The 56,276-nt window shown below is 64.5% G+C and carries 54 protein-coding genes and 3 tRNA genes (2 of these 57 running past the window's edge); 25 read left to right on the forward strand and 32 right to left on the reverse strand.

The genetic code is table 11. The features are described from left to right. Positions 1-1,013: the final stretch of an efflux RND transporter permease subunit gene (locus BM190_RS18180; protein ID WP_092257356.1), read on the forward strand. Its footprint begins 2,206 nt before the window's first position; 1,013 of the gene's 3,219 nt are visible here — the last part of the coding sequence; its start codon lies off the left edge, out of view; it ends in the stop codon at positions 1,011-1,013. Positions 1,014-1,015: 2 nt separating this feature from the next. After that, positions 1,016-1,966 (forward strand): cation diffusion facilitator family transporter, encoded by a 951-nt coding sequence (locus BM190_RS18185; protein ID WP_092257359.1) that lies wholly within the window; start codon positions 1,016-1,018, stop codon positions 1,964-1,966. A 199-nt stretch (positions 1,967-2,165) separates the two neighbouring features. On the opposite strand, the gene BM190_RS18190 is transcribed toward BM190_RS18185, so the two are convergent. Next, positions 2,166-3,026, reverse strand: coding sequence for a class I SAM-dependent methyltransferase (locus tag BM190_RS18190; RefSeq protein WP_092257771.1), 861 nt, complete (start codon positions 3,024-3,026; stop codon positions 2,166-2,168). 371 nt (positions 3,027-3,397) lie between these two features. On the opposite strand from BM190_RS18190, the gene BM190_RS18195 reads away from it, so the two are divergent. Continuing rightward, positions 3,398-5,239 (forward strand): caspase family protein, encoded by a 1,842-nt coding sequence (locus BM190_RS18195; RefSeq protein WP_092257361.1) that lies wholly within the window; start codon positions 3,398-3,400, stop codon positions 5,237-5,239. Positions 5,240-5,603: 364 nt separating this feature from the next. On the opposite strand, the gene BM190_RS18200 is transcribed toward BM190_RS18195, so the two are convergent. Next, positions 5,604-5,683 (reverse strand) — tRNA-Val (locus BM190_RS18200). A 122-nt stretch (positions 5,684-5,805) separates the two neighbouring features. On the opposite strand from BM190_RS18200, the gene BM190_RS18205 reads away from it, so the two are divergent. Continuing rightward, complete coding sequence (locus BM190_RS18205; RefSeq protein ID WP_092257364.1) at positions 5,806-6,168, forward strand: hypothetical protein; 363 nt, start codon at positions 5,806-5,808, stop codon at positions 6,166-6,168. A 118-nt stretch (positions 6,169-6,286) separates the two neighbouring features. After that, positions 6,287-6,363: transfer RNA gene (locus BM190_RS18210), tRNA-Val, on the forward strand. 121 nt (positions 6,364-6,484) lie between these two features. Here BM190_RS18210 and BM190_RS18215 read toward each other — a convergent pair. From BM190_RS18215 to clpX, 3 genes are all read right to left on the reverse strand, one after another. Next, positions 6,485-6,889 carry a GFA family protein gene (locus BM190_RS18215; RefSeq protein ID WP_092257367.1) on the reverse strand — a complete coding sequence of 135 codons (405 nt, stop codon included), beginning with the start codon at positions 6,887-6,889 and terminating at the stop codon, positions 6,485-6,487. A gap of 72 nt (positions 6,890-6,961) precedes the next feature. Next, positions 6,962-9,385, reverse strand: a complete 2,424-nt coding sequence (gene lon, locus BM190_RS18220) for an endopeptidase La (RefSeq protein WP_018320119.1) — start codon at positions 9,383-9,385, stop codon at positions 6,962-6,964. Between the two features lie 326 nt (positions 9,386-9,711). Next, positions 9,712-10,983 carry an ATP-dependent Clp protease ATP-binding subunit ClpX gene (gene clpX / locus BM190_RS18225; RefSeq protein WP_018320118.1) on the reverse strand — a complete coding sequence of 424 codons (1,272 nt, stop codon included), beginning with the start codon at positions 10,981-10,983 and terminating at the stop codon, positions 9,712-9,714. 178 nt (positions 10,984-11,161) lie between these two features. On the opposite strand from clpX, the gene BM190_RS39620 reads away from it, so the two are divergent. Continuing rightward, on the forward strand, positions 11,162-11,383 hold the full coding sequence (locus BM190_RS39620; protein WP_143109056.1) for a hypothetical protein: 222 nt from the start codon (positions 11,162-11,164) through the stop codon (positions 11,381-11,383). 68 nt (positions 11,384-11,451) lie between these two features. Here the strand turns inward: BM190_RS39620 and BM190_RS18230 are convergent, their stop codons facing one another. From BM190_RS18230 to BM190_RS18240, 3 genes are all read right to left on the reverse strand, one after another. Next, the gene (locus BM190_RS18230) at positions 11,452-12,087 is read right to left on the reverse strand and encodes an ATP-dependent Clp protease proteolytic subunit (protein WP_018320117.1); all 636 of its coding nucleotides are present in this window, start codon (positions 12,085-12,087) and stop codon (positions 11,452-11,454) included. Between the two features lie 305 nt (positions 12,088-12,392). Beyond that, positions 12,393-13,754, reverse strand: a complete 1,362-nt coding sequence (gene tig / locus BM190_RS18235; protein ID WP_092257370.1) for a trigger factor — start codon at positions 13,752-13,754, stop codon at positions 12,393-12,395. 172 nt (positions 13,755-13,926) lie between these two features. Then, a tRNA-Leu gene (locus tag BM190_RS18240) sits at positions 13,927-14,011 on the reverse strand. Between the two features lie 154 nt (positions 14,012-14,165). Between BM190_RS18240 and BM190_RS18245 the strand changes: the two genes are divergently transcribed. Further along, positions 14,166-15,494, forward strand: coding sequence for a multicopper oxidase family protein (locus tag BM190_RS18245; protein WP_092257372.1), 1,329 nt, complete (start codon positions 14,166-14,168; stop codon positions 15,492-15,494). 195 nt (positions 15,495-15,689) lie between these two features. On the opposite strand, the gene BM190_RS18250 is transcribed toward BM190_RS18245, so the two are convergent. Next, positions 15,690-17,189, reverse strand: coding sequence for a bifunctional ADP-dependent NAD(P)H-hydrate dehydratase/NAD(P)H-hydrate epimerase (locus BM190_RS18250; protein WP_018320111.1), 1,500 nt, complete (start codon positions 17,187-17,189; stop codon positions 15,690-15,692). Positions 17,190-17,571: 382 nt separating this feature from the next. On the opposite strand from BM190_RS18250, the gene BM190_RS18255 reads away from it, so the two are divergent. Next, complete coding sequence (locus BM190_RS18255) at positions 17,572-17,910, forward strand: P-II family nitrogen regulator (protein WP_007603495.1); 339 nt, start codon at positions 17,572-17,574, stop codon at positions 17,908-17,910. Between the two features lie 151 nt (positions 17,911-18,061). After that, on the forward strand, positions 18,062-19,471 hold the full coding sequence (gene glnA / locus BM190_RS18260) for a type I glutamate--ammonia ligase (protein WP_018320110.1): 1,410 nt from the start codon (positions 18,062-18,064) through the stop codon (positions 19,469-19,471). 83 nt (positions 19,472-19,554) lie between these two features. Here the strand turns inward: glnA and BM190_RS18265 are convergent, their stop codons facing one another. The 4 genes from BM190_RS18265 to BM190_RS18280 form a co-directional block, all read right to left on the reverse strand. Then, the gene (locus BM190_RS18265; protein ID WP_092257375.1) at positions 19,555-20,673 is read right to left on the reverse strand and encodes a type II asparaginase; all 1,119 of its coding nucleotides are present in this window, start codon (positions 20,671-20,673) and stop codon (positions 19,555-19,557) included. An 81-nt stretch (positions 20,674-20,754) separates the two neighbouring features. Beyond that, positions 20,755-21,516 (reverse strand): slipin family protein, encoded by a 762-nt coding sequence (locus BM190_RS18270; protein WP_018320108.1) that lies wholly within the window; start codon positions 21,514-21,516, stop codon positions 20,755-20,757. Further along, positions 21,513-22,931, reverse strand: a complete 1,419-nt coding sequence (locus BM190_RS18275) for an NfeD family protein (protein WP_092257378.1) — start codon at positions 22,929-22,931, stop codon at positions 21,513-21,515. The genes BM190_RS18270 and BM190_RS18275 overlap by 4 nt, the downstream gene beginning before the upstream one ends. A gap of 182 nt (positions 22,932-23,113) precedes the next feature. Further along, on the reverse strand, positions 23,114-23,311 hold the full coding sequence (locus BM190_RS18280; RefSeq protein WP_244550669.1) for a tautomerase family protein: 198 nt from the start codon (positions 23,309-23,311) through the stop codon (positions 23,114-23,116). On the opposite strand from BM190_RS18280, the gene BM190_RS18285 reads away from it, so the two are divergent. Further along, entirely contained in the window at positions 23,244-23,429 is a 186-nt protein-coding gene (locus BM190_RS18285) for a helix-turn-helix domain-containing protein (protein ID WP_244550670.1), read from the forward strand. The two genes, BM190_RS18280 and BM190_RS18285, sit on opposite strands and share 68 nt — an antisense overlap. A 265-nt stretch (positions 23,430-23,694) precedes the next feature. Next, a complete protein-coding gene (locus tag BM190_RS40500; protein WP_177237145.1) occupies positions 23,695-24,081 on the forward strand; it encodes a hypothetical protein in 387 nt (128 codons plus the stop codon). A 151-nt stretch (positions 24,082-24,232) separates the two neighbouring features. On the opposite strand, the gene BM190_RS18290 is transcribed toward BM190_RS40500, so the two are convergent. The 5 genes from BM190_RS18290 to BM190_RS18315 form a co-directional block, all read right to left on the reverse strand. Further along, on the reverse strand, positions 24,233-25,837 hold the full coding sequence (locus tag BM190_RS18290) for a TRAP transporter large permease (protein ID WP_092257385.1): 1,605 nt from the start codon (positions 25,835-25,837) through the stop codon (positions 24,233-24,235). After that, positions 25,834-26,373, reverse strand: coding sequence for a TRAP transporter small permease subunit (locus tag BM190_RS18295; protein ID WP_092257388.1), 540 nt, complete (start codon positions 26,371-26,373; stop codon positions 25,834-25,836). The genes BM190_RS18290 and BM190_RS18295 overlap by 4 nt, the downstream gene beginning before the upstream one ends. 304 nt (positions 26,374-26,677) lie before the next feature. Next, the gene (locus BM190_RS18300) at positions 26,678-26,875 is read right to left on the reverse strand and encodes a hypothetical protein (RefSeq protein ID WP_092257774.1); all 198 of its coding nucleotides are present in this window, start codon (positions 26,873-26,875) and stop codon (positions 26,678-26,680) included. A 1,155-nt stretch (positions 26,876-28,030) separates the two neighbouring features. After that, on the reverse strand, positions 28,031-28,804 hold the full coding sequence (locus BM190_RS18310; protein WP_177237146.1) for a gamma-glutamyl-gamma-aminobutyrate hydrolase family protein: 774 nt from the start codon (positions 28,802-28,804) through the stop codon (positions 28,031-28,033). 91 nt (positions 28,805-28,895) lie between these two features. After that, positions 28,896-29,606, reverse strand: a complete 711-nt coding sequence (locus BM190_RS18315) for a hypothetical protein (protein WP_092257390.1) — start codon at positions 29,604-29,606, stop codon at positions 28,896-28,898. 135 nt (positions 29,607-29,741) lie between these two features. On the opposite strand from BM190_RS18315, the gene BM190_RS18320 reads away from it, so the two are divergent. Then, positions 29,742-30,881, forward strand: a complete 1,140-nt coding sequence (locus tag BM190_RS18320; RefSeq protein ID WP_177237147.1) for an AI-2E family transporter — start codon at positions 29,742-29,744, stop codon at positions 30,879-30,881. A 61-nt stretch (positions 30,882-30,942) separates the two neighbouring features. Here BM190_RS18320 and BM190_RS18325 read toward each other — a convergent pair whose 3' ends face one another. From BM190_RS18325 to BM190_RS18350, 6 genes are all read right to left on the reverse strand, one after another. Next, positions 30,943-31,239 carry an antibiotic biosynthesis monooxygenase family protein gene (locus BM190_RS18325; RefSeq protein ID WP_092257395.1) on the reverse strand — a complete coding sequence of 99 codons (297 nt, stop codon included), beginning with the start codon at positions 31,237-31,239 and terminating at the stop codon, positions 30,943-30,945. A 103-nt stretch (positions 31,240-31,342) separates the two neighbouring features. Further along, a complete protein-coding gene (locus BM190_RS18330; protein WP_092257398.1) occupies positions 31,343-31,582 on the reverse strand; it encodes a hypothetical protein in 240 nt (79 codons plus the stop codon). A 59-nt stretch (positions 31,583-31,641) separates the two neighbouring features. After that, on the reverse strand, positions 31,642-32,862 hold the full coding sequence (locus BM190_RS18335) for a GGDEF domain-containing protein (protein ID WP_018320096.1): 1,221 nt from the start codon (positions 32,860-32,862) through the stop codon (positions 31,642-31,644). A 229-nt stretch (positions 32,863-33,091) separates the two neighbouring features. After that, entirely contained in the window at positions 33,092-33,571 is a 480-nt protein-coding gene (gene rpsI, locus BM190_RS18340) for a 30S ribosomal protein S9 (RefSeq protein ID WP_018320095.1), read from the reverse strand. 1 nt (position 33,572) lies between these two features. Then, positions 33,573-34,037 (reverse strand): 50S ribosomal protein L13, encoded by a 465-nt coding sequence (rplM, locus tag BM190_RS18345; RefSeq protein ID WP_011087726.1) that lies wholly within the window; start codon positions 34,035-34,037, stop codon positions 33,573-33,575. A gap of 158 nt (positions 34,038-34,195) precedes the next feature. Further along, a complete protein-coding gene (locus tag BM190_RS18350; protein ID WP_018320094.1) occupies positions 34,196-34,624 on the reverse strand; it encodes a PaaI family thioesterase in 429 nt (142 codons plus the stop codon). Positions 34,625-34,709: 85 nt separating this feature from the next. On the opposite strand from BM190_RS18350, the gene BM190_RS18355 reads away from it, so the two are divergent. From BM190_RS18355 to BM190_RS18370, 4 genes are all read left to right on the forward strand, one after another. Next, entirely contained in the window at positions 34,710-35,534 is an 825-nt protein-coding gene (locus BM190_RS18355) for an enoyl-CoA hydratase (protein ID WP_092257401.1), read from the forward strand. A gap of 108 nt (positions 35,535-35,642) precedes the next feature. Then, a complete protein-coding gene (locus BM190_RS18360) occupies positions 35,643-36,227 on the forward strand; it encodes a CoA-binding protein (RefSeq protein WP_092257779.1) in 585 nt (194 codons plus the stop codon). 149 nt (positions 36,228-36,376) lie between these two features. Continuing rightward, entirely contained in the window at positions 36,377-37,657 is a 1,281-nt protein-coding gene (locus tag BM190_RS18365; RefSeq protein WP_092257404.1) for an O-acetylhomoserine aminocarboxypropyltransferase, read from the forward strand. 207 nt (positions 37,658-37,864) lie between these two features. Next, entirely contained in the window at positions 37,865-38,209 is a 345-nt protein-coding gene (locus BM190_RS18370; RefSeq protein WP_092257781.1) for a hypothetical protein, read from the forward strand. Here the strand turns inward: BM190_RS18370 and BM190_RS18375 are convergent, their stop codons facing one another. After that, a complete protein-coding gene (locus BM190_RS18375; RefSeq protein WP_092257407.1) occupies positions 38,210-39,292 on the reverse strand; it encodes a COX15/CtaA family protein in 1,083 nt (360 codons plus the stop codon). Positions 39,293-39,389: 97 nt separating this feature from the next. Here BM190_RS18375 and BM190_RS18380 point away from each other — a divergent pair, with 97 nt between their 5' ends. After that, the gene (locus BM190_RS18380) at positions 39,390-39,611 is read left to right on the forward strand and encodes a DUF2842 domain-containing protein (RefSeq protein WP_018320088.1); all 222 of its coding nucleotides are present in this window, start codon (positions 39,390-39,392) and stop codon (positions 39,609-39,611) included. On the opposite strand, the gene BM190_RS18385 is transcribed toward BM190_RS18380, so the two are convergent. After that, positions 39,595-40,638, reverse strand: coding sequence for a polysaccharide deacetylase family protein (locus BM190_RS18385; RefSeq protein ID WP_092257410.1), 1,044 nt, complete (start codon positions 40,636-40,638; stop codon positions 39,595-39,597). The two genes, BM190_RS18380 and BM190_RS18385, sit on opposite strands and share 17 nt — an antisense overlap. A gap of 127 nt (positions 40,639-40,765) precedes the next feature. Here BM190_RS18385 and BM190_RS18390 point away from each other — a divergent pair, with 127 nt between their 5' ends. After that, entirely contained in the window at positions 40,766-41,947 is a 1,182-nt protein-coding gene (locus BM190_RS18390; protein ID WP_092257412.1) for a GNAT family N-acetyltransferase, read from the forward strand. A 170-nt stretch (positions 41,948-42,117) separates the two neighbouring features. Here the strand turns inward: BM190_RS18390 and BM190_RS18395 are convergent, their stop codons facing one another. Next, positions 42,118-44,442, reverse strand: a complete 2,325-nt coding sequence (locus BM190_RS18395) for a GumC family protein (RefSeq protein WP_092257414.1) — start codon at positions 44,440-44,442, stop codon at positions 42,118-42,120. A 205-nt stretch (positions 44,443-44,647) separates the two neighbouring features. Between BM190_RS18395 and BM190_RS18400 the strand changes: the two genes are divergently transcribed. The 3 genes from BM190_RS18400 (at position 44,648) to BM190_RS18410 (ending at position 48,873) form a co-directional block, all read left to right on the forward strand. Next, entirely contained in the window at positions 44,648-45,781 is a 1,134-nt protein-coding gene (locus BM190_RS18400; protein ID WP_092257417.1) for a glycosyltransferase family 4 protein, read from the forward strand. Positions 45,782-45,901: 120 nt separating this feature from the next. Further along, positions 45,902-47,449 (forward strand): undecaprenyl-phosphate glucose phosphotransferase, encoded by a 1,548-nt coding sequence (locus BM190_RS18405; protein ID WP_177237148.1) that lies wholly within the window; start codon positions 45,902-45,904, stop codon positions 47,447-47,449. Positions 47,450-47,622: 173 nt separating this feature from the next. Further along, entirely contained in the window at positions 47,623-48,873 is a 1,251-nt protein-coding gene (locus tag BM190_RS18410) for an O-antigen ligase family protein (protein WP_177237149.1), read from the forward strand. Here the strand turns inward: BM190_RS18410 and BM190_RS18415 are convergent. After that, positions 48,848-49,318 carry a MarR family transcriptional regulator gene (locus tag BM190_RS18415; protein WP_177237160.1) on the reverse strand — a complete coding sequence of 157 codons (471 nt, stop codon included), beginning with the start codon at positions 49,316-49,318 and terminating at the stop codon, positions 48,848-48,850. The genes BM190_RS18410 and BM190_RS18415 overlap by 26 nt on opposite strands. Positions 49,319-49,465: 147 nt before the next feature. Between BM190_RS18415 and BM190_RS18420 the strand changes: the two genes are divergently transcribed. Then, complete coding sequence (locus BM190_RS18420) at positions 49,466-50,662, forward strand: FAD-dependent monooxygenase (RefSeq protein ID WP_092257430.1); 1,197 nt, start codon at positions 49,466-49,468, stop codon at positions 50,660-50,662. 113 nt (positions 50,663-50,775) lie between these two features. Here BM190_RS18420 and BM190_RS18425 read toward each other — a convergent pair whose 3' ends face one another. The 3 genes from BM190_RS18425 to BM190_RS18435 are packed head-to-tail and all read right to left on the reverse strand — an operon-like array spanning position 50,776 to position 53,552. Beyond that, a complete protein-coding gene (locus tag BM190_RS18425; protein WP_092257433.1) occupies positions 50,776-51,954 on the reverse strand; it encodes a saccharopine dehydrogenase family protein in 1,179 nt (392 codons plus the stop codon). Between the two features lie 9 nt (positions 51,955-51,963). After that, entirely contained in the window at positions 51,964-52,746 is a 783-nt protein-coding gene (locus tag BM190_RS18430) for a DUF169 domain-containing protein (RefSeq protein WP_092257436.1), read from the reverse strand. A gap of 56 nt (positions 52,747-52,802) precedes the next feature. Further along, a complete protein-coding gene (locus BM190_RS18435; protein ID WP_244550676.1) occupies positions 52,803-53,552 on the reverse strand; it encodes a YdcF family protein in 750 nt (249 codons plus the stop codon). A 183-nt stretch (positions 53,553-53,735) separates the two neighbouring features. Between BM190_RS18435 and BM190_RS18440 the strand changes: the two genes are divergently transcribed. The 3 genes from BM190_RS18440 to BM190_RS18450 all read left to right on the forward strand — a co-directional run bounded on the left by BM190_RS18440 (position 53,736) and on the right by BM190_RS18450 (position 55,618). Continuing rightward, the gene (locus tag BM190_RS18440; RefSeq protein ID WP_092257439.1) at positions 53,736-54,677 is read left to right on the forward strand and encodes an acetamidase/formamidase family protein; all 942 of its coding nucleotides are present in this window, start codon (positions 53,736-53,738) and stop codon (positions 54,675-54,677) included. A 200-nt stretch (positions 54,678-54,877) separates the two neighbouring features. Then, entirely contained in the window at positions 54,878-55,075 is a 198-nt protein-coding gene (locus BM190_RS18445; protein WP_007603456.1) for a hypothetical protein, read from the forward strand. Between the two features lie 72 nt (positions 55,076-55,147). After that, positions 55,148-55,618 (forward strand): GcrA family cell cycle regulator, encoded by a 471-nt coding sequence (locus BM190_RS18450; protein ID WP_092257442.1) that lies wholly within the window; start codon positions 55,148-55,150, stop codon positions 55,616-55,618. A gap of 318 nt (positions 55,619-55,936) precedes the next feature. Here the strand turns inward: BM190_RS18450 and BM190_RS18455 are convergent, their stop codons facing one another. Continuing rightward, positions 55,937-56,276 carry the final stretch of a porin gene (locus tag BM190_RS18455; RefSeq protein WP_092257785.1) on the reverse strand. The gene runs 1,217 nt beyond the window's last position, so the window shows 340 of its 1,557 coding nt (coding positions 1,218-1,557); its start codon lies beyond the right edge, outside the window; it ends in the stop codon at positions 55,937-55,939.

A 56,276-nucleotide genomic window follows, 5' to 3' on the forward strand; every position in this document is an offset into this window, starting at 1 on the left:
TCGCCCGCTACGGCCTCAGCGTCGGTGAGGTGCAGGGCATCGTCGAGATCGCGGTCGGCGGCAAATCGGCCGGCAAGCTGTTCGAGGGCGATCGCCGCTTCGACATCGTGGTTCGCCTGCCGGAGCATTTGCGTGGCAATCTCGAGGCGATCCGGGCGATCCCGATCCCGCTGCCGCCCGGCGAGGACGCAGCAACCGGCACGGCCGTTCGCACCGCGCTGTCCGCCTCCCCGCTCACCCAGATGCGCTATGTGCCGCTGTCGTCGGTCGCAACCGTCGATGCGACGCCCGGCCCGAACCAGATCAGCCGCGAGAACGGCAAGCGGCGCATCGTCGTCACCGCCAATGTCCGCGCGCGCGACCTCGGCTCCTTCGTCACCGAAGCCGAGACGGCCGTCGCCGAGAAGGTCAAGCTACCTCCGGGCTACTGGATCGGCTGGGGCGGCCAATTCGAGCAATTGGTCTCCGCGACAAAACGACTGATGATCGTGGTGCCGGTGGCGCTTCTGCTGGTGTTCCTGCTGCTGTTCATGGGCATGGGATCGGCGGCGGACGCGGCGCTGGTGTTTTCCGGCGTGCCGCTGGCGCTGACCGGCGGCGTCGCCGCGCTCTTGCTGCGCGGCATTCCCCTGTCCATCAGCGCCGGTGTCGGCTTCATCGCGCTGTCGGGCGTCGCCGTCCTCAACGGCCTCGTCATCATCGCCTTCATCGAGCGGCTGCGCAGCGAGGGGCGACCCCTCGTGGAGGCCGTGCGCGAAGGCGCGCTGACGCGGCTGCGCCCGGTGCTGATGACGGCGCTGGTCGCCTCGCTCGGCTTCGTGCCGATGGCGCTTGCGACCGGTGCCGGCGCCGAGGTGCAGCGGCCGCTGGCGACCGTGGTGATCGGCGGCATCATCTCCTCGACCGTGCTGACATTGCTGGTGCTGCCCGCGCTCTACGTGCTGTTCCGCCGTGACGCCGCAAACGAAACGCCTACAATGGCGCCTGATTTGGCGACGTCCGGGGAGCGCTAGAATTGGGCAGCCACGACCATCACGGTCATCACCACCATGATCATGGCGACCATGGTCATGGTCACGACCATGTCCATGCCCCCGCCAATTTCGGCAAGGCGTTCGCGCTCGGTATCACGCTTAACACCGCCCTGGTCGTGGCCGAGGCGGTCTACGGCTATCTCGGCAACTCCACCGCCCTGCTCGCGGACGCCGGCCATAATCTGTCCGACGTCCTCGGTCTGGTCGTGGCCTGGGGCGCCTCGATCGCGGCACGGCGCGCGCCGAGCGGCCGCTTCACCTACGGCTTTCGGGCCTCCACCATCCTGGCGGCGCTGGCCAACGCGGTGTTCCTGCTGGTCGCGAGCGGCGCAATCGGCTGGGAGGCGATCCTGCGCCTGCGCGAGCCGCAGCCGGTCGCGGGCGTGACCGTGATGGTGGTCGCCGGCATCGGCATCCTCATCAACGGTTTCACCGCCCTGCTGTTCGCAAGCGGACGCAAGGACGACATCAACATCGAAGGCGCCTATCTGCACATGGCCGCCGACGCTGCGGTCTCGCTCGGCGTCGTCGTCTCGGCCGCGCTGATCATCTGGACCGGCTGGCTCTGGCTCGACCCCGTCACCAGCCTCGTCATCTGCGCCACCATCCTGTGGAGCACGACCAGCCTCTTGCGCGGCTCCATCGACATGTCGATGGCGGCCGCGCCCAAAGGCACCGACCTCGCCGCGATCAGAGCCTTCCTGCTCGCGCGTCCCGGCGTGTCGGCGATCCATGATCTCCACGTCTGGCCGATCTCGACCACCGAGACGGCACTGACCTGCCACCTCGTCATGCCCACTGGCGCCGGCGATGCCTTCCTGATGGAGACGGCGCAGCTCCTGAAGGCGACCCATCGCATCGGCCACACCACGCTTCAGATCGAGACCCATCCGGACAATGGCTGCGCGCTGGCGTCGGATGATGTGGTGTGAGAGGGGTGCGTAGCCGCTCCAGTCTCCGCTGTCGTCCTGGACAAACGAAGCGCAATCCGGGATCCATAACCACAGTGCGTGGTTTGGCGAAGACTCGGAGTGACCAGCTTCGCGCCAAAGTTCTCCCTGTGGTTATGGGTCCCTGCGCGCGCGGGAACGACACGGAGTGTCGGCACACTACGTCGCGAGGCAGCGAATCCTACCCCGCCTTCGCGGTCACGATCCAGATCGCGCCCTGCAACGCGACGCTCTGCCCCTTCAGGAACGGCGCCAGCATCTCACGGATCGAGGCTTTTGCAGCCGCGTACGTCTCCGGCGGATGTCCCTGCAGTGCGCGGCTGGCGGGGCCGATCTGCAAGGCGCCATCAACCGCGGCATCGAGGCCGCCGCCGATCGCCACATCCATCGCCAGATTGCGCGGCTCCATCGCCATGTCGACGAAACCCGCTCCTTTCAGGATGCGCATCACGCGCTCTTCCGAGGCGAAAGCGAACGGGCCCGGCTCCTCCGGCCCGACCGGCGGCATCTTCGGCACGTGTTTGTAGACCGCCATCAGCGGCGCCATCATCCACGGATTTTCCTTCGGCTCGCGCCAGCATACGAAGGCGAGCCGCCCGGTCGGCTTCAGCGCGCGCCGCAGATTGGTGAAGGAGGCAATGGGATCGGCAAAGAACATCACGCCGAAGCGCGAGGCCAAGAGATCGAAGCTCGCCGGCTCGAACGGATGCACGGTGGCGTCGGCCAGCACGAAATCGAGCGGCAGGCCCTTTGGCGCAAACGCGCGCGCCTGTGACAGCATCGGCTCGGACACGTCGAGGCCGAGCGCGAACCCATCGGGCGCCACCGCCTTGGCGAACGCGAACGTCGTCGCGCCGGAGCCGCAGCCGACATCGAGAACGCGCTCACCGGGCCTTGGCTTGGCGCGGTCGATCAGCGCCTCGGCAATCGGTCCGAGCAGGCTCTCCTGGGCCGTGTGGCGATCGGCCCAGCGCTGGCCGCTCGGGCCGTTCCAATAGGCGATCTGGTCAGCGTTTTGCTCGTGTCCGCTTGGCTGCTGCATGGTGTTCCCGGTCATTCCCATTCGCGATGCCCACCCGTCGCGGTTTTGCAACCGCACAGGGGCGATACCACGTCGGGATGGCGGGCGCACCCTTCAAGGAGTTAAGGCTGGTCGCGCTCCGGGGCCCGGAACTACGAGATTACGCTGGTCGAACGGTCCTGGCTGATGCGTCGCGCTTGCCGCAGACAAGCCCGGCAGACATGTCGGTAGATGAGATCGAGCAGAGCACACATTGGCCAACCCTCCGTTGTGACTTGCGGGCGGACATTGGCCGATGCCGGAAGGGGCGCCTGTGATGTTCGTCACATTAGGCGCCTTTGCCTCCAGGGCACACTGCGACTACTCTGATCACATTGCGATTTGGGGCTGCAATGGGCGCGATTCGGATTTTTCTATTTTTTCTGACGATATTCTGCCTGGGCTGCGGATCAGCGCACGCTGAAAAGCGCGTCGCCTTGGTGATGGGCAATTCCGCCTACAAGAGCGCGCCTCGGCTGACCAACCCGGTGAACGACGCCTCGGCGGTCGGCGGCATGTTGAAGAAGGCCGGGTTCGACCTCGTCGACATCAAGCTCGATCTCAATGCCGCCGAGATGCGGCGGGCGCTGCGCGACTTCGGTGGCAAAGCGCGTGAGGCCGACGTCGCCGTCGTCTATTATGCCGGCCACGGCATCGAGCTTGACGGCACCAACTATCTGATCCCCACCGACGCAACGCTCGAGACCGACAGCGACGTCCTCGACGAGACGCTGCCGCTGGACCGCGCTTTGTTCGCGGTCGAGCCGGCCAAGCAGCTCCGCCTCGTCATCCTCGATGCCTGCCGCGACAATCCCTTTGCCAAGACCATGAAACGCACGATCGCCGCGCGCGCCATCGGCCGCGGTCTCGCTAAGGTCGAGCCGACCAGCCCGAACACCATGGTCGCCTTCGCGGCGAAGGCGGGCTCGACGGCCTCAGACGGCAACTCCAAAAACAGCCCGTTTGCCGCAGCGCTGGTCGAACGGCTGCCGACGCCGGGGCTCGACCTGCGCAAGGCCTTCGGTTTCGTTCGCGACGATGTCCTCAAGAACACCGGCTACAAGCAGGAGCCTTATGTCTATGGCTCGCTGGGCGGCGACGACGTGCCGCTGGTTGCGACGAAACCGGTCGTCGCCGGCCCCCAGGCCAACCCCGACAGTGAGATCCGGCGCGACTACGAACTGGCGCTTCAGCTTGGGACGCGCGACGGATGGACCGCCTTCCTCAACCGCTTTCCGAGCGGCTTCTATACCGATCTCGCCAAAGGCCAGTTGAACAAGATCGCCGCCGAGGAAACCCGCGCGACCACGGCGGACAAGGCCCGGCAGGCGGAAGAGGAGAAGGCCCGGCTCGCAGCCGAGCGCGCCACCAAGACCGAGCAGGAGAAGGCGGCGGCCGCGGCCAAGGCGGCCGAGGACAAGCGTCTCGCCGCCGAGAAGGCCAAGCAGGTCGAGGAAGCCAAGGCGGCCGCAGCCGAGCAACGCCGGAAAGAAGCCGAGGCGGCAGTCGCGAAGGCAATGGCCGAGAAGCAGGCTGCCGAGAAGGCGCTGGCCGAGAAACTCGCGAGCGACAAGGCCGCAGCTGAGCTCGCCGCCAAGCAGGCCGCCGAGAAACAGGCCTCCGCCAACACGGAGCAGAAAGTGGCAGCGGTTGCGCCCTCTTCGACTCTGCCGGCGATGTCGCCGCAGGAAACGACAAAGCTGGTGCAGTCGGAGCTCCGCCGTGTCGGCTGTCTGACAGCTTCCGCAGACGGCGATTGGAATGCCTCGTCACAACGTTCGCTGGCGCTGTTCAACAAATATGCCGGCACCAAATTCGATGCCAAGCTCGCGAGCTTCGATGCGCTGGACGCGATCAAGGCCAAGCCCGGCCGCGTCTGCCCGCTGATCTGCGATCGCGGCTTCAAGGCAGACGGCGACACATGCACCAAGATCGCCTGCCGCGCCGGCTACCGCGTCAATGACGACAATGAATGCGAGAAGGTGCAGGACAAGAAACCGGTTGCGACGCGCGAGGACGCCAAGAAGCGGGATACTGAGCGCAAGCAAACGGAAGCCAAACCATCCAAGCCTCAGGCAAGCGGGCAGCTTATATGCGGCAACGGAGGCTGTCGTCCGGTCAAATCGGGATGCCGGGTCGAGAGTGGGAGCTCGTCGGGTGCGGGATCGGTCGGATACAGGGAAGTGTGTCCCTAACTCTTCGGCAGCTTCAGGAGTTTAGCCGGGTCGAATTTTGGTGCCGGCCCGTCCGGCCCCAGAGTTGGCTGTTCTTCACTTTCCTGGTGCCAGCATTCCGCTCCCTCTCTAATCGTTGCCGATCTCGCTCAAGGCCGCCCCCCGCGTGCATTTCATTGGGCCACCGCCTGTTGCGGAGGTGGATATGCCTGCGGTGCACGTCGCTCCCGGTCGCATCGTGCCTGTCGAAGTGAACGCCGCGGGCGCAGCGCGGCGAAGGCGAGTCTTGCAAACTGGAACACCTGTCCTCGTCGAGTGGTTTGATTGCTGTTCGACCTTTTGGCGTCGACGTTGAAGTGTTGCCTCGCTTTCGAGCAAAGGCGGGTGGGCGGTCACGGATTCGAACCGCGGACCCTCTCGGTGTAAACGAGATGCTACCCCCTTGCCGTAGACATCACCGAAGCCTGCGCAGCCGGTCTCATCCGCGCGCATTACGGCCGCATTGGTTTCACCGAACGGCCACATCGGAATCAGATGCCAACCAGATTTCGTCGATAGCTTTCGCCGTTCCTCAAACTGGAAAAGGCATGCCCATGCGCAGATTCACCGCGTCCGTCATCGTTGCGGCTCTCTCCCTCGGAACACCGGCTCTCGTGCAGGCACAGGGCGCATCGTCGCAACCCGGCGCGGAACAGCCGTCCACTCAGTCCAGCACGGAGATCCGCAGCATCCAGGTTGTCGACGTCAAGGAATTGCAGCCGGCCGTCCGCGCGAAGGTCGATGAACTCGTGGCGCACACAAGCGACAAGGACATCCAGTCGCTCCGGCAGTCCATCGACGCCACACCACAGGCGGCCTCCGTGCTCAAGGCCAAGGGCTTGAGCTCGTCGCAAGTCGTCGCGATCAATATCGCCGACGGTGTCCTGACGATGTTCACCAAGACAGCCTGACAATCAGGCGGGGTTCCAGGCCGAGGCGTTGCGCAGCGGCGGCGAGCACGATCGCCGCCTCCTCGGGCGCGCTCGGCCCTTGCTCCGACACCCGCCGAGGCGCTAAAGAGGCGCCGTGGGGCGGTTAGCTCAGCTGGTTAGAGCATCTCGTTTACACCGAGAGGGTCCGCGGTTCGAATCCGTGACCGCCCACCAGCCTTCGCTCGCTTCGCGAGCTACGGCTCGGCAGGCCGGCATTCGTGCTCGTGGCGCGAAGCGAGCGAAGGCTGCCGCGCTGAAGCCCAACGGGCGAAGGCGGGCCTGTCGCAAGCCAACCTCAATCCTGCGGCCTCCCTGGCAGCAGCGGCACCGCGTCGATCCACACCGCCGCAGACTGGCACCAGATCTGCCGGACGGGGCGCAATTTGTCGCGCTGGCGGATAGAGCCCCAGCGGATGCCCCAATCATCAGCCTGGTCGCCCTCGCCGCTGGTGAACAGCGGGGAACCGCAATCGGCGCAGAAGTGCTGGAAGCGCATCCGGCCGTTGTCGCCGCGCTTGCCGTAGATCTTGGGTGTGCCGCCGGTCAGGCGGACATCAGCGCCGGCACAGACGGCGGTCACCCGGAACGGCGAGCCGGTCAGCGTCTGGCAATCGGTGCAGTGACAGACCGAGACGGCCTCCGGATCGACCTCGGCCTCGAAGGTGATCGTCCCGCAATGGCATTGCCCGTCGACCTGCATCGGCCTCCTCCCCCTGCCCCCAAAACAAAAACGGCGCCCGAAGGCGCCGTTCTATCATCTTTTCGCTGAGCCTCAGTGAGCGGTCAGGCCGCCGGCGGCTTCGTCGCCGTCCGGCTTCACCGTCACCTTGGTGTCCTCTTCCCAGACGATCGGCACCGGCTTCTTCACCAGCGCCTTGGCGACGACGTCGTCGAGGCGCGAGACCGGGATGATCTCCATGCCGCCCTTGATCGCATCGGAAATCTCCGTGAGATCCTTGGCGTTGTCCTCGGGGATCAGCACCGTCTTGATGCCGCCGCGGGCCGCAGCCAGCAGCTTCTCCTTGAGGCCGCCGATCGGCAGCACCCGGCCGCGCAGCGTGATCTCGCCGGTCATCGCGACATCGTGGCGGACCGGGATGCCGGTCATGACCGAGATGATCGCGGTGGCCATGGCGACGCCCGCGGACGGACCGTCCTTCGGCGTCGCGCCCTCCGGCACGTGCACGTGGATGTCGCGGCGATCGAACATCGGCGGCTCGATGCCGTAGTTGATCGCGCGCGAGCGGACGTAGGACGCCGCCGCCGAGATCGACTCCTTCATCACGTCACGCAGATTGCCCGTGACCGTCATCTTGCCCTTGCCGGGCATCATGACGCCTTCGATGGTCAGCAACTCGCCGCCGACATCGGTCCAGGCAAGGCCGGTGACGATGCCGACCTGCGGCTCGCTCTCGATCTCGCCGAAGCGGTACTTCGGCACGCCGAGCAACTCTTCCAGAGTCTTCTCGGTGACCTTGACCGACTTCTTCTTGGAGATCATCAGCTCCTTCACCGCCTTGCGGGCGAGTGTGGAGAGCTCACGCTCCAGGTTACGCACGCCCGCCTCGCGGGTGTAGCGGCGGATCAGAAGCAGCAGCGCGTCGTCGTCGATCGAGAACTCCTTGGAGTCCAGGCCGTGCTTGGACACGGCGTTCGGGATCAGATGCTTGCGCGCGATCTCGACCTTCTCGTTTTCGGTGTAGCCGGCGATCCGGATGATCTCCATGCGGTCCATCAGCGGGCCCGGAATATTGAGCGTATTCGCGGTCGTGATGAACATCACGTTGGACAGATCGTAGTCGACCTCGAGATAGTGGTCGTTGAAGGTCCCGTTCTGCTCGGGGTCGAGGACCTCGAGCAGAGCCGAGGACGGATCGCCGCGGAAATCGGCGCCCATCTTGTCGATCTCGTCCAGCAGGAACAGCGGATTGGACGACTTCGCCTTGCGCATCGACTGGATGATCTTGCCGGGCATCGAGCCGATATAGGTGCGGCGGTGACCGCGGATCTCGGCCTCGTCACGCACGCCGCCAAGCGAGACGCGCACGAACTCACGCCCCGTCGCCTTCGCGATCGACTTGCCGAGCGAGGTCTTGCCGACGCCGGGAGGACCGACGAGGCACAGGATCGGGCCCGTGAGCTTGTTGGCGCGCGACTGCACCGCCAGGTACTCGACGATACGTTCCTTGACCTTCTCCAGCCCGTAGTGATCGGAGTCCAGTATGGCTTGCGCCGCTTCCAGATCCTTCTTCACCTTGGACTTCTTGTTCCACGGGATCGACAGCAGCCAATCCAGATAGTTGCGCACGACGGTCGCTTCCGCGGACATCGGCGACATCTGGCGCAGCTTCTTCAATTCATGCTGCGCCTTCTCGCGCGCTTCCTTGGAGAGCTTGGTCTTGGCGATCTTCTCTTCGAGATCGGCGAGCTCGTCGCGACCGTCGTCGTCGCCGAGTTCCTTCTGGATCGCCTTCATCTGCTCGTTGAGATAATACTCGCGCTGGGTCTTCTCCATCTGGCGCTTGACGCGTGAGCGGATGCGCTTCTCGACCTGCAGCACCGAGATCTCGCTCTCCATCAGGCCCAGCACCTTCTCCAGGCGCGTGGTGACGGACAGAGTCTCCAGGATACCCTGGCGATCGGCGATCTTGACCGCGAGATGCGAGGCAACGGTGTCGGCGAGCTTGGCGAAATCGGTGATCGCCTGCACGACGCCGACGACCTCGGCCGAGATCTTCTTGTTGAGCTTCACATAGCTCTCGAAGTCGGACACGACCGAGCGCGCCAGCGCTTCCGCCTCGACCGACTTCGCATCGGTATCGGCCAGCGCAATGGCGGTCGCTTCGTAATAGTCGGCGCGATCGGTGTATTTCTGCACGCGCGCACGCTCGAGCCCTTCGACCAGCACCTTCACGGTGCCGTCGGGAAGCTTCAAGAGCTGCAGCACGCTGGCAAGCGTACCGGTCTCGTAAATGGCGTCGGGCGCCGGATCATCGTCGGACGCGTTCTTCTGCGTCGCGAGCATGATCAGCGCGTCGTTCTTCATCACCTCTTCGAGCGCGCGGATCGACTTCTCGCGACCGACGAAGAGCGGAACGATCATGTGCGGGAAGACGACGATGTCGCGCAGCGGCAGCACGGGATAGGCGTGCGTTTCGCCATGAACGATGGTTGGCCTGGGTTTTGGATTAGTCATGGCCTTTTCCTTTTGCTTTGCCCCCTTGCACGCAGCCCGCCATGCTCATGCGCAACCGCCACAAGGTGCCGAGGTGATCCGCAAAACCGATCGGTCCGTTTATCGCGTTGGACCGGCTCGCCGGATCGGAACTGAGGCGAATCTGGAAGAGAATTTTCGCTCGCCGCCGACATTAGGTGGCTATCGACCCGGGGGGTGTCAAGTCATTGAAAAACGCGCGCCATCAGGCGCTTACGCAACGCGGTAAGCGACGCAACACCGGCTGCGGAGATACATTTCCGCAGCCCAGTTTGAGGATACAATTGGAGCGTTCCAGCGCCGAAAGATCAGGCGCTGGCGTTCTCGACGGCGCGATCGGACCGATCGGCGTAGATGTAGAGCGGACGCGCCGTTCCTTCCACGACTTCGCGCGAAATCACGACCTCTTCCACACCTTCCAGGCCCGGCAGATCGAACATGGTCTCGAGCAGGATCGCCTCGAGGATCGAACGAAGGCCCCGCGCACCGGTCTTGCGCTCGATCGCCTTGCGGGCAACCGCGCCAAGCGCCTCGTCGGCGAAGGTCAGCTCGATGTTCTCCATCTCGAACAGCCGCTGGTACTGTTTCACCAGCGCGTTCTTCGGCTCGGTGAGGATCTTCTTCAGCGAGGTCTCATCGAGGTCCTCGAGCGTCGCCACGACCGGCAGACGCCCGACGAACTCGGGGATGAGGCCGTACTTCAGGAGATCCTCAGGCTCGACGTGGCGGAAGATCTCGCCAGTCCGGCGGTCTTCCGGCGCCATTACCTGGGCTGCGAAGCCGATCGAGGTCGACCGTCCGCGCGCCGAGATGATCTTCTCGAGGCCGGCGAAGGCACCGCCGCAGATGAACAGGATGTTGGTGGTATCCACCTGCAGGAATTCCTGCTGCGGATGCTTGCGGCCGCCCTGCGGCGGGACCGAAGCCACCGTACCTTCCATGATCTTGAGCAGCGCCTGCTGCACGCCCTCACCCGACACGTCGCGCGTGATCGAGGGGTTGTCGGACTTGCGGCTGATCTTGTCGATTTCGTCGATGTAGACGATGCCGCGCTGGGCGCGCTCGACGTTGTAGTCGGCGGCCTGGAGCAGCTTCAGGATGATGTTCTCGACGTCCTCGCCGACATAGCCGGCCTCGGTCAGCGTCGTCGCATCGGCCATGGTGAACGGCACGTCCAGGATGCGGGCGAGCGTCTGCGCGAGCAGCGTCTTGCCCGAGCCGGTCGGACCGATCAGCAGGATGTTCGACTTCGCGAGCTCGACGTCGTTGTGCTTGGTCTGGTGGTTGAGGCGCTTGTAGTGGTTGTGCACCGCGACCGACAGGACCTTCTTCGCATGGCTCTGGCCGATCACGTAGTCGTCCAGGACCTTGCAGATTTCCTTCGGCGTCGGAATGCCGTCGCGCGACTTGACCAGCGAGGATTTGTTTTCCTCGCGGATGATGTCCATGCAGAGCTCGACGCACTCGTCGCAGATGAAGACCGTGGGACCCGCGATCAGTTTGCGGACTTCGTGCTGGCTCTTGCCGCAGAACGAGCAATATAGCGTGTTCTTGGAGTCGCTCGTGCCGACCTTACTCATTCATGTCTCCGTCCGCGGTTCGATCCCGTTCCGCTCGATCGCTCCATTCCGACACGATGGTCGGCATGAAGCTTAAGTAGAGCAAATTCCGTACCAAAAAAGACCCTACGCGTTACATCCCGTGCGAATCACGGTCACTCGATTCTCCGCGATCATAGCCGATCAATCGTAGCCAACCATGCTGTCACCCGACTATCAAGAATTCGCTAATCGGGGGTCGCCGGCTACCCGTGACAATACCGTGATTTCCGGTCTTGGCACGGGCGAAGTGATCGAAATCACCCCGGCGTTGCTGGATTACCACGAAAAACAAGCACGAAAGCGGAACTTTCTGCTTGTCGCAGGGCGCAAATACCGTTTTGCGACGCGCGCACGCGTCCATAGCGTGAACGCCAACTGACGGTATGAGGCGATCCCAAGGAGTTGCCCAAGGGCCTGACAAGGGATCGCCGCAGAGCCCCAGTAGTGCTACGGGGTCTTCGCCGCCGCCGGTTCCTCGGCACGCTTGTCGATGACCTTGTCGACCAGGCCGAACTCCTTGGCGTCGTTCGCGGTCAGGAACTTGTCGCGTTCCAGCGCGTCCTCGATCGCCTTGTAGGTCTGGCCGGTGTGCTTCACGTAGATCTCGTTGAGCCGCTTCTTCAGGTTCAGGATTTCCTGCGCGTGCAGCATGATGTCGGTGGCCTGGCCCTGGAAGCCGCCGGAGGGTTGATGCACCATGATGCGCGCGTTCGGCAGGGAGAAGCGCATGTCCTTCTCGCCGGCGGCGAGCAGCAGCGAACCCATCGAGGCCGCCTGCCCCGTGCACAGCGTCGAGACCGGCGGGCGGATGAACTGCATGGTGTCGTAGATCGCAAGGCCCGACGTCACCACGCCGCCCGGCGAGTTGATGTACATCGAGATTTCCTTCTTCGGATTTTCCGCCTCGAGGAACAACAGCTGTGCGACGACCAGCGTCGACATGCCATCCTCGACCGGACCGGTCAGGAAGATGATGCGCTCCTTCAAGAGGCGCGAGAAGATGTCGTAGGCGCGCTCGCCACGGTTGGTCTGCTCGACCACCATGGGCACGAGGTTCATGTAGGTTTCAACCGGATCGCGCATGAGTCACCTAGGGTTTTTAAGAGGCGGACATCGCCAGGCTTGACTGCCAGTTTGAGCTGGATCTGCTGAAGGCCGATGGACGTCCCGTGATGCAGGAACTTGGTAGAGGTAGAAGGCGTACCGACAGATATAGCCCAATTCGCGCCTGACAAGTGCGGAGCGCATTAAGGCTTAATCCGTCGGGCAGTTGAAGCTGATTCGCACAAAGAGGCCCAGCCGGCCATCTGGCTAGCTGGGCCTCTTCGCTGATCATCCTTAATGGATGGCTGCCTCAGAGCCCCATTCCGATGGTATCGGAACGGGCCTCAGGCCGCGGTCTTTTCCGCTTCGTCGTCCTTGTAGAGGTCCTCGCGCGAGACCTTCTTCTCGGTCACGTTGGCGAGCTCGAGGATGAAGTCGACGACCTTGTCCTCATAGATCGGTGCACGGAGCTGGGCCAACGCCTGGGCGTTGCTGCGGTAATAGTCCCAGACCTCCTTCTCGCGGCCGGGCATCGAGCGGGCGCGCTCGATCACGGCGCGGCCGACCTCGTCGTCGGTCACGGTGATCTTGTTCTTCTCGCCGATCTCGGAGAGCACGAGACCGAGCCGCACGCGGCGGTCGGCGATCTTGCGGTACTCCTCCTTGGCCTTGTCTTCAGTGGTGTCCTCGTCGGCAAAGGTCTTGCCGGCGGAGTCCATCTCGGCCTTGACCGAGTTCCACATCAGATTGAACTCCTCGTCGACCAGCGAGGGCGGCGCCTCGAAGCGATGGGCTTCGTCGAGGCGGTCGAGCAGCGCGCGCTTGACGCGCTGGCGCGTCGCGCCGGCGAACTCGACGTTCAGACGCTCGCGCGCGGCTTCCTTGAGCTTGTCCAGCGATTCCAGGCCAAGCGTCTTGGCGAACTCGTCGTCGATCGCGATGTCCTGCGGCGCTTCGATCGAGGTCGCGGTGGTCTCGAACTCGGCCGGCTGGCCGGCGAGCTTGTCGTTCATGTAGTTCTTCGGGAACGACACCTTCAGCGTGCGGGTCTCGCCCGCGCCGATGCCGATCAGTTGCTCCTCGAAGCCGGGAATGAAGGTGTTGGAGCCGATCACGACCTGGATGCCTTCGCCGGTGCCGCCCTCGAAGACTTCGCCGTTGATGGAGCCCTTGAAGTTGATGGTGACGCGGTCGCCGGAGGCGGCCTTTTCGCCCTCGGCCTTCGCGGCATAGCCGCGGTTGGTGTCGGCGATGCGCTTGATCGCCTCGTCGACATCGGCGTCGGTGACATCAGCGACGGGCTTCTCGACCTGGAAGGACTTGAAGTCGGCGAGCGCGATTGCCGGCACCACCTCGATCGCAACCGTGTAGGTGAGATCGGTCTTGCCGCTCAGGAGCTCCTCGACCTCGGCCTGCTCGCTCGGCATGGTGATCTTGGGCTCGGTCGCAAGGCGGAAGCCGCGCTCGGAGAACAGCTGCGTGTTGGTGTCGCGGATGGTCTGGTCGATGGTCTCGGCCATCACCGAGCGGCCGTAGACCTTCTTCAGGTGAGCAACCGGCACCTTGCCGGGACGGAAGCCGTTGATGCGGACCTTGTCCTTGAGGTCAACGAGCTTGGCACCAGCCTTGGCGTCGAGATCAGACGCGGGAACGCTGATCTTGAACTCGTGCTTCAAACCTTCCGAGAGGGTCTCTGTGACCTGCATGGCGTCCAATCTTCTTCTCGTTCGGTCCCGGCGCGCATGCATCGGGACGCTGTCATCAATCGATCCGGCGCGAGGCAAACGCCTCAACGCCGGTGCTTCATCGAACCGGCTCCCGGCGGACAAACTCCGCGCGAAAGCAGGTCTCGTAATCCGTGCAAACGCGATAAGCGCTTGGTGCGGGCGGAGGGACTCGAACCCCCACAACTTTCGTCACTGGAACCTAAATCCAGCGCGTCTACCAGTTCCGCCACGCCCGCGTGAATTTGCATCCAAACCGGCCGCGATGCCGCGGGCGGCCGGGCTTATAACATGTGCCTGACTGTTCGCAGCAAAAAAATGGCCCGATGGAGGCAGGCTTTACGTAGGCACGATGGCTGGACTTATCCAGCGTGGCGTGGTCCGGATCGGCCCATGAAAACGCGGTTCTTTGACCCGACCCGACGTGAGCTTTTGGCCGGCCTTGCCGCCGGGCTTGGCACCGGGCTTGGCGCCTCGGCGGCCGGGTTGGTCGCCAGCAGTGCCGCGCCGGCCCTGACCGCCCAGCTTTCCCTTCAGGCAAGGCCGCAAACCCTGGCTCTCAGGCCGGGTCAGCCCGCTACACCAATCTGGGAGCTGGCCGCCGTAAGCCACCTCGGGAACGTCCGTCTCAAGCGCGGCGATCGCTGCGAGGTGGTGTTTCGCAACGACCTGCATGTCCCGCTTGCCCCAACCTGGTACGGCCTCAATGGCCCAGCCGCGGCCGACCCGCTGCGCGGGCGCGCGCCCGCCCCGCCGGGGACGACCGAAACTTCAATTATTTCAGTACTAAACGCGGGAACCCTGCTGGCAGACTTCCGCCTGTTCGAGGACGTCCTGGCGCGGCCAGCGCGCCCGCTTCCGGTCATCGCGCAGGAGGCAAACGCTAGCGCCGTCGATCGCGACGAGGTCCTGCTGATCGAGGAGTGGCGGCTGCGGCCGGACGGCACGGCACTCCCCCCGGGACGCGCTCCAAAGGACGCGACGCCGCTCTATACGCTTAACGGGCAGACTTCATTTGAACTCTCAGCTGCAGCTGGCGAGCGTTTGCGGCTGCGCTTTATCAACGGCTCCCAACGCACTGTTCTGGCGATCAGATTAGAAAACCACGACGTCCGGGTGATGGCCCTGGACGGACAACCAGCCGAACCGTTTCCGGCGCGCAATGGCGCTCTGGTCCTGGCCCCGGGCGGGCGTGCCGATGCCATCGTGGATGCGGCCAGCTCGGCCCCGATTCTGCTCCATGACGGCAAGGAGGCGCATCCGATCGGCTCGCTTGCCGTCTCCGGCAGGCTGGAGCGCCGCGCGCCGCTGTTGCCGCCGCAGCCGCTTCCTTCCAACGACCTGCCCGACAAGCTCGATCTCAGAGGCGCCCTGCGGTTCGATGTCGCGCTCGGCGCGGCCGATGCTGGGTGGGCACGGTGTGCCGACTTCTCCAGATCCTCCGCCCCGGCCTTCCGCGCTAAGCCCGGCCGCACCGTCGTGCTGGCCCTCAAGAACCCCGGCCCAATGTCGACCGTCTTCCATCTGCACGGCCACCACTTCCGCCTGCTCGACAAGCTCGACGACGGCTGGAAGCCCTACTGGCTCGACACGCTCGCGGTCGAGCCCGGCCAGACCCAGCGCATCGCCTTCGCGGCGACCGCATCCGGACAATGGCTGATCGAATCCGTCGTCACGGACTGGGCCGCGCCGCGGCTGGTGCGCTGGTATGGGGTGGAGTGAGCTAAGCGCGCTCAGCGCTCGGCTCCGGTAGGGTGGGCAAAGGCGCTCTTCGCGCCGTGCCCACCATTTTTAATTTTTCGGGAGGCACGTGGGCACGCTTCGCTTTGCCCACCCTACGGGACTGCTGCGGTGGTAAGTCTCTTGTAGGATCGGTCTCGCTGCGCTCTACCCATCCTACCCGCCGTAGCGAACAGCTTAGTACTCCACCCCCAGCGCATCATAAATCCGCCGGTGCACGGCCGGCAGCGTCTCGGTCAGGTCCTCTGCGATCAGGCCTGGCCCGGCTTCGCGTCCCGCCTCGCCATGCATCCAGACGCCGATGCTGGCGGCCTCGAACGCCGGCACGCCTTGCGCCAGCAGCCCTGCGATGATGCCGGCGAGCACGTCGCCGGCGCCCGCGGTGGCGAGCCAGGGCGGCGCGTTGGCGGCGATGGTCGCGCGGCCGTCGGGGGCGGCGATCGTGGTGTCGGGTCCCTTCAGGAGCACGACGGCGCCGGAGCGCTCGGCGGCATCTCGCACGCGCTCCAGCTTGGAGCGGCCCGGAAATTTGTTGCTGAGGTCGGAGAACAGGCGCGGAAATTCGCCCTCGTGCGGGGTCAGCACCACCGCAATGTCTTGCGAGGACTTGATCGATTCGAACAGGCGCTCGGGGGTTGCGGCAAAGCTCGTCAGGGCATCGGCATCGAGCACCAGACGACGCTGCGCACCGAGCGCGGTGTGAACGAGATCGCAGGTGCGCTCGCCGATGCCCGCGCCGGGGCCGATCATGCAGGTGTTGTAGCGCTTGTCGCCGAGCAGCTCGCCGAACTCGACGACGGTATCGACGGGGCGAACCATGACGGCCGTGAGCGCGGCCGCATTGATCGCGAGCGCATCGCGCGGGCTCGCCAGCGTTACCAGGCCCGCCCCTGCCCGCAGTGCACCGCGCGCGGCCAGCCGCGCAGCGCCGGTCGCCGCCGCATCGCCGGAGACCGCCAACACATGCCCCCGCGCGTATTTGTGGCCGTCGATACGCGGCACCGGAAAAGCGGCGCCCCAGACATCCGGATCGTCCTCGAACGTCTGCGGCGCGATCTCGTCGAGCACCTGCGCGTCGATGCCGATGTCGGCGACGCGCACGCGGCCGCAATGCATCCGGCCGGGGAGCAAGAGATGCGCCGGCTTCTTGCGGAAGAAGGTGACGGTCTCGGTGGCGTTCACCGCCGCGCCCATCACCGCCGCACTGGTGCCGTTGATGCCGCTCGGCAGGTCGACCGCGAGCACGGGGGCGCCGTTGGCGTTGATCGCCTCGATCATCGCGCGCGCCTCGCCATCGACGGGACGGCTGAGGCCCGCGCCGAACAGCGCATCGATGATCAGCGCCGGCCGTCCGATCGCCTGCGGATTGAACGGAAGTACCGGGTGCTTCCAGCCGCGCGCGGCGGAGGCCGCGTCGCCCTGGAGCTGGTCGCGCTCGCACATCAGGATGACTGAGACCTCCCGCCCCTGCGCGGCGAGCTCGGCGGCTGCGACAAAACCATCACCGCCATTGTTGCCGGGGCCGGCCACGATCAGGATCGGCCCCTCCTCCACCAGCGCCTGGGCGGCATCGGTGACGGCCTGGCCCGCGCTCAGCATCAACTTGAAACCGGGCGTGCCGGCCGCGATGGTGAGCTGGTCGGCGCGCTGCATTTCAGCGGTGGTCAGAACTTCCATGCCACTTCCCTGGTCCAAACGCCTTTTCAACAGGCACGTTCCGTGCCGCCCCACCCTCGGGAACATCGATCTGCACACATATTGAACCGTTTGCCTATTTCGTAGTCTTCGGTATTTTGTGCAGGTCGGCACCACTACTCAGAGATGCTCGTTAAAAGGCTGATAACGCTCCAATAATCAGGGCATTTGCAACTTGGCATAGACCCTGCTTTCGAGGAAGCCGCTTCGGTTCGTCGTGCTCACTGGCATTTATCAAAGTGTGGCCGGCCGTTGTTGCCGGATTGGTCAGGGATCCCGGCATAGCGAAGACAAGATCGTGCGTTAAGAAAAGCGCATCCTGACGAAGACGTTGCTATTTGATCGAAAGGCCGGGAGGCGCGCAGTGAAGAAAATCGAAGCCATCATCAAGCCATTCAAGCTCGACGAGGTGAAGGAAGCGCTTCAGGAAGTCGGCCTTCAGGGCATCACCGTCACCGAAGCCAAGGGCTTTGGCCGGCAGAAGGGGCACGCCGAGCTCTACCGCGGCGCAGAATACATCGTCGACTTCCTGCCCAAGGTGAAGATCGAGATCGTGATCGGCGACGATCTGGTCGAGCGCGCCATCGACGCCATCCGCCGCGCAGCGCAGACCGGTCGCATCGGCGATGGTAAGATCTTCGTCTCCAACATCGAAGAGGCGATCCGCATCCGAACCGGCGAATCCGGGCTGGACGCTATCTGAGACGGGTGCTATCCCGAATTTTGCGACACTCCGACTAGAAAGAAGGCTGCTTCGGCGGCCTGATTTCGTTTGTGCGGTCGCGCAAAACTCGCCCGAGCGAGAATAATTTTGCTCATCTGGAAACCGACCCGCAGAGCCAAAAGGGGTATGCATGAAGACCGCCAAAGACGTCCTGAAATCGATCAAGGACAACGACGTCAAGTACGTCGACCTGCGCTTCACCGATCCGCGCGGCAAGTGGCAGCATGTGACGTTCGACGTCAGCATGATCGACGATGACATCTTCGCCGAAGGAACGATGTTCGACGGCTCCTCGATCGCCGGCTGGAAGGCGATCAACGAGTCCGACATGTGCCTGATGCCCGATCCGGTCACCGCGACGATCGACCCGTTCTTCGCCGAGACCACCATGGTCATCACCTGCGACGTGCTCGAGCCGACCACCGGCGAGCCCTACAACCGCGACCCCCGCGGCATCGCCAAGAAGGCCGAGGCCATGGTGAAGTCGATGGGCGTGGGCGACAGCGTGTTCGTCGGACCCGAAGCCGAGTTCTTCGTGTTCGACGACGTGCGCTATTCGGCAGAGCCCTACAAGACCGGTTTCCGCCTCGACTCCTCGGAGCTGCCGACCAATTCCGACACCGAATATGAAGGCGGCAATCTCGGCCACCGCATCCGCACCAAGGGCGGCTACTTCCCCGTGCCGCCGCAGGACTCGGTGCAGGACATGCGGTCGGAAATGCTCGGCGCCATGGCCAAGATGGGCGTCAAGGTCGAGAAGCATCACCACGAGGTCGCTTCAGCCCAGCACGAGCTCGGCATGAAGTTCGACACGCTGACGCTGATGGCCGACCACATGCAGATCTACAAGTACTGCATCCACCAGGTCGCGCACATCTACGGCAAGACCGCCACCTTCATGCCGAAGCCGATCTTCGGCGACAACGGCTCGGGCATGCACGTGCACCAGTCGATCTGGAAGGACGGCAAGCCGGTGTTCGCCGGCAACAAATACGCCGACCTGTCGGAGACCTGCCTGCATTACATCGGCGGCATCATCAAGCACGCCAAGGCGATCAACGCCTTCACCAACCCGTCGACCAACTCCTACAAGCGTCTGGTCCCGGGCTATGAGGCCCCGGTGCTGCTCGCCTACTCCGCGCGCAACCGCTCGGCCTCCTGCCGCATCCCCTACACCGCTTCGCCGAAGGCCAAGCGCGTCGAGGTGCGCTTCCCCGATCCGATGGCCAACCCGTATCTCGGCTTCGCCGCGATGCTGATGGCCGGCCTCGACGGCATCAAGAACAAGATCGATCCGGGTCCGGCGATGGACAAGGACCTCTACGACCTGCCGAAGGAAGAGCTGAAGCAGATCCCGACCGTGTGCGGTAGCTTGCGCGAGGCGCTGGAAAACCTTGACAAGGACCGCGGCTTCCTCAAGGCCGGCGGCGTGTTCGACGACGACTTCATCGACGCCTATATCGAGCTGAAGATGACCGAAGTCGCCCGCTTCGAAATGACCCCGCATCCGGTCGAGTTCGAGATGTACTATTCGGGCTAAGCAGCCCGGACGTCTGCGACAAGCAAAAGGCGCTCCGCAAGGAGCGCCTTTTCGTTTGAATCGTAGCGTGTACGACCTGCCCGCTACCAGGTCGCCGTAAAAGCCTTCTGCAGCTCGGCCGGCGCCGTCACGCCGCCCGCGATCAGCAATTGCGTGAGCACGCGCGCCTTCTGCGGATTGAGGTCCTCGGACACGACGAAGCCGTTCTTGTCGTCGTCGACCTCGACGTTCCTCGTGACGAAACCCGAGCGAACCCGCGTCGAGCGAACCACGATGATGCCCTTCTTCGCCGCCGCTTCGAGCGCGTCGAGCGCCGGCTTCGAGGTGTTGCCGTCGCCGACGCCGGCCAGCACGATGCCCTTGGCGCCGTGCGAAATGGCATCCTCGATCGGAACGGCGTCCATGTTGGCGTGCGAGTAGACGATCGCGACGCGCGGCAATTGCTCGCCGGCCGGAAGCTGATAGGTCGCGCGCTTGAGACCTTGAGCCTGCGCCATGAAGCGAATGCCGCCGGCGGTGTCGACATAGCCGACCGGGCCGTCATTGGCGGAACTGAACGTCTCGATGCTGGTGGTGTTGGTCTTGGTGACCGAGCGCGCGCCCTGAATCTTGTCGTTCAGCACCGCCAGCACACCGCGGCCGCGCGAGCGCGGGTCGGCCGCCACCTGCACCGCCTCGTAGAGATTGCCGGGACCGTCGGCGCTCACCGCCGTCGCCGGCCGCATCGAGCCGACGATCACCACCGGCTTGTCGCCGCGCACCACGTTGTCGAGAAAGAACGCGGTCTCCTCCAGCGTGTCGGTGCCGTGGGTGATGACGATTGCATCGGCCTCGTTCTTGTCGAAGGCCTCCTGGATGCGACGGGCCAGCGCAAACCAGACCTTGTCGTTCATGTCCTGGGATCCGATCGACGAGATCTGCTCGGCATTCAGCTTTGCGAGCTTGTCCAGGCCCGGCACCGATTGCATCAGCTGCTCGCCCGTGATCTGGCCGGATTTGTAGGCGCCGGTCGCACGCGCGTCGGCCTGGCCTGCGATGGTGCCGCCGGTCGCAAGCACGAGAATACGCGGCAGGCCGGCAGATTCCGCAGCCAGCGCCGTCGCGATCCCCCACGACCAAAGCGCGAGGGCGATCAGCGGAACGGCGAGGATTAACGGCCGATTTCGGCGGTGGATTGCGGGTCTGGCGGCATGCTTCGTCATCGAATTCTCCTCCCGTTCAAGTTGGGAGCGATATTCGACACGCCCAATGGGGCCGAAGATGGGTCAGCCCAATGCTTGTCGCTAAGGATTATCCCGCCGCGGCATAAAATGGTCGAGCAAGCCCGTCGGCAGCGGAAAGACCACAGTCGACGACCGTTCGCCCGCAATATCGTGCAGGGCCGCAAAATAACGCAGCTGCATCGCCTGAGGCTCCTGCGCGAGAATCCGGCCGGCCTCGACGAGCTTTTCGGCAGCCTGCTGCTCGCCCATCGCATTGATCACCTTGGCGCGCCGCAACCGTTCCGCCTCCGCCTGTTTGGCAATCGCGCGCACCATGGTTTCGTTGATATCGACGTCCTTGATCTCGATGCCGGTCACCTTGATGCCCCAGACGTCGGTCTGCTTGTCGAGGATCTCCTGGATGTCGGCGTTCAACCTGTCGCGCTCGGCAAGCATCTCGTCGAGCTCGTGCTTGCCGAGCACCGAGCGCAACGTCGTCTGCGCGAGCTGGCTGGTGGCGGCCATGTAATCGCCGACCTTGATGATGGCACGTTCGGGGTCGACGATGCGGAAGTACAGAACGGCGTTGACCTTGACGGACACGTTGTCCCGCGAAATCACGTCCTGCGGCGGCACGACCTGCACCATTACCCGGAGGTCGACCTTGACGAGTTGCTGCACGACCGGAATGAGGATGATGAGGCCCGGGCCCTTCACGCCGGTAAAACGGCCGAGCGTGAAGATGACGCCACGCTCGTATTCGCGAAGGATTCGAATAGCCTGGGATAGAAACATGATGACAAGCAGCAGAAGCGCCGCATAAGTCAGATATTCCAGCATCATGATGTACCTCCCTCACCGGTCCTGGCCGGTGCGCGCCGTATCAGCAGCGTCAGGTCGACGACGTTCGCGACTTCGACCGTCTCTCCGGGCTTGAACGTTTCGGCGCCGCGCGCCTGCCAGCGCTCGCCATGAGCGAAGACGTGACCTTCGCTCCCACTCCAGTCGAGAACCTCGGCGGGCAAGCCTCGCATCGCCTGCGCGCCGACCCGCTCCGGAGCCCGGGCGGCACGTCTAAGCGAACCAAGCACGACCAGAGCAAAGCCGGCGAACACGGCTGCCGTGGTGCCGATCACCCACCACGACAGGTGGTAGCCGGGCGCCTCGACCCTGAAGAGCATCAGCGCTCCCAGCACGAAAGCGATGATCCCCCCGAGACCGATCACCACCGTCGGATTGAAGGCTTCGACCGTGAGAAGCACGATGCCAACCAGCATCAGGGCAAGGCCGGCATAGTTGATCGGCAGCAAATTGAGCGCATAGAGACCGATCAGCAGGCAGATCGCGCCGACCACGCCGGGAGCGACGGCTCCGGGAGACATGAACTCGAAGATCAGGCCGTAGATGCCGACCATCAGGAGAATGAACGCCACATTCGGATCGGTGATGACCGCCAGGAAGCGGGATATCCATCCGGGGTCGATGGCTTCGACGACCGCATCCTTCGTCGCGAGACGTTGCGTCTTGCCGCCTGCAACCTCGACCACGCGGCCATCGAGCTGCCTCAGCAATTCAGCCTGATCGCGTGCGACGAGTTCGATGGCATGGGACTGCAGCGCACCGTTGGCAGAGAGAGTGGCGGCCTCACGGACCGCCTTCTCCGCCCAGTCCGCATTGCGGCCACGCAGCTCCGCAAGGCTGCGGATGAAGGCAACCGCGTCATTGGTCACCTTTGCCGTCATCGCATCCTTGAACTGATCCTTGGACGGATCCTTGGGCTCGCTCTGCTGGTCGCCGTCCTTCTTGTCCTTGCTGCCCTTGTCCGGTGTACCGCTCGGCAGCCCCGGCAGCGGTCCGCCAATCTGCACCGGCGTTGCCGCACCGATATTGGTGCCCGGCGCCATCGCCGCGATATGGGTCGCATAGAGGATATAGGTCCCCGCGCTCGCCGCGTGGGCGCCGGAGGGAGCGACGTAACCGACAGGGACGGGCGAGGCCAGCACATCCGCAATGATCTCGCGCATGCTGGAATTAAGACCGCCGGGCGTGTTGATTCTCAGAAGCACGACCTCGGCGCGCCGTTCGCTTGCCTTGGCCAAGGCCTCCTTCACGTAACTGGCCGACGCAGGGCCAATGGCCCCTTCGATCGACACAATCAGTGCAAGGCGGCTGTTCTCCTCCGCTGAGCTGGGAAGGAGGCAGCAGATCAAAGCAACGACGCCAATCGCCGCAACGAGGGCCGCCTTCATGGTCTGCACGGCAGGGCTCCCTTGCAGAGCATATGGTGTTGGTCTCTCGAACCTCAATGCAGCCGTGTGCTGGTGCAGGCCCCTGTCGTGATTGTGCGATGCAATGGAAACCGCCCCGCAGATCGGTTGAGCAACGGGGCGGCGGCTGGCGGACCATGCCTTGAGCTGATCCGCCCACGCATTCCGCGCTGCTAGCGCCGCGCGATCCGCACCCCGTCCGTCCCGATCGCGCCGAACGTGCTCGCGATGATCTCAGCTGTCGGCTGCATGCCGCCGAGCGACCAGTGCGTGGGCTCCTGCTCCTCGATCCTGACCCAGACGTTGCGGCGGAAATCCGGGCTGCCCTGCCCTTCGACCTCGACCAGGAGGTCGACAACGCAGCCGATCAAGGCGATCGCGCGCACGACCGGCTATGAGGACGAGAGCAGCTTTCGCAAGGCGTTCCGCAAGCTCACCTTGATGTCGCCGCAGGCCTATCGCGCGCGACGGATGGAGCGGACGATGTGAGGCGGCTTCGAGCCATCCACTTTCGTTCCGCATCTGACTCCACTTCGTTCTCAAAGAACAAATCAGAGCCGCAAAAATCGGGGCGGACCAATTCCTACTGATTGGTTTACGCAGGGCGGATTAGCCGAAGGCGTAATCCGCCGACTGCTGGTGACGCTCACGCGCTCTCCAAAGTCGCCATCCGTGCTGCCGTCTCTTGCCCAGTCCTCCGGAAATAATCCGGACTGTACGTCTCGGGGCATTGAAGCTGCCCCATCAAGACAAGATGGCGGATTACGCCAATCCGCCCTACGGCGCGCTTTGGGCCAATGCGGCGGATGCGAGCAGGAAAAGGACGGCGACGGTAGCGCTGCGCTTCATCGCGAGGCCATCCCGTCGCGGGAGAGATTCGGCCATTGAGCTGCCCTTAGCGAACAACGCCAGCCGCGTCGTCGCCGCTCGGAATCAGCCAATCGAGCCCGATCAAGCACGCTTCGAGGATAACGAACGCGACAATGCCACCGACCCAGCCGAAGAAGACGATGGAAAAGGTCCCGAGCAAGATTGCGCAAAACAGGTCGGAAAGCACCTTGCAGACGCGGAAGTCTCGGTCATGTCCAGATGGGAGATACGGCATCGGGCTCCCCTTTCGCTGCTCTGGACCTGGACTTAGCCACAGCGCGACGCGACCGTCTACTCCGCCAGCCTGCTGATCAGTTGCGCCGTCGCAATCGAGGTCCGCGGCTCCCTGCGCAAGGGCAGCGTTCGCAGGTCACCGACAGCCCTGCAATATTTTGGGATCAATCCCCGGGCGGGGACCTTTCTCAATTCTTCGGCTGGCCGAAATCGAGCGGCGGCGGCAGCTCGACGTCGGGAATTTCGATCTTGATCTTGTCCAGATCCACCTTGATGGGAGCATCCAGCAGCCCGGTGACCGTGATCGGGAATGCGATGACGACCGCAACCATGATCGCCTGCAGGCCGATCCAAGGCATCGCGCCCCAATAGATGTCCGAGCTCTTGACCTCTTTCGGCGCCACGCCCCGCAGGTAGAACAAGGCAAAGCCGAACGGAGGATGCAGGAAGGAGGTCTGCATGTTGACGCAGAGCATGACACCGAACCAGATCAAGGCGGCATCCGCCCCCACCACGGGGGTGAGCAGCTTCTGCGCGATCGGCGCGATCATCGGGATGATGATGAAGGCGATCTCGAAGAAGTCGAGGAAGAAGGCGATGAAGAAGATGAACAGGTTCATGAAGATCAGGAAGCCCCAGACCCCGCCCGGCAGCGATGTCAGCATGTGCTCCAGCCAGACCCCACCGTTGCAACCGAGAAAGACGATTGAGAAGCAGGTCGATCCGATCAGGATGAACGTCACCATGCAGGTGATGCGCATCGTGGTCTCGTAGCCCTGCTTGACCAGCATGCGCAGGTCCGGAATCCTGATGGCCTCGATGCAAACCCAGGCGACGGCGAGATAGGCAATCGCGAACGCGATCTTGAACGGCAGATTCGGCGTGAGGTAGATGCCGATGATCGTGCCGACGCCCGCCGCCGCAACGCCGACCAGCAGCACCTTGTGACCAGCCGAGCTGAAATCCTTGTGATGGATGACTGCAAGGACGATCGCGCCGACGGCGCCCATCGCGCCCGCTTCGGTCGGGGTGGCAAGGCCAAGCATCATCGTGCCGAGCACCACGAAGATCAGAACGGCGGACGGGATGATGCCCAGAAGGCATTTGCGCCAGAGCGCCCAGCCCGTGAGCGTCCTTGCTTCCTTGGGCACCGCCGGGACGTGGCCCGGCTTGATCACGCTCAGCGCAAACGTGTAGCCGGCGAAGAGTGCGATCTGGAGGATCGATGGGCCCCAGGCGCCCAGATACATGTCGCCGACCGACTTCCCGAGCTGGTCCGCGAGCACGATCAGAACCAGCGAGGGAGGCACCAGCTGGGTAATGGTGCCGGAGGCTGCGAGCACGCCGGTGATGTAGCGCATGTTGTAGCCGTAGCGGATCATCACCGGCATCGAGATCAGCGCCATCGCAATGACCTGCGCCGCCACCGTCCCCGTGATCGCACCGAGGATGAAGCCGACGATAATCACGGAATAGCCAAGACCGCCGCGAACCGGGCCGAACAGCTGCCCCATTGAATCCAGCATATCCTCGGCGAGGCCGCATCGTTCGAGGATCGCGCCCATGAACGTGAAGAACGGAATTGCCAGCAGCAGCTCGTTGGCGAGAACGCTGCCGTAGATGCGCTCCGGAATGGCCTGGAGAAAGCTGAATCCGAAAAATCCCTCGTGGATCGCGAGGAATCCAAACGAAAGCCCGAGGGCAGCCAGCGTGAACGCGACCGGAAATCCGATCAGCATGGCCAGGACCAGCCCGCCGAACATCAGCGGCGGCATCATCTCAATCGTGATCATTGGGTCGGCCGCTCATATTTTGCGTCGATCGTGACTTCACCGCGCAAGGCGGCGGCGCGTTTGATGGCCTCCGAGACGCCCTGCAGAGCGACCATGAAGAACCCGGCCGGCAGCACGAACTTGATCGGCCACCGCAGGAGGCCGCCCGCGTTGTTGGACATCTCTCCGATGATGAACGAGTTGTAGAACATCGCCCATGAGAGGTAGCTGAGGAGCAGGCACGCCGGGACGAGGAAGACCAATGTCCCGATCAGGTCGAGCCACAGCTGGCCACGCTCGGACAGCATGAGGTAGAGGATTTCGACGCGCACATGCTCGTTGCGCTTGAAAGTATAGGACGAGCCGAACATCACGATGACGGCGAACATGTACCACTGCGTCTCGAGCCAGCTGTTGGAGCTGTAGCTGAAGGCATACCGGATCATCGCATTTGCGGCGCTGACCACGCAGGCCGCGAGCACCAGAATATTGCAGACGCTACCGACCTTTTCGTTCAGCCAGTCGATAGCCGTACTCACCGCCAACAATGGGCGCATCGATGCCTTGTCCCCCTTGCTGAGTGCTACCCCCGAACGCGCAGGACCATGGCGCTGTATCAGCGACCATCCAGGTCTGCGCGGGAGCTAGTTCACCCTCCTGATGCTTCCGCTCGTTCTTGTTGTCGGTTTTCGCCGAGATGTGTTCGGGTCTCGGCCGCGCGTGAAGCACGGCACCTTTACCGTCAGCAATTTCGTGGTCAACTGGAAAATGGACAGTTTGCCGCAGCGATCGCAAAAATGGGTCACTGTGCCTAATTTGGTCGATGCACGGGGCAGCCGGCAATCCGGCTCTCGGACCCGCCTAACCCTCGACGTCGTACTGCTTGCAGAGGTGATCGCCGATCTGGACAAGCATGGCGACGCATTCGGGGTAGCCGGGCCGATCCGAGGTGGCCCGATCTGCGCTGGCCCGAAACTCCCAGGAACGACCCTCGCGGAGGATCGAAATCGTCATTCCATCGGGACAGTCGGCATGAACCTTCAACTCGGCCTTGGCCATGGCGATCAGCTCGCTTTCGGTCTTGCAGGTCTGCTCATGAAAGTCATCCTCCGTCGCGGGACAGAACTTAAGGTGTATCTGCCGAACCCACCAAGCAAGTCTTTCCGATAAAGCGGCTCCCGGCATTGGGATAGCGCAATGCGTCCCTGCCATGGCCAATCCCGCGAAGCGTCGGGCAAAACACCCGGTCAAGCCCTCCGCGTAAAAATATTCCACTTTCCCGAATTTCGGATTTGTGGCATAAGCGCCTCATCCCGGCCTGCCAAAGGGGCGCTTCGCGATCGTCACGAGATGCGGGCCGGGTGGCGGTGGACGCGGTAGCGCCGGCGCGGCTCGGCATGATGACAGGGCGGGCAACCGTGAGTCCTCAGGCGACGCGATACGACCCGGCGCGGTCACAGCGGTTTCGTCGATGCCTGGGGGCGAGCACACGCAAGCTTCCGGATATTCCGGCGGGATCGTCCGCGGACGGAGAAGTCGTGTGGTCCTGACGCCCGGGGTCTGTGCGTCAAGGCTTGCGGTGATGCGGCGGCCCGACCGGGCACGCGCATCGATCATTCCCGCAAGGCGACGGGGGCAATAGTGCATCGCTCCCCGGGGAGAGCACGAAGGACACCGTTAAAAACCAGCCGCGCAGGGAAGGCCGGGCGACCGGCATCACCTGCGGTCCACCCCGTGTACATCTTCGTCGCGCACGGACTTGCGGGTGCCGCCGGCGCCCGGCCTTCCCTGCGCCCTTTGGCTTTCAAAGAGCGCGACGACAGCAAGCCTCGGGCGAAATGCGCCGCGAGACTGCGAAGGCGTGTCTGCACACTCACTCACCGTCATCGCCCGGCCAGTGCGCAATTGCGCACTAGGACCGCACGATCCAGTATTCCAGAGACCGTTGTGATAGAACCGATAAGCTGCGGCGTACCGGATTCCCCGCTCCAGTGCGCAATTGCGCACAAGGCGGGGAATGACAGCGTCCCTGGAGAAGCAAGCTGTCACCTCATACTCCGTCATTGCGAGGAGCTCTTGCGACGAAGCATTCCAGAATCCCACCGCGGAAAGACTCTGGATTGCTTCCGCCTTCGCCAAGGCTTCGGCGAACAAGTCGCTGCGCTCGCAATGATGAGCTTGACGCAGCTGTGCGCCAGATTTCGCTCTCGTGCCCTACGCCGCCGCGCGCTGCCGCGCGACCAGCGCTTCGCCGAAGGCTTCGAACAGCTTGCGGTTGACCGGATTGCGCTGGGGATCGTATTCGGCGTGCCATTGCACGCCGAGCGCGAAGGTCGGGGCTTCCGCGATCCGGATCGCCTCGATGGTGCCGTCCTCGGCAACACCCTCGATCAGCACGCGCTTGCCGGGCTCGAGGATGCCCTGGCCATGCAGCGAATTGACCCTGATCTTCTCGCAGCCGAGCAGTTTTGCGAACGCCCCGCCCGGCGTCAGCTCGACGTCGTGACGGTCGGCGAACACCACGGTCGGATCGGGGTGGATCTCGCCGTTCTCGAGCCGGGGCATGCGATGGTTCATGCGGCCGGGAATTTCGCGGATCTCGGGATGCAGCGAGCCGCCGAAGGCGACGTTCATCTCCTGCAGGCCGCGGCAGATGCCGAACAGCGGCACACCGCGGGCGACGCAGGCGACCGAAAGCGCCAGCGCCACCTCGTCACGATGGATATCGTACGGCTCGTGGCGCTCACACGGGTCGACATTGAAGCGGGTCGGATGGACATTGGCGCGCGCGCCGGTGAGCACGATCCCGTCGACCACGTCGAGCAGCGCGCCGATATCGGTGATATCGGGCGCACCTGCGAACATCATCGGCAGGCCACCGGAAACCTCGGCCACGGCGCGCAAATTGCGCTCGCCGACCATCTGGACCTGAAATCGATTTTCGACGCGATGGGCATTCCCGATCACGCCGACGACCGGCTTTCTCATCTGTCGTTCCGCGCCTCTCCGATAAGAAGATTCTCCAAACATGCCCTTGGGCTGGAACAAATTCAACAGAAGGGATCGCGGGACGGCAATGCTATTTTCGCGCAAATGCCTCCCGGGCCTCGCCCCCGGCGGGCAGCCCGGCGGCCTGCAGTGCGGTTGCCGCCGGATCGCCCGGCGCGGCCAGCCATGGCAGTTTCGCGTCGATGCCGCGCGTCACGGGCTCTCCGAGCGCCCCACCGAAATCAACCGGCCAGAACCCGTTGGGCACGACTTCGACCGTGAGGCCACGGATCGCATAACCCTCGCCCAGAACCGCCTCCGCGTGGTCGGCGGCGACAACGCGCGCCGTCTTGGGATCCTTGGGATCGCCAAAGCTGACGAGCACCGGCACGAGGTCTCCCTGCACCGGGACAACGCCGGTCTGCCGGTGGATATCGTTGAACGAGACGCGGTTGCCGCGCGCGGCGCCATAGGCACGGAGCGCGACATAATTGATGTCGTCGAAGTCCAGCTTCGCGTCCTGCCGGTGCGCCAACAATGCCACCAGATTCTTGCCTTTGGCGCCGGCTTGGCCGAGGTCGACGAACACGGCCTCCCCGCGCGTGGTGGTGCGGCCGCCGCGGTTATAGTTGCGGTCGGGCACGACGGCCAGAACGCCGGATCCGGTCTTGATGCCGTCAGGTGTCGTGACCTCGACCGTGAGACGAAATTTGTGGCCGGGCCGGTTGATCCGGATCTGGTCGCCGACCACGATCACGGCCAGAAGCCCGAGCAGACCGGCCCATTTGCTGATGAAGCTCAAACCGCCCCCATTGTTCTTTCCTCATCGCTCTGCACCGTCGGCGCGCCGACGTCAAACCAGCGCGTTGACGCGGTCTTGATCCGAAGCGCGTTTGTCGAGAGAGTGCGGCGCGCATTGCGCTGAAAAGGACCCGATGTGACCATGTCCAAAGATGAACGCTCCCGGACCCGCGGCGACCTCGCTTGGGCGATCTCGGTCGGGGGCATCGGCGTCGTGCTGTTCACCGCGCTGCTCGCCTTCACCTGGTATTTCGCCGCCACCCTGCTGCTGATCTTCACCGGCATGCTGCTTGGCCTCGGCCTCAACGCGCTGACGGGCGCGCTCGGCCGCCGCGTGCCCCTGCCGCATCCGGTGCGGCTCGCGATCGTCTGCACCGCGCTCGCTTTGATGCTCGCCGGCATCGCCTATCTCGGCGGCGCCACCATCGCCGAACAGGCTTCGCTGCTGAGCAAGACCATCAAGTCGCAGATCGGGAACGTGAAGTCGTTCCTGGACAACCACGGCATCGACACCAGCTTCTTCGATTTCGGCAACGGCGCGACCGACGCCTCGGCCACTGCGCCCTCGGAGACGGCGCCCGCACCAGCAGCGCCCTCGCGCGGTCCCCTGCCCGGCGCCGGCGCGCTGGCCTCCAGCGGCGGCGCGATCGTGAGCCAGACCTTCAAGCTGCTGCTCGGCACCATCCACGGTGTCGGCAACATCTTTATCGTGCTGTTCCTGGGCTTCGCCTTCGCCGCCCAGCCGGCCGTCTATCACGACGGCCTGCTGTTCCTGGCGCCGGCGAGGCACCGCACCCGCGTCGCCCTGATCATCGACCGCACAGCCGAGACGCTGGAGCGCTGGCTGATCGCGCAGATCATCGTCATGCTCGCGGTCGGCGTGGTGACCTGGATCGGGCTTGCCGTCATCGGCATCCCCAGCTCGTTCATCCTGGGAATTCAGGCCGGCCTGCTCGCCTTCATCCCGACCATCGGGGCCATCATCGCCGGCGTCGTCGTGGTGCTGGCGAGCCTCGCCTCGGGCTGGATCCCGGCGCTATCGGCCTTTCTGCTCTTCATGGGCGTGCACGCCATGGAGAGCTACGTGCTGACGCCGATCTTGCAGCGGCAGGCGCTGGACATCCCGCCGGCCACGCTGTTCGCCTTCCAGATCTTGCTCGGCGTCGTGTTCGGCATCTGGGGCCTGGCGCTGGCACTGCCGCTAGTGGCCATCGCCAAGGTCATGATCGACCATTTCAAGACCTATGAGGCGGCGCCTCTGGCAGAAGCGGCGTAGAGCATGATCCGGAAAAGTGTGCAGCGGTTTTCCGATTAGATCATGCTCCAGAAATAAGCCCTCAGGTCGTGAGCACAGTCTCGGTGTGCTCGACCTCGGGCGGCGAGGCAAAGTACTGGCCAACGAGGCCGCGCCATTCGGTGAAATTCTCCGAGCCGCGGAAATCGACGGTGTGGTTTTCCAGCGTCGCCCATTTCACCATCAGCCGGTAGCGCTGCGGCTTTTCGATCGATTTGTGCAGCTCAAAACCGTGAAAGCCCTTGGAGCGGCCGAAGTCGGCCTTGGCCTTGGCGACGGCGGCCTCAAAATCCTTCTCGCTGCCCGGCTTGACGTCGATTTGCGCGATCTCGGTGATCATCGGTTTCCACCCGTTTTTTGTTCGATAGGCGTGTCTAGCGCAGCCGGCGAAAAAGAAAAAGGCGCCGAAACGGCGCCCTGGTCGGTCCAAAAATGCAGGTCTCTCAGATGAGCAGCAGAACGCTGCCCGCCACGATCAGGACGCAGCCGATGAACAGCGCGAGCGGCCAGTAGCTGCGGCGGCCTTGCGTGTAACGCCCCTGCGCGCGGCGCTCGGTGATCAGCGCGCTCTCGTATTCATCCGCAGTGGAGAACAGACAGGCGAAACCGCTGCGTGCCGAGGCTGCAGCGGCTTCGAGCGACATCAGGGCAGCTTGCGGATTCTGTCGACGGATCGATTCCATGACCGCAATGGTAGGGATCGAATGGTAAACAGAGGATTACCGCGATGCTGCCTTGCGTCTCAGGCGGTGGCCGGCCGCGGCTGCGGCGCACTGATCCGCGCGGCGCTCTGGCGGCGCCAGTTCTCCAGCGACAGCGGCAGCTCCTCCGCCGCCTCGACGCGGTTACGGCCGCCGCGCTTGGCCTGGTAGAGCGCGGTGTCGGCGGATGCCAGCAGCACCTCGAGCTCGGTGCCGGCGGGCCCGCCGGCGACGCCGATGCTGACGGTGGTGTCGACCGGGCCTTCGTCGACCACGACGCCAGAGGTCTCGAACGCCTCGCGCACGCGCTCGGCGACCAGCACGCCCTCCTCCAGCGAACACGGCAGCAGCGCGGCGAACTCCTCGCCGCCGATGCGGCCCGACATGTCGGTGATGCGTAAGTTGCTGACGACGACGGTCGAGAACAGTTTCAGCATCTCGTCGCCGGCGGGGTGGCCGAAGCGGTCGTTGATCGACTTGAAGTGATCGATGTCGAAGATCATCACGGTCACGGGACGTCCGGCCTTGGCCTCGCGCTCGATCACGCGGCCGCAGGCTTCCGAGAAGCCGCGGCGGTTGAGCATGCCGGTCAGGGGATCGGTCGACGCGGCGGTGCGGTGCGCGGTCACGGTGCGCTCGGACACCAGCATGAAGATCACGAACACGGTGCCGACGGCATAGAGGATCAGTTCGACCGCGAACACCTTGACCCAGATGCTCTGGGAGAAGCCGGCATCGTGCGGACGCAGGAAACTGCCGATCAGGACCGGCAGCATCAACACGCAGCCATGCATCACCGGCATCACGAAGGCGGGCCAGCGCCGCTGCAGGCTCTTGCGCCGTTCGGTCCAGAGCTCGCTGGCGGTCAGTGCCGCATAAACCGAGACGATGCCGGCGCCGACGATCATCCGCAACATGGATGCCTCGGGGGCGAGCAGCGTGACGGCGGCGACCCAGGCGAGCGCACCGAGCACGAGACCCGGCCAGTTCGGCTTGCGGCCGTGGAAGACGCGCGCCGCATTCCACACCATGCCGCAGGCGACGAAGCCGACCGCGTTCAGCGCAAGGTAAAGATGCGGGCCCAGCCTGTCGCCGGCTGCGGTCCACAGCGCGACGGAGGCGGCACCGAGCAGATACGCGGTGCCCCACCATTTCAGTGCAGGGCTGTTCTCCTGCCTGCCGAAAAACACCATCATGGCGCCGAGCAGTGCGGCAACCATGGTGGCGACCAAATAGAGCGTGATGCTATCGAGCGACATCATGTCGGCCCCCTTTAAGACATAGCAGTTACGCGACCGGCCCCAGCCGTTTGCGCGCCCTTCCGAATGCGACGCTAGGTCGCGCGAGTTCCATTCAGGTTTTCGCGGGAGGCCAAGTTTTCGGGAAACACGCCATCAATTTGCATACAAACGAACAACAAAAAGGGCGCTGAAATCAGCGCCCTTTTGCATCTCATTGAAGCCGCTTTCGCGGCGAATGTGACCGAAGCGATTAACGCTTCGAGAACTGGAAGGACCGGCGGGCCTTGGCCTTGCCGTACTTCTTGCGCTCGACCACGCGGGAGTCGCGGGTCAGGAAGCCGCCCTTCTTGAGCACGGAGCGCAGCTCCGGCTCGAAATAGGTCAGCGCCTTGGAGATGCCGTGACGGACCGCGCCGGCCTGGCCGGACAGGCCGCCGCCGGCAACCGTGCAGATCACGTCGTACTGGCCCGAACGCTGGGCCACGGAGAACGGCTGCTCGATCATCATGCGCAGCACGGGACGGGCGAAATAGACCTCGACCTCGCGCGAGTTGACGGTGACCTTGCCGGCGCCCGGCTTGATCCAGACGCGGGCGACCGCGTCCTTGCGCTTGCCGGTGGCATAGGCGCGGTTGAACTTGTCGACCTTCTTCTCGTGCTTGGGCGCATCGGGCGCCGCCGCCGTCTTGAGCTGCGAGAGCTGGTCGAGCGACTGGATGGATTCGGCCATATTATGCGGCCCTCGTGTTCTTGCGGTTCAACTTGGCGATGTCGATCTTCTCGGGCTGCTGCGCCTCGTGCGGATGATCGGCGCCGCCGTAGACACGGAGGTTGCCCATCTGCACGCGACCGAGCGGGCCACGCGGGATCATGCGCTCGACGGCCTTCTCGAGCACGCGCTCGGGATGCTTGCCCTCGAGGATCTGGCGCGCGGTGCGCTCCTTGACGTGGCCGACATAGCCGGTGTGCTTGTAATAGGTCTTCTGCTCGCGCTTGCGCCCCGTGAGGACCGCATGCTGCGCATTGATGATGATGACGTTGTCGCCGCAATCAACGTGCGGGGTGTAGGTCGGGAGGTGCTTGCCGCGCAGGCGCATGGCGACGATGGTGGCGAGGCGGCCGACGACCAGACCCTTGGCGTCGATCAGCACCCACTTCTTCGTCACCTCAGCCGGCTTTGCCGAAAAGGTTTTCATGTCAGAGTTTCCGTGGACGGGGAGCATCGGCGCGAACACCGCGCCGGACTGCGCGGTTTTCTAGAGAAGAGACGCACAACGGTCAATGCCCATGGACCGAAATTAGCATCGCAATATCAACGACTTAAAAATATGGTGCTATATTACCTGCAAAAAGCTCAAACATTTGGAATGGAATAGGTCGAGGTGACATGGGCGATCGGATCGGGCGAGCTGCCGGACAGCAGTTTCACCTCCCCGACCGCCAGCCGCTTGCCGAGCTTGAGCAGCCGCGCCTCCGCCAGCACGTCCTGACCGGGCTGCCCCTTGCGCAGGAAGTTGATGTTGAGATTGGTGGTGACAGCGAGCCCGACCGGCCCGATCGCGGACAGCAGCACCACGTACATCGCGAAATCGGCCAGCGCCATTAGCGTCGGGCCGGACACGGTTCCGCCCGGCCGCAGCATCCTTTCACTGTAGCGCTGGCGCAAAAGGCAGGTCTGGCCGTCCGCGCTTTCTATCGTGATGTCGTCGCCGCTGAAGGCCTGGGGAAACTCGTGACGGAGGAACTGCTCGACCTCTGCCACGCTCATTTTCGCTGACGCCATGCTGTTCCCCACCCTCGCTTCGCTTGCCCTGTTACATTAAGTTATCTGCGTCATTCAAATGCAATAATCCAACGGAAACGCTTCGATGTCCGCCCAGGCTGCCCGCGCCCCCTCCCCGCAACCGCCGATCCTGCTGCGCGAGACCGTAGGCCCGATCGCCGTGCTGACGCTGAACCGCCCCGCCGCGCGCAACAGCCTGTCGGCGGCGATGATCGCCAGCCTGCATGCGGAGCTCAACGAGATCCGCGATGACAAGGCCGTCCGCGGCGTCGTGATCGCTGCCAACGGTCCTGCCTTCTCCGCCGGCCACGACATGAAGGAGCTGACCGCGCGCCGCACTGACCCCGATCGCGGCCGCGCCTTCTTTGCCGAGATGATGACCGCCTGCAGCGCGATGATGCAGGCGATCGTGCACCTGCCAAAGCCTGTGGTCGCTGCCGTCCAGGGCATCGCGACCGCGGCCGGCTGCCAGCTCGTGGCAAGCTGCGATCTCGCCATCGCCTCGGAGGCAGCACACTTCGCCACGCCCGGCGTCGACATCGGCCTGTTCTGCTCAACACCAATGGTGGCACTGTCGCGCAACGTGCCGCGCAAGCAGGCGATGGAGATGTTGCTGACGGGCGAGCCCATCCCGGCGACCCGCGCCCGCGAGATCGGCCTCATCAACCGCGTGGTGCCCGCCGGCACTGAACGCGACGCCGCGATCGAGCTCGCGCAACAGGTCGCGCTGAAATCCGCCTACACCGTCAAGCTCGGCAAGGAAGCATTCTACCGCCAGGCCGAGATGAGCCTTGCGGATGCCTATCGCTATGCCGCAGAGGTGATGACCGAGAACATGATGGCGCGCGACGCCGAGGAAGGCATCGGCGCCTTCATCGAGAAGCGCACGCCGACATGGCGGGATGAGTAGCTATATTTCTTACACCGTCATTCCGGGGCGATGCGAAGCATCGAACCCGGAATCTCGAGATTCCGGGTCGGCTCTTCGAGCCGCCCGGAATGACGAATGAAGGATCACATGAACCACGACGCCTATTCCGACAATTACATCCGCGCCATCCTCAACACCGTGAAGTCGATCGCGATGGTCGGCGCCTCGCCGGTCAACGTGCGACCGAGCTATTTCGCGTTCAAATATCTGGCGCAGCGCGGCTACGACATGATCCCGGTCAATCCCGGCCATGTCGGCAAGGAGCTGCTCGCCAAACCCTTTATCGCCTCGCTCTCCGACATCGGCCGTCCCATCGACATGATCGACATCTTCCGCAATTCCAGCCACATCATGCCTGTCGTCGAAGAGGCGCTCACGCTCGACCCGCTGCCGAAGGTGATCTGGATGCAGCTCGGCGCGCGCGATGACGTAGCGGCGGCGAAGGCGGAATCGGTCGGTATCAAGGTGGTGATGAATCGCTGCCCCAAGATCGAATATGGCCGCCTGTCATCCGAGATCTCCTGGATGGGCGTGAATTCGCGCACGCTCAGCTCCAAGCGCGCGCCGGCACCGACGCAAGGCATGCGGCTATCCCTCAATCGGATGAGTGTCGGCGGCGGCGACACTGCGGCCTCCGATCGCGCGGCCAAAAACAAGACCGAGCAAAGCTGACGCAATTGCGAGGGATTCATTTTGCCAACGCGACAATGCGTAGCAAGATCATTCCCAAATGGTCTTGACGTGAAGCGGCGCCTTGACGGCGAGCGCGGCGCCCATCAGCATGCCGCGCGATTTCAGACCAAGAGAACAGGACGCCCTCAATGAGCGATCGCCTTCCGGGATTTTCAACCCTCGCCGTGCATGCCGGTGCACAGCCCGACCCCACCACCGGTGCGCGCGCGACGCCGATTTATCAAACGACCTCGTTCGTGTTCAACGATGCCGACCACGCCGCCTCGCTGTTCGGTCTGCAGGCGTTCGGCAACATTTATACCCGTATCGGCAATCCCACCAACGCCGTGCTGGAAGAGCGCGTCGCCGCGCTCGAAGGCGGCACGGCCGCACTTGCGGTGGCCTCGGGCCATGCCGCGCAGGTCGTGGTGTTGCAGCAATTGATGCAGCCCGGCGACGAGTTCATCGCTGCGCGAAAACTCTATGGCGGCTCGATCAACCAGTTCACGCACGCCTTCAAGAGCTTCGGCTGGAACGTGGTGTGGGCCGATCCCGACGACGTCGCGAGCTTCGAGCGCGCGGTGACGCCGCGCACCAAAGCGATCTTCATCGAGTCCATTGCCAATCCCGCCGGCAGCATCACCGACATCGAGGCAATCTCGACGGTGGCCCGGAAGGCGGGCGTGCCGCTGATCGTCGACAACACGCTGGCCTCGCCCTACCTGATCCGTCCGATCGACCACGGCGCCGACATCGTCGTGCACTCGCTGACGAAGTTTCTGGGCGGTCACGGCAATTCGCTCGGCGGCATCATCGTCGATGCCGGCACCTTCGACTGGTCGACCGGCGGCAAATATCCGATGCTGTCGGAGCCGCGACCGGAATATCACGGCATCCGGCTGCAGGAGACCTTTGGCAATTTCGCCTTCGCGATCGCCTGCCGCGTGCTGGGCTTGCGCGACCTCGGCCCCGCGCTGTCGCCGTTCAACGCCTTCATGATCCTGACCGGCATCGAGACGCTGCCGCTGCGCATGCAGAAGCAATGCGACAATGCCAAGGCGATCGCCGAATTCCTCGCCGGCCATCCGGCGGTGGCGTCGGTCAGCTATGCCGGCCTTGCGAGCGACAAGTACAACCAGCTCGCGCGCAAATACGCGCCGCGGGGCGCAGGCGCCGTGTTCACCTTCAGCCTGAAGGGCGGCTATGACGCCGGCGTCAGCCTGGTGTCGAAACTGCAGCTGTTCTCGCACTTGGCCAATGTCGGCGACACCCGCTCACTGGTGATCCACCCGGCCTCGACCACGCACAGCCAGCTCGACGACGCCGCCAAGGTGAAGTCCGGCGCCGGCCCCGACGTGGTGCGGCTCTCGATCGGCATCGAGGACAAGGAAGACCTGATCGCCGATCTGGAACAGGCGCTGGGGGCGTAGTCACCGCCGTCATTCCGGGGCGCGCGGCAGCGCGAGCCCGGAATCTCGACGTAGCATCAGACGTAGCATCATAATCTCTAGATTCCGGGTTCGGTGCTTTGCACCGCCCCGGAATGACGGTCGCTTTGGCGACCGTCAGTTAACGATCATTAACCATATCTGCCCCATACATCGTCTTTGGATCGCCCCTTTGATTCGGAGCCGACGATGCTGCGCTGGATGGTGCCTGCCCTTGCGGCGATGCTGACGGTTTCAGCCGCCGTTGCCGCCGACTTGCCGGCCACGCCGAAGCGGCGGGCCGCAGTTCCACCGCAGGAGCCGCCGCAGGTCTATGTCGATACCGATCCGGATGCGCTGATCTCGCCGGCCTATGGCGTCGGCAGCTACATCCGTAACCTGCCGGGCACACCGCTGCTGCCGGGCTCGCACACCCTGCCGGGCTATTATGGCCGCCCCTGGAGCTACGACTATCAGGGTGCGTATTACGGTGGGAAGCAGGCCGATTATTTCTGGCGCCTGCCCTATTCGTGCGGCATCTACGGCTATTGCTGATCAGCCGGGCTGGCCAACTGGAACCGCGCGCGGCTGCGCCTCCGCAGGTCGCCGCGAAGCGAGCCGCTCCACCTGCATCACCGCAAGCGTCAGCACGACGATTGCGACCGCCTGGTGAGACAGCGCGAGATCAATCGGCACCTGGTTGAGCAGCGTGAGAATGCCGAGCACCGCCTGCAGGCTCACCGCCGCGAGCAGCCAGAGCGCGCCGCTTGCCGCTGCACCTGCGCGCGAGCGCACCGCGTCGACCGCGTGGAGCGCGGCCAGCGCGAACAGCGCATAGGCGGTCATGCGGTGCTCGAACTGCACCGTCAGCACATTGTCGAACATGTTGCGCCACCACGGCGTCTCGAACCACAGCCGCTCGGCCGAGGGAATGAACGCGCCGTCGATCTGCGGCCAGGTGTTGTAGGCGCGCCCCGCGCGCAGGCCCGCAACCAGTGCGCCGAAATAGATCTGCACGAACGTCACGACGAGCAGCAGCGCGCTCGTGAAGCGCAGCCGCGCCGGTGCTGCGATCTGCGGCCGCTCCTTGAGCCGCCGCACCGTCCAGACAATGCCAGCGAAGATCAGCAGCGCGAGCACGAGATGCGTCGCCAGCCGATATTGCGACACCTCGACCCGTCCCGTCAGGCCCGAGGCCACCATCCACCAGCCGACCGCGCCCTGGAGCCCGCCAAGCGCGAACAGCAGCCACAGCCTGCGCTTCAATTCACCGGACAGGCCACCGCGCCACAGGAAGAACAGGAACGGCAAGAGATAGGCGACGCCGATGAAACGACCGAGCAGCCGGTGGCTCCACTCCCACCAGAAGATCTGCTTGAACTCGGACAGGCTCATCCCCGCATTGAGCTCGCGATATTGCGGGATCTTCTTGTAGGCCTCGAACGCCTCGGTCCACTGCGCCTCCGACAGTGGCGGCACGCTGCCCGTGACCGGCTTCCATTCGACGATCGAAAGGCCGGATTCCGTCAGCCGCGTCGCGCCGCCGACCAGCACCATCAGCGCGATCAGTGCGGCGACCGAGATCAGCCACCAGCGCACGGCGCGATGCGGGTTGGTTGGGACAGAATTCGTCGTCATTTCAGAGGTTAAAACCAGGGCTTGAACCGGACTGCGTGCCCCTTATAGTCCCCCGCTCCCGCAGCGCAAGTTACGCGAAAGCCGCTAGTAGTCCGTCATGACGATCCGCACCCGCAAGTTCCTCGGCGCCATCCTGCTCCTCGTGCTGGCCACGGTCTGGGCCCTGCTCGGCATGGCGGCGGCGCAGATGCCGTGGATCGCCGAGTCCGGCTGGCGGCAGGCGATCTATTACGTGGTCGTGGGCATGGGCTGGGTGCTGCCGGCGATGCCGATCGTGAGCTGGATGCAGCGGCCTGATCGCGTCAAGTCTGGCTCGTAGCGGTCGGCCTCACCGGCGCAAACGCAACACCCGACACCAGTACGCGCAACATGCGCAGCGAGCGCACGCGGCCATCCCAGGAAATCCGCGGCAGCGCGCGCAGATTGGTCCGCCCCTCCGCGTCCACGATGCCCGGGATCGTCGACACCGCGCTGGCAAAGCCGGCCTCCTCCGCCATCACGACGTGGCTGCGCCGGAACGAGGTGCGGTCGCCGAACGGAAAGGCGAGATGCCTGACATCGCGGCCGAAAGCGGCTTCGGCAACGGCCCTGCCCATCGCCATCTCGCGCAGCGCCGCACTGTCCTTCATGTTGGCGAGAACGGGATAGTTCACGGTCGCGCTGCCGATCGTGACGAGTGGATCGGCAGCCAGGTTCGCCAGATCCTCCCAATCCATCGACGCCTCGCGCGAGAGCGCGGCAAGATCAATGCGGTAGCGCGTACAGAGATCGGCGATCGCGGCCGATAGATCCGCCGGTGACAGCGAGTGCAGCCAGCTCTCGAGATGCGAGAACAGCGCCTGCTTCTCGGTATTGCCGGTGACGGTGAAGCGCTGCTCCCTCTCGCCCATCATCAGGCTGATGCGGCTCTCGCGCGCGATCACCTGTTCGAGCCCGAGCCACCAGGCCTGCCCGACACCATCGGGAAACGCGGTGGGCACGTAGACCGTGAAGGGCACGGCGTGATGCGTCAGCACCGGATAGGCGAAGTCGATGAGATCCTTGTTGGCACCATCGAAGGACAGCGCCACGAAACGCCGTTTCTCCGGCAGTGTCACCGCGCGCCGGCAGACCTCGTCCATGCCGAGAAAATCGTAGTTCCAGCGCTTCAACGCGCGAATGGCACGGTCGAGAAATTGCGGCGTGATCTCGTTCGCGCACAGCGGCTGAAACCCGCCGCCCCGCCGTGGCCGCACCCGCGCAAAGCGCAGGATGGCGCCGGCACCTCGGCTGCGCAGCGCGGCCTGGCCGGTGAACCAGGCCAGCTCGAGGCGCAGCCGTTCCAGCCATCTGTCGTCGGATGCCAAGATCCCACCTTCGCGCCCCCAGGGCGCCGTTCCCTCTCCATTGTCCTTACCCTTTGTTGACATTTCTTTGCAAAGGTCGGCCACAGGCCGAATTACGTCTATTTTGATTTCTCGACAGGTTTCGCGAATGACCATGGCTGCGGCGATGCAAAGCCGGACGGCAGAAGCGCCAGCGCGGTCGAAAGCGAGCCGTATCGCGCATGTCGATATCGTCACCGATCTCGGCGCCGCCGAGGCGGTCTGGCGCGCCTTCGAGGAGCCCGGCCATCTCTTCACGCCCTATCAGCGGTTTGATCTGCTGAGCCCCTGGCAGCGACTGGTCGGCGAGCGCGAGGGCGCGCGGCCCTTCGTCGTGATCGGTCGCGACGCCGATCGCAAGCCGGTGCTGCTGCTGCCGCTCTCGCTGCGCCAGAGCCACGGCGTGCGCACGGCCGCTTTCATGGGCGGCAAGCACACGACCTTCAACATGGGCCTGTGGGATGCCGCGTGCGCCGCACAGACCAGCGCCGCCGATCTCGAAGAACTGCTGGCGCCGCTGCGCGAACATGCCGACGTGCTCGCGCTGACACAGCAACCGCTGCGCTGGCGCGACCGGCCGAACCCGTTTGCGCTGCTGCCGCGACAGAGCGCGATCAACGGCTGCCCGCAGCTGGTGATGGAGCCCGGCGGCCCGCCGCCATCGCGGATCAGCAATTCGTTCCGCCGCCGCCTCAAGAGCAAGGAAAAGAAGCTCCAGCACCTCGCCGGCTATCGCTATCATCTGGCGACGTCCGATGCCGACGTCACCCGCCTGCTCGACTGGTTCTTCCGCGTCAAGCCGGCGCGGATGGCCGAACAGAAGCTCCCGAACGTCTTCGCCGAGCCCGGGGTCGAACAGTTCATCCGCAGCGCCTGCCTCGCGCCGCGCGGCGAAGGCCGCGTCATCGACATCCACGCGCTCGAATGCGACGACGAGGTGATCGCGATCTATGCCGGCGTCGCCGACGGCCAGCGCTTCTCGATGATGTTCAACACCTACACGATGTCCGAGCACGCACGCTACAGCCCCGGCCTGATCCTGATGCGCTACATCATCGATCGCTACGGCGAGCGCGGCTACCGCTCCCTCGACCTCGGCATCGGTTCGGACGACTACAAGCGGATGTTCTGCAAGGACGACGAAGATATCTTCGACAGTTTTGTTCCGCTGACCTCCCGCGGAAAACTCGCAGCGATGGCGATGTCATCTCTCAGCCACGGCAAGCGGCTGGTGAAGCAGAACCAGATGCTGTTTGATCTGGCCAGACGGCTGCGGCAGGCGTTCGGGTAAGAATTCACAGCTCGCAAGCTGCCCTGCTCCTGCAAGGCAAGTATCGTAGGGTGGGCAAAGCGAAGCGTGCCCACGTCTTTTGTTACCGTATCGGACAGGCCGTGGGCACGGCGCAAGTGCGCCTTTGCCCACCCTACGATTTCGCGTGTGCGGAGAGAGAAAGAAGAAGCCTACGCCGCCACCACGCGGGGCGCATCCACCGCACCCGAAGCCTGCACCGGCTTGCTCAACATCGTCACCTCGCTGAAGCCGACCGCCCTCAGCTGCTCGCACATCAGCGTACGCGCATCCGCCGTCATCGACGCATCGGGCACCACGACGGCGCGGGCATGCGCCGTCAGCAGCTCGGCCGGAAGGTCGGAGGCGCTGCCGGCGTCGATCAGCACGTGATCATAGGCGCGCAGCAGCGCGTCGATGGCGAGCGTCACCCGCGGCGATTGCAGCACGCTGCGGTCGAAGCCGGGACGGCCGGCCATGACGAGATGCAACCGCGACAGCTTGTCCCGGGTGATGATTTGCGCGAACGACGCCTCGCCCTGCATCAGCTCGGCAAGGCCGGGCGCCGAAGCATCGACCGACACCGCGGCAATCGTCGGCGAGGACGCGGCGAGATCGACCACGACGACGCGCGCCTCGCGCGCCAGATGCCGGGCGAGCGTCAGCGTCGACAGCGTAATGGCTTCGCCGGAAGCGGTGCCGAGCACCGTGATCTTCCTCGCCGCCGCGCCCGCGGCGCGCAGGCTGCCGGCCAGATTCTCGATCTCGGTGAATTCGGTGACCTCGGCATCATCGGTCATCTCCGGCTGAAGCGGCGCGGTCTCCGCCATGACCGGATCGGCGATCGGCTCGACCTCGGGCCGGACAACTGGCTGGACGACAGGTTGGACGACCGGTTCCTGGCGCAGCGGTGCCTGCGTTTGCACCGGGCCGAACGCGGCCACCGTGCGCGGCGCGGTCTGGCGCAACAGCTCGCCGGTGACGACGACGCCGGACGAGAGCAGCAGCGTCGCGATCGTCGCGATCAGCACGATCGGCAGCTTCTTCGGATAGGCCGGCGTGTTCGAGACGATGGCGCGCGAGATGATGCGGCCGTCGGTCGGCGCCGTGTCGATGGTCTCGCGGGTATTGGCCTCGCGGTACTTGGCGAGATAAGTCTCGAGCAGATCGCGCTGCGCCTTGGCCTCGCGCTCCAGCGCGCGGAGCTGGACGTCCTGGCCGTTGGTCGAGGTCGCCTGCTTCTTGAGCTGCTCGAGGCTCACGGTCAGGCCATCGACCCGGCCGCCGGCGATGCGCGCGTCGCTTTCCAGCGAGCGGGAGATCTTGGCCGCCTCGTCGCGGATTTGATTGTCGAGATCGCCAAGCTGCGCCTTCAGCTCCTTGATCCGGGGGTGATTGCCAAGCAGTGTCGACGACTGCTCGGCGAGCTGCGCACGCAGCGTGACGCGCTGCTCGGACAACCGCCGCATCAACTCGGAGTTCACGACCTCGGAGGCCTCGATCGGCTTGCCGCTCTGGAGCATCTCGCGGATCAGGCGCGCCTTGGATTCCGCATCTGCCTTCAGCGCGCGCGCATTGTTGAGCTGGGTGTTGACCTCGCCCATCTGCTGGTTCGACAGCGTGGTGTTGTTGGTGCCGACGAACAGGCTCGACTTGGAGCGGAAGTCCTCGACCCTGGCCTCGGCGTCGGAGACCTTCTTGCGCAGGCTCTCGATCTCGCCGGCGAGCCACTGGCTGGCGTTCTTGGCCTGCTCCTGGCGCGCGCCCTGCTGGAGCACGAGGTAGCCGTCGGCGATCGAATTGGCGACGCGCGCTGCAAGGTCCGGATCGGCGGACTGGAATTCGACCACGATCACGCGCGACTTGTCGACGGCGTAGGCCTGGAGACGATCGTAATAGGCATCGAGCACGCGCTCTTCCGGCGTCATCGAGAACGGATCGCGGCCGATACCGATCATCGCGGCCAGCGACTTCAGCGGCGAGATGCCTTGCAGCACGGGATCGAATTCGGGGCGTTCGGCGAGCTTGTTCTTCTTGATGATCTCCCGCGCCAGATCGCGCGACAGCACCAGCTGCACCTGGCTGGTGACGGCCTCGGCGTCGAGCGCCTGCCGCTCCTCGGTGCGGTCGCTGCTCGGACGCAGGAACACGTTCTCGCGGCCATCGATCAGGATGCGCGCTTCGGACTTGTAGCGCGGCGTGACGAGATTGACGACGGCAACGGAGGCGACGAGCGCCAGCACCGTCGGCACGATGATCCAGCCGCGCTTGCGCGCCAATGCCGCGCCGAGCGCGTGCAGATCGATATCGCCGGATTCGACTTGTGCCTGCTTGGTGACGATCGGCGTAGGCTTTGCTTCAAGCCTGACTTCAGCCTTGGCCTCGACTTTGGTCTCAGGCTTGGTCTCAGCCTTGGGCGCGACTTCGGGTTTGGCCTTTGAGACGGCTCGCGCAACCACGGCCTTGTCCTTGCCGGCACGCCAGAACGCTAAACGCATCGAACACTCCCGCAGGGGCAACGCCACTAAGCTACCTCAACCGTGGCGATTACACTCCATTAAGGTTGCCGCTGGGTTAATCGCGGCATGCGGCGACGTGCGCAGGCGCACTCGTCACCGTTTGTTAACCACGAGGCCCCTTAATCCGTCTCGATATTTTCCTCGGAATTGTTCGGCATTCGCCGTCGCGCGCTGGTTTTGATTCATGCCCCCCTCTCCTGACCGGCCGCTTCGTATCCTGCACGCCGTGCGTGCTCCGGTCGGGGGCATTTTCCGCCACATCCTCGACGTCGCCAACGGCCAGGTCGATCGCGGCCACCATGTCGGCATTCTCGCCGACAGTCTCACCGGCGGCGAGCGCGCCGACAAGGCCCTTGCCGAGCTCGCGCCGCGGCTGAAGCTCGGCGTGCACCGGCTCGCGATCCGCCGCGAGCCGTCGCCGGACGATGTCCTGGTCTGGCTTCGCATGCGGCGCCTGATCGCCACGCTCAAGCCCGACGTCATGCACGGCCACGGTGCCAAGGCCGGCGCCTTCATCCGCATGCGGCGACGCTCCGACGACACCATCCGCATCTACACGCCGCATGGCGGCTCGCTGCACTATCCCCTCAACACCTTCAAGGGTGAGTTTTACGCGCGGCTGGAGCGGACGCTGATGGACGCGACCGATCTGTTCCTGTTCGAGAGCGCGTTCGCCCGCGACACCTATCAACGCATCGTCGGCACGCCCAAGGGCGTGGTGCATTGCGTCTTCAATGGCGTCACGCCCGAGGAATTCGAGCCCGTCGTGACCACCGACGATGCCACCGACCTCGCCTATGTCGGCGAGTTCAGGCACATCAAGGGCGCCGATCTCCTGGTCGATGCCGTGGCGCGCCTGCACGAGGGCGGCAAGAAGGTCACGCTGACGCTCGGCGGCGACGGCGAGGAAACCGCGGCGCTGAAGGCGCAGGTCGAGAAGCTCGGCCTCACCCATGCGATCCGCTTCATCGGTCACGTCAAGGCGCGCTACGGCTTCTCCAAGGGGCGGCTGCTGGTCGTCCCCTCGCGCGGCGATTCCATGCCCTATGTCGTGATCGAGGCCGGCGCGGCCGGCATTCCCATGATCGCTTCCCGCATCGGCGGCATTCCCGAGATCTTCGGCTCCGACAGTCCGGCCCTGTTCGCGCCGAGCAATTCCGAGGCCATGGCCGAGGCGATTGCCGCGGCGCTCGATGATCCCCAGACCACCGCGCAGCGCGCCGTGTCCTTGCGCGAACGCATCTCGGCGCATTTCTCGCAAGCCGCCATGGTCGACGGCGTGATCGCCGGCTATCGCGACGCATTTGCCAATCATTAACCATCCTTAAGCCCGCTTTAGAAAATCTTCCGATTTGTTCGATAATCGAAGGACCAGGGGATGCCGCCCGGGGCGCCAACGCTATTGGCCCGCGGGTGCTTGAAATGGACGTGGAAGCCCGTGGAACCGCTCAACGCACGCTCGATGCTCGATGCCGCGACCAGCGCCGCGGCCAAGCCCGCTGACCAACCCTTCGTGGAGCGCCGCCGCCGGCTCTCACCCGCAGCCCTCGACGTCGTCAACCAGAAGGTCGCCCGCGCCTATTCGCCGATCGTGATCGCCGGTTTCGTGCGCGTGGCCGACTTCGCGCTGCTCAGCCTCGTCGGTATCGCGCTCTATGTCGGCTATGTCATGCCGCTCTCCGGCTTCAGCTGGGTCTATCCCGCGGAAGTCATCGCCGTATCGATCGCCGCCGTGGTCTGCTTCCAGGCCGCCGACATCTATCAAGTGCAGCTGTTCCGCGGTCAGCTCCGGCAGATGACACGGATGATCTCGTCCTGGTCGTTCGTCTTCCTGCTGTTCATCGGCATCTCCTTCTTCGCCAAATACGGCAGCGAAATCTCGCGGCTGTGGCTTGCCGCCTTTTACTTCCTCGGTCTCGCCGCGCTGCTCGCCGAACGCCTGGTGCTGCGCTCGCTGGTGCGCGGCTGGGCGCGCCAGGGCCGGCTCGACCGCCGCACCATCATCGTCGGCTCCGACAGCAATGGCGAGCAGCTGGTCGAAGCGCTGAAGGCGCAGGAGGATTCCGACATCCACGTGCTCGGCGTGTTCGACGACCGCAACGACAGCCGCGCGCTCGACACCTGCGCCGGCGCGCGCAAGCTCGGCAAGGTCGACGACATCGTCGAATTCGCCCGCCGCACCCGTGTCGATCTCGTGCTGTTCGCGCTGCCGATCTCGGCGGAAACGCGCATCCTGGAAATGCTGAAGAAGCTCTGGGTGCTGCCGGTCGACATCCGCCTCTCCGCGCACACCAACAAGCTGCGCTTCCGGCCCCGCTCCTATTCCTATCTCGGCGAGGTGCCGACGCTCGACGTGTTCGAGGCGCCGATCACCGACTGGGATCTGGTGATGAAATGGCTGTTCGACCGCGTCGTCGGCAGCCTCGCGCTGCTCGCGGCCCTGCCGGTGATGGGCCTGGTGGCGCTGGCGGTGAAGCTCGACAGCCCCGGTCCGGCGCTGTTTCGCCAGAAGCGCTTCGGCTTCAACAACGAGCGCATCGACGTCTACAAGTTCCGGTCGATGTACCATCATCAGGCCGATCCGACCGCCTCCAAGGTCGTGACCAAGAACGATCCGCGCGTCACCCGCGTCGGCCGCTTCATCCGCAAAACCAGCCTCGACGAGCTGCCGCAGCTCTTCAACGTGGTGTTCTCCGGCAATCTCTCCCTGGTCGGCCCCCGCCCGCATGCCGTGCAGGGCAAGCTGCAGAGCCGGCTGTTCGACGAAGCCGTCGACGGCTATTTCGCCCGCCACCGCGTCAAGCCGGGCATCACCGGCTGGGCCCAGATCAATGGCTGGCGCGGCGAGATCGACAACGAAGAGAAGATCCAGAAGCGCGTCGAGTTCGACCTCTATTACATCGAGAACTGGTCGGTGCTGTTCGACCTCTACATTCTCCTGAAGACGCCGATCTCGCTGCTGACCAAGAACGAGAACGCGTATTGAGCTTCCGTCATGCCCCGGCTTGTGCGCGCTTGCGCACTGGAACGGGGCATCCAGTACGCCGCAGCGGCAGCTGTTTTGCGCAATGGCCGCCACGGCGTACTGGATCGCCCGGTCGAGCCGGGCGATGACAGCGGAATTTGTGACGACGAGTTGCGTAAGCGTATGAGCATGTGATGGCGTATGCGGCGACAGCCGATGGAGTGAACGTAGCCGTGCCGGCTGCGCCGGGCGTGCTGGCCCTACAGCGCGCACTGGTGTGGCTGGTCGGCGCCTCCGGCGCGGTCGTCTTCATCGAGCCGAGCCCCTACGAGATCATGACGCTGCTCGCGGCCGTCACGTTCTTCGCCACCGGCCTGCGGCTGCGGCTCGCGCTGATGCCGCTGGTGCTGATGCTGGTCCTGCTCAATGTCGGCTACACGATCAGCGCGATCCCGCTGTTCGAGCAGTCCGAGGTGGTGAGCTGGATCGCGACCTCCTGGTACATGGCGGTGACCGTGGTGTTTTTCGCCATGGTCACGTCCGAGGATACCGCAGCCCGGCTCGACATGCTCCGCCGAGGCCTCGTGGTCGGCGGAATGATCGCCTCGCTGCTGGCGGTCGCTGGCTATTTCCACCTGGTGCCCGGCGGCAACGACCTCCTCACGCTCTACGGCCGCGCGCGCGGCACGTTCAAGGACCCGAACGTGCTCGGCGCCTTCCTGATCCTGCCCGCGCTGTTTGCGCTGCAGAGCGTGGTTTCGGACAGACTGGGGAAGGCGTTCCGCAACGTCTTCGCCTTCGGCATCATGTCGCTGGCGATCCTGCTCGCCTTCTCACGCGCCGCCTGGGGCGGCCTGGTGCTGACCTCCGCCTTCATGCTGGCGCTGATGGTGCTGACCAGCCGCACCAACGCGCAGCGCTCGCGCATCATCATCATGGCGATCGTCGCCGCCGTGCTGGGGCTGGCGCTGATCGCGGTGCTGCTGTCGTTCGATTCCACCGCCGAGATGTTCAAGCAGCGCGCCAGCTTCGACCAGAGCTACGACGAGGGCCGCTTCGGCCGATTCGGCCGCCACATCCTCGGTGCGGAAATGGCGCTCGACCTGCCGTTCGGCATCGGCCCCCTGCAATTCCACCGCTTCTTCCCCGAGGACACCCACAATTCCTATCTCAACGCCTTCATGTCCGGCGGCTGGCTCTCCGGCGTGTGTTATCCCGCGCTGGTCTTCACCACCGTCATCATAGGCTTCCGGCACATCTTCGTCCCGGTGCCCTGGCAACGTGCTTATCTCGCAGTGTTCGCCGCCTTCGTCGGCACCGTCGGCGAGAGCTTCGTGATCGACACCGACCACTGGCGGCACTTCTGGATGATGCTGGGCGCGATGTGGGGCATGATCGCGGCCGCGCAGATCTACAAGATCAGGGACGACGCTTCGTCAACTTGAGAGCCGGACGCTTTTCCGGTGGCGTGTCGAGCAGGCCCTTCAGCGCCTCGGTCGCCGCGAGCACGCCCTTGTAGCCTTCGTTGGCGAAACGCAGCAGCAGCCGCAATTCCTCGTCGGAATAGCCGCCGAATACCTTCTCCATCGCCTGCTGCATCGGCACGTAGAATTGGCCGATCTTCATCGCCGCGTCCGGCACGACGGCGATGAAGACCTTGCGGCGGTCTTCCTCATCCCGCTCACGGCGCACCAGCCCGGCCTTTTCGAGCCGGTCGACCACGCCGGTGATGGCGCCCGTCGTGAGGCCCGTGACCTCGGCGAGCCTCCCTGCGGTGACGCGTCCCTCGAGATACAGGATGTCCATGCATTCGAGATCGGAATTGGCAATTCCGGCAACGTTGGCAACGGTTTGGCCATAGAGCACGCCCTGCGCCGACGACCGGCGCATCGCCTCCTCGAGCTCCTGCAGCAGCGCGTTGCGCGCCTTCGTCCTTGACAAGGCCGACCTCATCTCTTAGGCGATATATATCTTAGTCACTAAGATATTTAGCGACCGTAATTCCTCCTAGCACCGCGGAAACGTCGGGAGCAAGCCATGTCCTATCGACCCCGCAAGGCCCTGATCATCGGCGCCGGCATTGCCGGCCCCGTGGCCGCGATCCTGCTGCGCCGCGCCGGCATCGAGTCCGCGATCTACGAGGCCTGGCCCTATTCCAAGGGCATCGGCGGCGGGCTGCAGATCGCGCCGAACGGCATGCATGTGCTGGACGAGATCGGGCTGGCGAATGAATTGATCAGCCGAGGCTCGATCGCCGAATCCTTCGACTTCTATTCGCAGGGCGGCGCGAGGCTCGGCTCGATCAACCGCGACATGGAGCGGCGCTTCGGGCAGCCCGCGGTGAACGTCTGCCGCGCCACGCTGAACGAGATCCTGATCGACAAGGCCTGGTGCGCCTGCGTTTCGCTCTATTTCGAGAAGCGCTTGATCAAGATCGAGGACCGCGGCGACCAGCCGATCATCGCCTATTTCGCCGACGGCACCACGGCCGAGGGTGACTTCCTGATCGGCGCCGACGGCGTGCACTCGATCACACGTCGACAGGTGGTGCCGGACGGACCGCAACCCTTCAACACCGGACTGATCGGCTTCGGCGGCTTCGTGCCGCACGCCGCCCTCGACGGCAGGCCGATCGGCCGGCACGTCGAGACCACGTTCGGCCAGAGCGGCTTCTTCGGCTATGGCTATTGCAGCCCCGATCCCACGGACGGCGTGATGTGGTGGAGCACGCAGCCCGCGCAGGGCATGGACGCGGCGATGTTCCGCGCGCTCGACCCGTCGACGCTGAAGCAGCATCTGCGCGGCTTCCACCGCGGCTGGCACGACCCGATCCCTGATATCATCGAGGCCGCCGAGAACATCGTCGTCACCGACACGCTCGACGTCGCGACCCTGCCGACCTGGTCGCGCAAGCGCTCGCTGCTGATCGGCGATGCCGCGCACGCGACCAGCCCTCACGCCGGCCAGGGCGCCTCGCTGGCGCTGGAGGACGCGATGCGGCTTGCCCGCCTGATGCAGGAGGGCCAGGAGCTCGGCGCCACCTTTAGGGCATTCGAGGCGGAGCGCCGCCCGCGCACCGAGAAGATCGTCGCCATGGCGCGCCGCAACGGCAACAGCAAGCGCGAATTCAGCGCCGGCGGCGCGTGGATCAGGAATCAGATGATCAAATTGTTGTTGCCGTTGGGATCAAAGAACATGGATTTCATGTACGCATATGACGCGCGGGCAGCGTAGCGGCACGAACGCTGCCGTAGGGTGGGCAAAGGCGCAAAGCGCCGTGCCCACGATCTCGTCCTAATCGCGACAATGGTGGGCACGCTTCGCTTTGCCCACCCTACGGCACCGAGCTAGCTCTCCACGGTGAACGTCAGCCCCGCATTGTCCCGCAGCCGCTTGATCAGCTTGTGCTGCATCGCTGCGCCCGGGGTCCAGAACCCGGCCGGAACGTCCCCCGCGTCGCGGAGCAGGCAGATCGCGCATTCGGAGATCATCTTCGAGGTCGAACCATAGCCGGGATCGCGGTCGCCGGTGACGCCGGCGCGGACCTGGCGGCCGTCCGGCGCGATCGCGACATAAAGCAAATTGAAGAGTCCGTTCTCGCGCTCTTCCTTCGACGGCCCCTCGCCCGGCTTCGGCGCGTTCGGGCCGGTCTTCTCGGCATTGACCGCCATCACGCGCTTGGCGTTGGCCTCGCCCTTCTCGCCGGGACCGGTCAGAACCATCTCGTCGTAGACGAAGTCCTGGCCGTAGGGAAAGCCCATCAGCATGTTGGAGCGATGGACGTTGCGCGTGTTGATCAGTGCCATCATGAACGGCGCGGCCCAGGATTGCAGATCCTCCTCGTAGGCCGCTCTGTTGCCTTTCGGCTGCTTCGGACCGGTAAATCCGGGCGTCAACGCAAAATGGTCGTTGAGAATGGCGACGAGGCTGAGATCCTTGGCGACAGCATCGAAGGTCGCTTTCGCGCTCGCCGCGGTGCCGCCCGACAGGGTGCCGCGCATGTCGCGCACGCGGCCCTTGACGCGCGCAGCCGGCGCACCGAACACGCGCCTGGCCTCTTCCTGCACGAAGAACGTGCCAAGCTCGAACGGCACGGAATCGTAGCCGCAGGAAAACACGATGCGCGCGCCGCTCGCCTTGGCCGCCGCATCGTACTTGTCGATCATCTGCCGCATCCAGACCGGCTCGCCGCAGAGATCGAAATAGTCTGTGCCCGCAGCGATGCAGGCCGCGAGCAGGTCCTCGCCATAGAATTGGTACGGACCGACCGTCGTGATCACCGATCTGGTCTGCGCCACCATCGCCTTCAGCGAGGGAGCGTTCGACGCATCCGCCACGATCAGCGGCGTATCCGCGGGCGCGCCGATCGCGTCACGCACCGATTTGAGCTTGTCGAGACTACGGCCCGCCATCGCCCATGTCAGCGCCTTGTCGTCCCTGTAATGTGCCGCCAGATACTCGGCGACGAGCTGGCCGGTGAAACCGGTCGCGCCGTAGACGACGATGTCGAATTTCGCAGAGCTCATGATCGGCCTTTACTTTTTCGCGTAACTTACGCCCATGCCGGCGCGGACGTCGCTTTGAATGCCATAGGGCGGGATCGGATAGCGCAGGCCGTTTTTGGCCAGCGCCTTCATGCCTTCAATTGCCTTGGCGAGATGCGAAGGCTTCAAGGCCATCAGCATCTCCTCGTCCGGCACGCCGCCATAGCGCCGTTCGGCATAGCATGGCAAGGACAGGCTGGGCTCCCCGGTCTTGAGCGCCCGGCCCCAGGAATCCGCGCAAGCCGTCTCGCCGACGACGCCCCATTCGAACTTCTTGTAGCCGGTATATTGCAGCCCGTTGATCAGGATGATCATCTGCCCGGGGGTCGCATAGACCAGGCAGATGTCCGGCGGATCGAGCCGTCCGCTCGCGAGCGGACTGACGGCAAGCGCCTCATAGTGTCCGAACGGAACCACGTCCAGCGCCTCCTGGCGCTTGCGCGCGTCCTCCGCGGTGCCGTGCCAGACCCCGACATAATTCTCGCCGGCGAGCCATTTGTCGTCCTGCGGCGCAAGGCCGATCACCGCGCGGCATTGCGCGCCGACAAGGTCATCGGCGGTGATGCCGACGGTCCAGCCCAGGCGCGCGGCCATGCTGACGATCTGGTCCGTGGTGTGGATCGCATTCGGCCGCCGGATTTTCGGGATCGCCTCCATCTCTGCCGCTTGCGCGAACAGCTTCATGCCGATCACTGTCGTCTTCAGCCGCAGCAGGCTGTTGAGATCGGCGACGAGGCCGCCAAGATCGATGCTGTCTGCACTCTGCTGTTGCATGGCTTCCTCCGGCCCGGCGATCGTGCGCCGTGTGTTCTTGTTTTACGGTTCTCGTTCTAGTCCTTGCCCGGTCCCGGAAGCAACTCGCCGGTCCGGCCCATCAGACGGTAGGCCACCAGGCCGATCCACTCGCGCACAGCAACTTCGGTTCGGCCCAGCCCGTCCGCGCCCATATTGGTGAAGGAGAAGAGATCGTCACGGCCGCCCATCCGCCAGTCCACGGGATAGGCCTCGACGTCAAATCCGGCCTTGCGGAAGATTCCCATCGAGCGCGGCATATGAAAGGCCGACGTCACCAGCAGCCAGCGCTCGCCCGGCTTCGGCGCCACCAACTCTTTCGTGAAGATCGCATTCTCCCAGGTGTTGCGGGAGCTGCGCTCCAGGATGAGGCGCTGCTTCGCAATGCCCAGATTTTCCAGGATCGGCGCGGAGTAGTCGGCTTCCCGCGCGTCGGTCGCGACCAGGTTCGCGGTCCCCCCGGTAAAGACGATGCGCGCATTCGGATAGCGGCGCGCGAGCTCGGCCGGCGCAAACAGACGATCGGCGGCGTGCGCGACCACGGGCGTGCGATGCGCCGCCGACAAATCGGTGTCGACCGAGCCGCCAAGCACGATGATGCCGTCGGGCGCGCCGCGCGAGGGGTCCCACGCCGGAAAGCGCGACTCCAGCGGATAGATCAGGAGGTTGCCGAGTGGCGAGAACGCCGCCAGCGCCAGCAGCACCAGCGTGGTCACCGCAAGCTTGCGGCCGAGCGCGGCAAAGCGCGTCGCCATCAGCACCAGCGACAGGATACCGAGCTCGACCATGAAGTTGATCGGCAGCAGCGCGGTGCCAAGCGTCTTGGAAAGCACGAAAAACAGGGGAGCCTCGCTGGAATGAACTGGCCGGTCCGCGGGGCTTGACCTGCCCGGCGATCTTCAGAAATCTTCTTGAAAGAGGATCGATCGCCGGGTCAAGCCCGGCCTGATGAAAGCGACCGGACGCGGCAAATGACCCATCACCACCTGCATTCCAGCCCCAAAACCTGCCATTGGGGCTTCTTCGAAGCCGCGCTCAAGCCCGTGCTGACGATCAAAAGCGGCGACGAGGTGACAGTCGACACCATCAGCGGCGGCCCCGACATGCTGCCCGATCGCGACAAGTTTCACATTCCGCCGGAGATGTTCGAGGTTCATGCCAATAACGAGCGCATGCTGCCCGGCCACATTCTCACCGGCCCGATCGCGGTCGAAGGCGCCCAGCCCGGCGACGTGCTCGCGGTCGAGATCCTCGATGTCCAGCTCCGGCAGGATTGGGGCTGGAACATGATCAAGCCGCTGTCCGGCACCCTGCCCGACGATTTCCACGAGACCCGCATCCTCAACATCCCGCTCGACCGGGCGCGGATGGTCGGCCGCATGCCGTGGGGCCTCGATCTGCCGCTGAAGCCGTTCTTCGGCGTGATGGGCGTGTCGCCGCCCCCTAGCTGGGGCCGCATCTCCTCGCTGATCCCGCGCGCCATGGGCGGCAATCTCGACAACAAGGAGCTCGGCGCCGGCGCGACGCTCTATTTGCCGGTGTTCGTGCCGGGCGCGATGTTCTCCTGCGGCGACGGCCACGGCGTGCAGGGCGACGGCGAGGTCTGCGTCACCGCGATCGAGACCGCGCTGCAGGGCCGCTTCCGACTGACGCTGCGCAAGGACCTGAAGTTCGACTATCCCCGCGCCGAGACGGCGACCCACTACATGACCATGGCGATGGATCCCGACCTCGACCAGTGCGTCGTGCGCGCGTTGCGCGACATGATCGCGCTGCTCGGCGAGACGCGAAACCTGTCGCGCGAGGATGCCTACACGCTGTGCAGCCTGGCGGCCGATCTGCGCGTAACCCAGACCGTCAACGGCGCCAAGGGCATCCACTGCATGATCGAAAAGGCGATCGTGCACGGCTGAGCCGGCCCGCTCCTCCCGACCTATCGACGCCACGCCGCCGCCGGGACTCTCGCGCGGCGCGCCTCGTCGCGTCTAATTTCCCGTGCGATTCCAACATGCTGAGCATCAAGCTCAGCCTGCATTTGACTTCCACCCCCGAACCTAAATAGAGTCTTAATCGTTACTTTTATGTACCCGAGTAAGAGGCTAGCGTTCGGGCCATGGCCACCGAAAAAGCCGAGACTGACCGTATTCCCGTAACCTTGGCGCTCTCGACCATCACCTATTTGGAGAAGCTGGTGAGACAGGGCACCCACGGCACCAGCGTTCCCGGCGTCGCACGTACCCTGATCGAGGAAGGCATCCGTCTCGCCATCAAGGACGGGCTTTTGTCGATTCGCGACAATGGCAGGACGTGAGCGCGCGCCGAACGTGAGGCGGACGGATCTCGGAAGGCGGATGGCTACATCTGCAACCTGGGACCGTGACACATGCCTGTTCTTTCACCCACCTGGACCGACGATCGCATCGAACTTCTGAAGCGGCATTTCGAGGCCGGCCTCTCCTGCCGCGAGATCGCCGCCGATATCGGCGTCAGCCGCAACGCGGTGATCGGCAAGCTGTCCCGCCTCAATCTCACGCGCGGCCGCACCATCGACGAGCGCAAGGTTCAGGACCGGCCGGCGCGGGCGCCGAGAGCCGTGCCGCGGCTGCAATATGAGATGCTCGCCACGATCTATGGCGACACCGACGCACCCGTGGCCACAGGTCCGATCGACGACGCCAATCGCTGCTCGCTGATGGAGCTGGCCGAGAACCGCTGCCGTTGGCCGATCTCGACGCCGGGCGCCGAGGATTTCTGCTTCTGCGGCAATGCCGCGCCCGACGCTCAGCCCTATTGCGCCGGCCACAGCCGCCTCGCCTACCGACCGAACGGACGCGCCCGCGTGATGCGCGGGTAGCATCTGTTTGACGCGCTTTCTTGACGCGAACCGGTATCCACTTCGCTCAAAAACGCTTGCCCCCAAAAACGAAAAACCTCCGGCGGGGCATCGCCGGAGGCTTCTGGAGGCTTAGCGTGAAGCTAAGAGCCGCAACTTTCGTATTTGGCTTGGAGATATATAGCTTAGTAACTCATGTAAGTAAATAAATCTGAGGCGATTGAATCGCATAGCTCGTCTTCGCCGTCTGCACGGACGGTTGGATTGCGAAAGATCTCCACAAACAAAAAGCCCCGGCGGTCTCCCGCCGGGGCCCTGTCGCATCGAGGGACGTCAAGCTCACCAGTTGCGCTGGGCGCGCAGCAGCATGCTGTAGGTGTCCTGGTCCTTCAGCTCGTAGGTCGCCGCCGGCTTGGCGACGCCCGTCAGTGCTCCGGTCGTGATCACACCCGAATACTTCTGGTCGAGATGGCTGTAGGTGAAGTCAGCCGAGAAGGTCAGGTTCTTCACCGGCGTCCAGCGGGTGATGACACCGACCTGGCCGATGTTGAAGTCCGGGTTGCAGGACCCGGTCAGGGTGGCGAACGCCGCGCTGCCACAGATCATGCTCTTCGCCGTGCCGCTGTAGTTGACCGCAGCCCACGCGCCGTACAGCGCCGTGTTCCAGTACGGGCTCCAG

The sequence above is a fragment of the Bradyrhizobium sp. Rc3b genome, assembly GCF_900114915.1.
Lineage (GTDB): Bacteria > Pseudomonadota > Alphaproteobacteria > Rhizobiales > Xanthobacteraceae > Bradyrhizobium.

Excerpts from the sequence above, each read along its gene's own strand:
- BM190_RS18190 (WP_092257771.1), bottom strand. The coding sequence starts at position 3,026 with ATGCAGCAGCCAAGCGGACACGAGCAAAACGCTGACCAGATCGCCTAT.
- BM190_RS18195 (WP_092257361.1), top strand. The coding sequence starts at position 3,398 with ATGGGCGCGATTCGGATTTTTCTATTTTTTCTGACGATATTCTGCCTG.
- BM190_RS18205 (WP_092257364.1), top strand. The coding sequence starts at position 5,806 with ATGCCCATGCGCAGATTCACCGCGTCCGTCATCGTTGCGGCTCTCTCC.
- BM190_RS18215 (WP_092257367.1), bottom strand. The coding sequence starts at position 6,889 with ATGCAGGTCGACGGGCAATGCCATTGCGGGACGATCACCTTCGAGGCC.
- lon (WP_018320119.1), bottom strand. The coding sequence starts at position 9,385 with ATGACTAATCCAAAACCCAGGCCAACCATCGTTCATGGCGAAACGCAC.
- clpX (WP_018320118.1), bottom strand. The coding sequence starts at position 10,983 with ATGAGTAAGGTCGGCACGAGCGACTCCAAGAACACGCTATATTGCTCG.
- BM190_RS39620 (WP_143109056.1), top strand. The coding sequence starts at position 11,162 with ATGCTGTCACCCGACTATCAAGAATTCGCTAATCGGGGGTCGCCGGCT.
- BM190_RS18230 (WP_018320117.1), bottom strand. The coding sequence starts at position 12,087 with ATGCGCGATCCGGTTGAAACCTACATGAACCTCGTGCCCATGGTGGTC.
- tig (WP_092257370.1), bottom strand. The coding sequence starts at position 13,754 with ATGCAGGTCACAGAGACCCTCTCGGAAGGTTTGAAGCACGAGTTCAAG.
- BM190_RS18245 (WP_092257372.1), top strand. The coding sequence starts at position 14,166 with ATGAAAACGCGGTTCTTTGACCCGACCCGACGTGAGCTTTTGGCCGGC.
- BM190_RS18250 (WP_018320111.1), bottom strand. The coding sequence starts at position 17,189 with ATGGAAGTTCTGACCACCGCTGAAATGCAGCGCGCCGACCAGCTCACC.
- glnA (WP_018320110.1), top strand. The coding sequence starts at position 18,062 with ATGAAGACCGCCAAAGACGTCCTGAAATCGATCAAGGACAACGACGTC.
- BM190_RS18265 (WP_092257375.1), bottom strand. The coding sequence starts at position 20,673 with ATGACGAAGCATGCCGCCAGACCCGCAATCCACCGCCGAAATCGGCCG.
- BM190_RS18270 (WP_018320108.1), bottom strand. The coding sequence starts at position 21,516 with ATGATGCTGGAATATCTGACTTATGCGGCGCTTCTGCTGCTTGTCATC.
- BM190_RS40500 (WP_177237145.1), top strand. The coding sequence starts at position 23,695 with ATGGCGGATTACGCCAATCCGCCCTACGGCGCGCTTTGGGCCAATGCG.
- BM190_RS18290 (WP_092257385.1), bottom strand. The coding sequence starts at position 25,837 with ATGATCACGATTGAGATGATGCCGCCGCTGATGTTCGGCGGGCTGGTC.
- BM190_RS18295 (WP_092257388.1), bottom strand. The coding sequence starts at position 26,373 with ATGCGCCCATTGTTGGCGGTGAGTACGGCTATCGACTGGCTGAACGAA.
- BM190_RS18300 (WP_092257774.1), bottom strand. The coding sequence starts at position 26,875 with ATGGCCAAGGCCGAGTTGAAGGTTCATGCCGACTGTCCCGATGGAATG.
- BM190_RS18310 (WP_177237146.1), bottom strand. The coding sequence starts at position 28,804 with ATGAGAAAGCCGGTCGTCGGCGTGATCGGGAATGCCCATCGCGTCGAA.
- BM190_RS18325 (WP_092257395.1), bottom strand. The coding sequence starts at position 31,239 with ATGATCACCGAGATCGCGCAAATCGACGTCAAGCCGGGCAGCGAGAAG.
- BM190_RS18330 (WP_092257398.1), bottom strand. The coding sequence starts at position 31,582 with ATGGAATCGATCCGTCGACAGAATCCGCAAGCTGCCCTGATGTCGCTC.
- BM190_RS18335 (WP_018320096.1), bottom strand. The coding sequence starts at position 32,862 with ATGATGTCGCTCGATAGCATCACGCTCTATTTGGTCGCCACCATGGTT.
- rpsI (WP_018320095.1), bottom strand. The coding sequence starts at position 33,571 with ATGGCCGAATCCATCCAGTCGCTCGACCAGCTCTCGCAGCTCAAGACG.
- rplM (WP_011087726.1), bottom strand. The coding sequence starts at position 34,037 with ATGAAAACCTTTTCGGCAAAGCCGGCTGAGGTGACGAAGAAGTGGGTG.
- BM190_RS18350 (WP_018320094.1), bottom strand. The coding sequence starts at position 34,624 with ATGGCGTCAGCGAAAATGAGCGTGGCAGAGGTCGAGCAGTTCCTCCGT.
- BM190_RS18355 (WP_092257401.1), top strand. The coding sequence starts at position 34,710 with ATGTCCGCCCAGGCTGCCCGCGCCCCCTCCCCGCAACCGCCGATCCTG.
- BM190_RS18360 (WP_092257779.1), top strand. The coding sequence starts at position 35,643 with ATGAACCACGACGCCTATTCCGACAATTACATCCGCGCCATCCTCAAC.
- BM190_RS18365 (WP_092257404.1), top strand. The coding sequence starts at position 36,377 with ATGAGCGATCGCCTTCCGGGATTTTCAACCCTCGCCGTGCATGCCGGT.
- BM190_RS18370 (WP_092257781.1), top strand. The coding sequence starts at position 37,865 with ATGCTGCGCTGGATGGTGCCTGCCCTTGCGGCGATGCTGACGGTTTCA.
- BM190_RS18375 (WP_092257407.1), bottom strand. The coding sequence starts at position 39,292 with ATGACGACGAATTCTGTCCCAACCAACCCGCATCGCGCCGTGCGCTGG.
- BM190_RS18380 (WP_018320088.1), top strand. The coding sequence starts at position 39,390 with ATGACGATCCGCACCCGCAAGTTCCTCGGCGCCATCCTGCTCCTCGTG.
- BM190_RS18390 (WP_092257412.1), top strand. The coding sequence starts at position 40,766 with ATGACCATGGCTGCGGCGATGCAAAGCCGGACGGCAGAAGCGCCAGCG.
- BM190_RS18395 (WP_092257414.1), bottom strand. The coding sequence starts at position 44,442 with ATGCGTTTAGCGTTCTGGCGTGCCGGCAAGGACAAGGCCGTGGTTGCG.
- BM190_RS18400 (WP_092257417.1), top strand. The coding sequence starts at position 44,648 with ATGCCCCCCTCTCCTGACCGGCCGCTTCGTATCCTGCACGCCGTGCGT.
- BM190_RS18410 (WP_177237149.1), top strand. The coding sequence starts at position 47,623 with ATGGCGTATGCGGCGACAGCCGATGGAGTGAACGTAGCCGTGCCGGCT.
- BM190_RS18415 (WP_177237160.1), bottom strand. The coding sequence starts at position 49,318 with ATGCGCCGGTCGTCGGCGCAGGGCGTGCTCTATGGCCAAACCGTTGCC.
- BM190_RS18420 (WP_092257430.1), top strand. The coding sequence starts at position 49,466 with ATGTCCTATCGACCCCGCAAGGCCCTGATCATCGGCGCCGGCATTGCC.
- BM190_RS18425 (WP_092257433.1), bottom strand. The coding sequence starts at position 51,954 with ATGAGCTCTGCGAAATTCGACATCGTCGTCTACGGCGCGACCGGTTTC.
- BM190_RS18430 (WP_092257436.1), bottom strand. The coding sequence starts at position 52,746 with ATGCAACAGCAGAGTGCAGACAGCATCGATCTTGGCGGCCTCGTCGCC.
- BM190_RS18435 (WP_244550676.1), bottom strand. The coding sequence starts at position 53,552 with ATGGTCGAGCTCGGTATCCTGTCGCTGGTGCTGATGGCGACGCGCTTT.
- BM190_RS18440 (WP_092257439.1), top strand. The coding sequence starts at position 53,736 with ATGACCCATCACCACCTGCATTCCAGCCCCAAAACCTGCCATTGGGGC.
- BM190_RS18445 (WP_007603456.1), top strand. The coding sequence starts at position 54,878 with ATGGCCACCGAAAAAGCCGAGACTGACCGTATTCCCGTAACCTTGGCG.
- BM190_RS18450 (WP_092257442.1), top strand. The coding sequence starts at position 55,148 with ATGCCTGTTCTTTCACCCACCTGGACCGACGATCGCATCGAACTTCTG.